This window comes from Hamadaea sp. NPDC051192 (assembly GCF_040682475.1).
Classification (GTDB): Bacteria; Actinomycetota; Actinomycetes; order Mycobacteriales; family Micromonosporaceae; genus Hamadaea; species Hamadaea flava.
This window is the reverse complement of sequence record NZ_JBFBAZ010000005.1, coordinates 1-56,320: the sequence shown is the minus strand read 5'-3', so window position 1 is coordinate 56,320 and position 56,320 is coordinate 1. Positions and strand designations below refer to the sequence as shown.

At 70.4% G+C, this 56,320-nt stretch carries 54 protein-coding genes and 1 pseudogene (1 of these 55 cut by a window edge); 26 read left to right on the top strand and 29 right to left on the bottom strand.

All coding sequences use genetic code 11. From position 1 onward, the window contains the following. Together AB0M47_RS03795 and AB0M47_RS03790 are read right to left on the bottom strand one after the other, a co-directional pair. Positions 1-425 carry the beginning of a protein kinase gene (locus tag AB0M47_RS03795; protein WP_363407861.1) on the bottom strand. It extends 919 nt beyond the left edge of the window, so the window shows 425 of its 1,344 coding nt (coding positions 1-425); it begins with the start codon at positions 423-425; its stop codon lies off the left edge, out of view. A gap of 100 nt (positions 426-525) precedes the next feature. Continuing rightward, positions 526-792: a hypothetical protein gene (locus AB0M47_RS03790; RefSeq protein WP_363407858.1), complete on the bottom strand. Its 267-nt coding sequence runs from the start codon at positions 790-792 to the stop codon at positions 526-528. Between the two features lie 101 nt (positions 793-893). Here AB0M47_RS03790 and AB0M47_RS03785 point away from each other — a divergent pair, with 101 nt between their 5' ends. Together AB0M47_RS03785 and AB0M47_RS03780 are read left to right on the top strand one after the other, a co-directional pair. Further along, entirely contained in the window at positions 894-2,711 is a 1,818-nt protein-coding gene (locus AB0M47_RS03785; RefSeq protein ID WP_363407855.1) for a glycoside hydrolase family 15 protein, read from the top strand. Then, the gene (locus AB0M47_RS03780; protein WP_363407852.1) at positions 2,708-3,190 is read left to right on the top strand and encodes a DUF6789 family protein; all 483 of its coding nucleotides are present in this window, start codon (positions 2,708-2,710) and stop codon (positions 3,188-3,190) included. The genes AB0M47_RS03785 and AB0M47_RS03780 overlap by 4 nt, the downstream gene beginning before the upstream one ends. Here the strand turns inward: AB0M47_RS03780 and AB0M47_RS03775 are convergent. From AB0M47_RS03775 to AB0M47_RS03765, 3 genes are all read right to left on the bottom strand, one after another. Next, positions 3,159-4,640, bottom strand: a complete 1,482-nt coding sequence (locus AB0M47_RS03775) for a glycosyltransferase family A protein (protein ID WP_363407849.1) — start codon at positions 4,638-4,640, stop codon at positions 3,159-3,161. The two genes, AB0M47_RS03780 and AB0M47_RS03775, sit on opposite strands and share 32 nt — an antisense overlap. Before the next feature lie 14 nt (positions 4,641-4,654). Continuing rightward, on the bottom strand, positions 4,655-6,157 hold the full coding sequence (locus AB0M47_RS03770) for a hypothetical protein (RefSeq protein ID WP_363407846.1): 1,503 nt from the start codon (positions 6,155-6,157) through the stop codon (positions 4,655-4,657). 89 nt (positions 6,158-6,246) lie between these two features. Further along, entirely contained in the window at positions 6,247-6,789 is a 543-nt protein-coding gene (locus AB0M47_RS03765) for a TetR/AcrR family transcriptional regulator (protein ID WP_363407843.1), read from the bottom strand. Between the two features lie 76 nt (positions 6,790-6,865). Here AB0M47_RS03765 and AB0M47_RS03760 point away from each other — a divergent pair, with 76 nt between their 5' ends. The 6 genes from AB0M47_RS03760 (at position 6,866) to AB0M47_RS03735 (ending at position 13,546) form a co-directional block, all read left to right on the top strand. Beyond that, positions 6,866-8,101: an FAD-dependent monooxygenase gene (locus AB0M47_RS03760; protein ID WP_363407840.1), complete on the top strand. Its 1,236-nt coding sequence runs from the start codon at positions 6,866-6,868 to the stop codon at positions 8,099-8,101. 125 nt (positions 8,102-8,226) lie between these two features. Next, the gene (locus AB0M47_RS03755) at positions 8,227-9,414 is read left to right on the top strand and encodes a serine hydrolase domain-containing protein (protein WP_363407837.1); all 1,188 of its coding nucleotides are present in this window, start codon (positions 8,227-8,229) and stop codon (positions 9,412-9,414) included. Positions 9,415-9,745: 331 nt separating this feature from the next. Beyond that, the gene (locus AB0M47_RS03750; RefSeq protein ID WP_363407834.1) at positions 9,746-11,098 is read left to right on the top strand and encodes a metallophosphoesterase; all 1,353 of its coding nucleotides are present in this window, start codon (positions 9,746-9,748) and stop codon (positions 11,096-11,098) included. Positions 11,099-11,215: 117 nt separating this feature from the next. Next, positions 11,216-12,445 (top strand): sulfite exporter TauE/SafE family protein, encoded by a 1,230-nt coding sequence (locus tag AB0M47_RS03745; RefSeq protein ID WP_363407831.1) that lies wholly within the window; start codon positions 11,216-11,218, stop codon positions 12,443-12,445. Between the two features lie 32 nt (positions 12,446-12,477). After that, entirely contained in the window at positions 12,478-13,041 is a 564-nt protein-coding gene (locus tag AB0M47_RS03740) for a hypothetical protein (RefSeq protein ID WP_363407828.1), read from the top strand. A 106-nt stretch (positions 13,042-13,147) separates the two neighbouring features. Continuing rightward, a complete protein-coding gene (locus tag AB0M47_RS03735) occupies positions 13,148-13,546 on the top strand; it encodes a hypothetical protein (RefSeq protein WP_363407826.1) in 399 nt (132 codons plus the stop codon). 87 nt (positions 13,547-13,633) lie between these two features. Here the strand turns inward: AB0M47_RS03735 and AB0M47_RS03730 are convergent, their stop codons facing one another. Together AB0M47_RS03730 and AB0M47_RS03725 are read right to left on the bottom strand one after the other, a co-directional pair. Further along, the gene (locus AB0M47_RS03730; RefSeq protein WP_363407824.1) at positions 13,634-14,482 is read right to left on the bottom strand and encodes a hypothetical protein; all 849 of its coding nucleotides are present in this window, start codon (positions 14,480-14,482) and stop codon (positions 13,634-13,636) included. A 154-nt stretch (positions 14,483-14,636) separates the two neighbouring features. Continuing rightward, positions 14,637-17,000, bottom strand: a complete 2,364-nt coding sequence (locus tag AB0M47_RS03725) for an SGNH/GDSL hydrolase family protein (protein WP_363407821.1) — start codon at positions 16,998-17,000, stop codon at positions 14,637-14,639. 320 nt (positions 17,001-17,320) lie between these two features. On the opposite strand from AB0M47_RS03725, the gene AB0M47_RS03720 reads away from it, so the two are divergent. The 4 genes from AB0M47_RS03720 to AB0M47_RS03705 all read left to right on the top strand — a co-directional run bounded on the left by AB0M47_RS03720 (position 17,321) and on the right by AB0M47_RS03705 (position 20,667). After that, positions 17,321-19,222, top strand: a complete 1,902-nt coding sequence (locus AB0M47_RS03720; protein ID WP_363407818.1) for a sialidase family protein — start codon at positions 17,321-17,323, stop codon at positions 19,220-19,222. A gap of 80 nt (positions 19,223-19,302) precedes the next feature. Further along, positions 19,303-19,689 (top strand): VOC family protein, encoded by a 387-nt coding sequence (locus tag AB0M47_RS03715; RefSeq protein WP_363407815.1) that lies wholly within the window; start codon positions 19,303-19,305, stop codon positions 19,687-19,689. A 129-nt stretch (positions 19,690-19,818) separates the two neighbouring features. Further along, positions 19,819-20,214: a hypothetical protein gene (locus tag AB0M47_RS03710; protein WP_363407812.1), complete on the top strand. Its 396-nt coding sequence runs from the start codon at positions 19,819-19,821 to the stop codon at positions 20,212-20,214. A 9-nt stretch (positions 20,215-20,223) separates the two neighbouring features. Next, positions 20,224-20,667: a hypothetical protein gene (locus AB0M47_RS03705; RefSeq protein WP_363407809.1), complete on the top strand. Its 444-nt coding sequence runs from the start codon at positions 20,224-20,226 to the stop codon at positions 20,665-20,667. Positions 20,668-20,827: 160 nt separating this feature from the next. On the opposite strand, the gene AB0M47_RS03700 is transcribed toward AB0M47_RS03705, so the two are convergent. The 3 genes from AB0M47_RS03700 to AB0M47_RS03690 form a co-directional block, all read right to left on the bottom strand. After that, a complete protein-coding gene (locus AB0M47_RS03700) occupies positions 20,828-21,232 on the bottom strand; it encodes a hypothetical protein (protein WP_363407806.1) in 405 nt (134 codons plus the stop codon). A gap of 107 nt (positions 21,233-21,339) precedes the next feature. Next, the gene (locus AB0M47_RS03695) at positions 21,340-21,750 is read right to left on the bottom strand and encodes a hypothetical protein (protein ID WP_363407803.1); all 411 of its coding nucleotides are present in this window, start codon (positions 21,748-21,750) and stop codon (positions 21,340-21,342) included. Positions 21,751-21,780: 30 nt separating this feature from the next. Further along, positions 21,781-22,542, bottom strand: a complete 762-nt coding sequence (locus AB0M47_RS03690; RefSeq protein WP_363407800.1) for an SDR family oxidoreductase — start codon at positions 22,540-22,542, stop codon at positions 21,781-21,783. Between the two features lie 106 nt (positions 22,543-22,648). Between AB0M47_RS03690 and AB0M47_RS03685 the strand changes: the two genes are divergently transcribed. Further along, positions 22,649-25,315 (top strand): AAA family ATPase, encoded by a 2,667-nt coding sequence (locus AB0M47_RS03685; RefSeq protein ID WP_363407797.1) that lies wholly within the window; start codon positions 22,649-22,651, stop codon positions 25,313-25,315. On the opposite strand, the gene AB0M47_RS03680 is transcribed toward AB0M47_RS03685, so the two are convergent. From AB0M47_RS03680 to AB0M47_RS03670, 3 genes are read right to left on the bottom strand one after another with little or no spacing between them, the layout of a single operon-like run. Next, complete coding sequence (locus tag AB0M47_RS03680; protein WP_363407794.1) at positions 25,312-26,052, bottom strand: phosphatase PAP2 family protein; 741 nt, start codon at positions 26,050-26,052, stop codon at positions 25,312-25,314. The two genes, AB0M47_RS03685 and AB0M47_RS03680, sit on opposite strands and share 4 nt — an antisense overlap. 5 nt (positions 26,053-26,057) lie before the next feature. Continuing rightward, the gene (locus tag AB0M47_RS03675) at positions 26,058-27,092 is read right to left on the bottom strand and encodes a hypothetical protein (protein ID WP_363407791.1); all 1,035 of its coding nucleotides are present in this window, start codon (positions 27,090-27,092) and stop codon (positions 26,058-26,060) included. After that, positions 27,085-27,615: a SigE family RNA polymerase sigma factor gene (locus AB0M47_RS03670; RefSeq protein ID WP_363407788.1), complete on the bottom strand. Its 531-nt coding sequence runs from the start codon at positions 27,613-27,615 to the stop codon at positions 27,085-27,087. Before AB0M47_RS03670 ends, AB0M47_RS03675 begins: the two co-directional genes overlap by 8 nt. A gap of 174 nt (positions 27,616-27,789) precedes the next feature. Here AB0M47_RS03670 and AB0M47_RS03665 point away from each other — a divergent pair, with 174 nt between their 5' ends. From AB0M47_RS03665 to AB0M47_RS03650, 4 genes are all read left to right on the top strand, one after another. Then, complete coding sequence (locus AB0M47_RS03665; protein WP_363407786.1) at positions 27,790-28,293, top strand: hypothetical protein; 504 nt, start codon at positions 27,790-27,792, stop codon at positions 28,291-28,293. Positions 28,294-28,369: 76 nt separating this feature from the next. Beyond that, on the top strand, positions 28,370-28,882 hold the full coding sequence (locus tag AB0M47_RS03660; RefSeq protein WP_363407783.1) for a SigE family RNA polymerase sigma factor: 513 nt from the start codon (positions 28,370-28,372) through the stop codon (positions 28,880-28,882). Next, the gene (locus AB0M47_RS03655) at positions 28,879-29,583 is read left to right on the top strand and encodes a hypothetical protein (RefSeq protein WP_363407780.1); all 705 of its coding nucleotides are present in this window, start codon (positions 28,879-28,881) and stop codon (positions 29,581-29,583) included. The genes AB0M47_RS03660 and AB0M47_RS03655 overlap by 4 nt, the downstream gene beginning before the upstream one ends. Positions 29,584-29,687: 104 nt before the next feature. Beyond that, a complete protein-coding gene (locus AB0M47_RS03650) occupies positions 29,688-30,374 on the top strand; it encodes a hypothetical protein (RefSeq protein WP_363407777.1) in 687 nt (228 codons plus the stop codon). Between the two features lie 91 nt (positions 30,375-30,465). Here the strand turns inward: AB0M47_RS03650 and AB0M47_RS03645 are convergent, their stop codons facing one another. Beyond that, positions 30,466-31,257: a hypothetical protein gene (locus AB0M47_RS03645; RefSeq protein ID WP_363407775.1), complete on the bottom strand. Its 792-nt coding sequence runs from the start codon at positions 31,255-31,257 to the stop codon at positions 30,466-30,468. A gap of 112 nt (positions 31,258-31,369) precedes the next feature. Here AB0M47_RS03645 and glsA point away from each other — a divergent pair, with 112 nt between their 5' ends. Both glsA and AB0M47_RS03635 read left to right on the top strand, forming a co-directional pair. Next, positions 31,370-32,668 carry a glutaminase A gene (glsA, locus tag AB0M47_RS03640; RefSeq protein ID WP_363407772.1) on the top strand — a complete coding sequence of 433 codons (1,299 nt, stop codon included), beginning with the start codon at positions 31,370-31,372 and terminating at the stop codon, positions 32,666-32,668. A gap of 26 nt (positions 32,669-32,694) precedes the next feature. After that, positions 32,695-33,555, top strand: a complete 861-nt coding sequence (locus tag AB0M47_RS03635) for a DUF4097 family beta strand repeat-containing protein (protein WP_363407769.1) — start codon at positions 32,695-32,697, stop codon at positions 33,553-33,555. Here the strand turns inward: AB0M47_RS03635 and AB0M47_RS03630 are convergent. The 5 genes from AB0M47_RS03630 to AB0M47_RS03610 all read right to left on the bottom strand — a co-directional run bounded on the left by AB0M47_RS03630 (position 33,539) and on the right by AB0M47_RS03610 (position 39,771). After that, positions 33,539-36,655 (bottom strand): BTAD domain-containing putative transcriptional regulator, encoded by a 3,117-nt coding sequence (locus AB0M47_RS03630; protein WP_363407766.1) that lies wholly within the window; start codon positions 36,653-36,655, stop codon positions 33,539-33,541. The genes AB0M47_RS03635 and AB0M47_RS03630 overlap by 17 nt on opposite strands. Positions 36,656-36,709: 54 nt before the next feature. After that, positions 36,710-37,147, bottom strand: a complete 438-nt coding sequence (gene lepB / locus AB0M47_RS03625; RefSeq protein ID WP_363407763.1) for a signal peptidase I — start codon at positions 37,145-37,147, stop codon at positions 36,710-36,712. After that, complete coding sequence (locus AB0M47_RS03620) at positions 37,144-38,961, bottom strand: ABC transporter ATP-binding protein (RefSeq protein ID WP_363407760.1); 1,818 nt, start codon at positions 38,959-38,961, stop codon at positions 37,144-37,146. Before AB0M47_RS03620 ends, lepB begins: the two co-directional genes overlap by 4 nt. After that, the gene (locus AB0M47_RS03615) at positions 38,958-39,476 is read right to left on the bottom strand and encodes a hypothetical protein (protein WP_363407757.1); all 519 of its coding nucleotides are present in this window, start codon (positions 39,474-39,476) and stop codon (positions 38,958-38,960) included. Before AB0M47_RS03615 ends, AB0M47_RS03620 begins: the two co-directional genes overlap by 4 nt. Positions 39,477-39,579: 103 nt before the next feature. Beyond that, positions 39,580-39,771 carry a hypothetical protein gene (locus AB0M47_RS03610; protein ID WP_363407754.1) on the bottom strand — a complete coding sequence of 64 codons (192 nt, stop codon included), beginning with the start codon at positions 39,769-39,771 and terminating at the stop codon, positions 39,580-39,582. A 117-nt stretch (positions 39,772-39,888) separates the two neighbouring features. On the opposite strand from AB0M47_RS03610, the gene AB0M47_RS03605 reads away from it, so the two are divergent. Continuing rightward, positions 39,889-42,210 carry a tetratricopeptide repeat protein gene (locus AB0M47_RS03605; protein ID WP_363407751.1) on the top strand — a complete coding sequence of 774 codons (2,322 nt, stop codon included), beginning with the start codon at positions 39,889-39,891 and terminating at the stop codon, positions 42,208-42,210. A 13-nt stretch (positions 42,211-42,223) separates the two neighbouring features. Here the strand turns inward: AB0M47_RS03605 and AB0M47_RS03600 are convergent, their stop codons facing one another. The 3 genes from AB0M47_RS03600 to AB0M47_RS03590 form a co-directional block, all read right to left on the bottom strand. Then, a complete protein-coding gene (locus AB0M47_RS03600) occupies positions 42,224-43,261 on the bottom strand; it encodes a hypothetical protein (RefSeq protein WP_363407748.1) in 1,038 nt (345 codons plus the stop codon). Positions 43,262-43,305: 44 nt separating this feature from the next. Next, positions 43,306-44,499, bottom strand: coding sequence for a sigma-70 family RNA polymerase sigma factor (locus tag AB0M47_RS03595; protein WP_363408049.1), 1,194 nt, complete (start codon positions 44,497-44,499; stop codon positions 43,306-43,308). A 105-nt stretch (positions 44,500-44,604) separates the two neighbouring features. Then, positions 44,605-44,952, bottom strand: a complete 348-nt coding sequence (locus tag AB0M47_RS03590) for a YciI family protein (protein WP_253755738.1) — start codon at positions 44,950-44,952, stop codon at positions 44,605-44,607. 234 nt (positions 44,953-45,186) lie between these two features. On the opposite strand from AB0M47_RS03590, the gene AB0M47_RS03585 reads away from it, so the two are divergent. Continuing rightward, positions 45,187-46,347: an endo-1,4-beta-xylanase gene (locus AB0M47_RS03585; protein ID WP_363407745.1), complete on the top strand. Its 1,161-nt coding sequence runs from the start codon at positions 45,187-45,189 to the stop codon at positions 46,345-46,347. A gap of 70 nt (positions 46,348-46,417) precedes the next feature. Beyond that, positions 46,418-46,978, top strand: coding sequence for an isoprenylcysteine carboxylmethyltransferase family protein (locus AB0M47_RS03580; protein ID WP_363407742.1), 561 nt, complete (start codon positions 46,418-46,420; stop codon positions 46,976-46,978). Between the two features lie 9 nt (positions 46,979-46,987). Here the strand turns inward: AB0M47_RS03580 and AB0M47_RS03575 are convergent, their stop codons facing one another. Together AB0M47_RS03575 and AB0M47_RS03570 are read right to left on the bottom strand one after the other, a co-directional pair. Further along, positions 46,988-48,448: an NADH-ubiquinone oxidoreductase-F iron-sulfur binding region domain-containing protein gene (locus tag AB0M47_RS03575; protein ID WP_363407740.1), complete on the bottom strand. Its 1,461-nt coding sequence runs from the start codon at positions 48,446-48,448 to the stop codon at positions 46,988-46,990. Further along, on the bottom strand, positions 48,445-49,419 hold the full coding sequence (locus AB0M47_RS03570; RefSeq protein WP_363407737.1) for a hypothetical protein: 975 nt from the start codon (positions 49,417-49,419) through the stop codon (positions 48,445-48,447). The genes AB0M47_RS03575 and AB0M47_RS03570 overlap by 4 nt, the downstream gene beginning before the upstream one ends. 286 nt (positions 49,420-49,705) lie before the next feature. Between AB0M47_RS03570 and AB0M47_RS03565 the strand changes: the two genes are divergently transcribed. Further along, positions 49,706-50,152 (top strand): hypothetical protein, encoded by a 447-nt coding sequence (locus tag AB0M47_RS03565; protein WP_363407734.1) that lies wholly within the window; start codon positions 49,706-49,708, stop codon positions 50,150-50,152. 51 nt (positions 50,153-50,203) lie between these two features. On the opposite strand, the gene AB0M47_RS03560 is transcribed toward AB0M47_RS03565, so the two are convergent. Then, positions 50,204-50,932 carry a dienelactone hydrolase family protein gene (locus AB0M47_RS03560; protein ID WP_363407731.1) on the bottom strand — a complete coding sequence of 243 codons (729 nt, stop codon included), beginning with the start codon at positions 50,930-50,932 and terminating at the stop codon, positions 50,204-50,206. A gap of 194 nt (positions 50,933-51,126) precedes the next feature. Here AB0M47_RS03560 and AB0M47_RS03555 point away from each other — a divergent pair, with 194 nt between their 5' ends. Further along, positions 51,127-52,002 (top strand): hypothetical protein, encoded by an 876-nt coding sequence (locus tag AB0M47_RS03555; protein ID WP_363407728.1) that lies wholly within the window; start codon positions 51,127-51,129, stop codon positions 52,000-52,002. Here the strand turns inward: AB0M47_RS03555 and AB0M47_RS03550 are convergent. From AB0M47_RS03550 to AB0M47_RS03535, 4 genes are read right to left on the bottom strand one after another with little or no spacing between them, the layout of a single operon-like run. Further along, positions 51,967-52,677, bottom strand: a complete 711-nt coding sequence (locus AB0M47_RS03550; RefSeq protein WP_363407725.1) for an AraC family transcriptional regulator — start codon at positions 52,675-52,677, stop codon at positions 51,967-51,969. The two genes, AB0M47_RS03555 and AB0M47_RS03550, sit on opposite strands and share 36 nt — an antisense overlap. Before the next feature lie 20 nt (positions 52,678-52,697). Beyond that, a complete protein-coding gene (locus tag AB0M47_RS03545; protein ID WP_363407722.1) occupies positions 52,698-53,537 on the bottom strand; it encodes an ABC transporter permease subunit in 840 nt (279 codons plus the stop codon). Next, positions 53,534-54,505: an ABC transporter ATP-binding protein gene (locus tag AB0M47_RS03540; RefSeq protein WP_363407719.1), complete on the bottom strand. Its 972-nt coding sequence runs from the start codon at positions 54,503-54,505 to the stop codon at positions 53,534-53,536. The genes AB0M47_RS03545 and AB0M47_RS03540 overlap by 4 nt, the downstream gene beginning before the upstream one ends. Before the next feature lie 5 nt (positions 54,506-54,510). Further along, positions 54,511-55,344 carry a hypothetical protein gene (locus tag AB0M47_RS03535; RefSeq protein WP_363407716.1) on the bottom strand — a complete coding sequence of 278 codons (834 nt, stop codon included), beginning with the start codon at positions 55,342-55,344 and terminating at the stop codon, positions 54,511-54,513. Between the two features lie 201 nt (positions 55,345-55,545). Here AB0M47_RS03535 and AB0M47_RS03530 point away from each other — a divergent pair, with 201 nt between their 5' ends. Both AB0M47_RS03530 and AB0M47_RS03525 read left to right on the top strand, forming a co-directional pair. After that, positions 55,546-56,007 carry a hypothetical protein gene (locus AB0M47_RS03530; protein ID WP_363407713.1) on the top strand — a complete coding sequence of 154 codons (462 nt, stop codon included), beginning with the start codon at positions 55,546-55,548 and terminating at the stop codon, positions 56,005-56,007. Beyond that, a pseudogene (locus AB0M47_RS03525) lies at positions 56,004-56,320 on the top strand (RNA polymerase subunit sigma-24); the annotation flags it as partial. The gene AB0M47_RS03530 and the pseudogene AB0M47_RS03525, both read left to right, overlap by 4 nt.

The following is a 56,320-nucleotide window of genomic DNA, read 5'->3' as shown; positions in this document are numbered from 1 at the left end:
TGGACGATCCCCGCTTGGTGGATCGCCGCGAGGGCGGTCGCCGTGCCGACAGCGAGCCGGTAGAGCGCGTTGCCGGTGACCGGGCCGTGGTCGCACACCTGGCGGTGCAACGTCGGGCCCGCGATGAACTCGCTGGCCACGTACGGCTGCTCGGCGTCCAGGTCGGCCAGCAGGACTTGGGCGGTGCAGAACGCGGCTACCCGGGTCGCGGCGGCGATCTCCTTGGCGAACCGGGCCTTGGCCCTCGGATCCTGCTCCAGGTCGATGCTGAGCATCTTGACCGCGACGTGCCGGTCTCCGCCGTCCAGGCCCAGGTAGACGATCCCTTGCCCACCCTGCCCCAGCCGGCCGAGCAACCGGTACGGTCCGGCCGACCGGGGATCGTGCGCGGCCAGCGGCGTCAGGTTCGGCAGCGGGACGGCCATCAACTCCCCTGAATCTCGATGATCAGCATGCGAGGCAAGGATAACGTCGCCTGTCCATCGTGACTGGACCTAGGCCGGGTGCGGCCCGGGCGGCTGCGCGTCAGCTCGGCGTCGACCGCCGGCGTTCGGCGTCGGCCAGGCCGGGGATGACGAAGTCGGGCACCGCGTCGCCGGCGGCGATGTGCGCTCGGACGTGCTCGATCATCCGGCCGGGCGTCGCCTCGACATGGCTGGGGTAGTCGCCGGCCTCGTCGGCCGGATACCGGACGCAGGAGAAGCACACGACGCCGTCGTCGGTGTCGTAGATGTAGACCGCCGAGTCGTAGTCATGGGGCCGCCCGGGACTGCTCCACCGCACGTAGCTCACCCCCGCAGAGTAGGCGGCTGCGACCAGCTGAGCGAGATGTCCGAATCTTCCGCCCCCGGTGGCCCCGACTGAAGGGCTCGCTACCTGGGTAGAGGCCGGTGATGGCGGCCGACTCCGGGCGCATCGACGGCTACGCGGCGCTGCGGGACTACGCCGTGGTGGGCGACGGGCGTACTGCCGCGCTGATCGCTCCGGACGGCGCGGTGGACTGGCTGAGCTGGCCCGACCTGGACTCGCCGAGCGTCTTCGGGGCGATCTTGGACGCCGAGCACGGCGGGAGTTTCCAGCTGCGGCCGGAAACGTCGTTCAGCGTCAGCCGGAACTATCGACCTGGCACCAACGTGCTGGATACCACCTTCACCACCGCGTCGGGCACCGTCGTCGTCACCGACGCGCTCACCCTGCAGGACGACCATCCGCTGGGGCCGGCCCGCGAGCTGATCCGGCAGATCACCTGCGTCGCGGGCACGGTGCCGATCGAGTGGACGGTCGAACCACGTTTCAGCTACGCGTCGGCTGCTCCACGCGTACACGCTCGGGCGAATGCCTTGATCGCGAGCCATCACGGGCAGGCACTCGCCGTCTCGGCCTGGGGCGCGGGAACGCCGCGCCACACGGACGGGACCATCCACGGCCGCGCGGAACTGACGCCAGGACCAGGCGCGATGATCGCACTGAGCTACGCGGACCTGGAGCCGCTCGTGCTGCCCACTCGCGGTGAATGCGAAGACCGGCTGGTACGCACGGAGCAGGTGTGGCGCGAGTGGGCCGGGCAGCGCCCCTACGACGGCCCGTGGCGCGACGCGGTCCTGCGCAGCGCGCTGGCGTTGAAGCTGCTCGTCTTCGCGCCCTCGGCCGCCGTCGCCGCAGCCGCCACCTGTTCGCTGCCCGAACTGATCGGCGGGGAACGCAACTGGGACTACCGCTTCTCCTGGATCCGCGACTCCGTGTTCACCCTGAACGCCTTCCTCCAGCTCGACTGCCCCGACGAGGCGATCGCCTACTTCTGGTGGCTCATGCACGCCTCGCAGCTGACTCATCCACGGCTGCGCGTGCTGTACCGGCTGGACGGCGGCCCGCACGCCGGCGAGCGGACGCTGCCGTTGGCCGGCTACCGCCGATCCCGCCCGGTACGCGTCGGCAACGCCGCCGCCGGGCAGCTGCAACTGGACACCTACGGGGAACTGCTGCAAACCGCGCGCCGGTACGCCACCCGCATCGGCCGGCTCGACGCGGACATCGGCCGGCGGCTGGCGCAGATCGCCGACCTGGTCTGCCAGGTCTGGCGGCAGCCCGACGCGGGCATCTGGGAGGTTCGCAGCGCACCGCAGCACTTCACGCAGTCCAAGATGATGTGCTGGGTCGCGCTGGACGCCGCCGTCGAACTCGCGCTGGCGGGCCTGATCCCGAACCGCCGCCTGGAAACCTGGCTGGCCGAACGGGCGGCGGTGGCGCAGTTCATCGACAGCGAGTGCTTCGACCCGCGCCGCGGCAGCTACGTCCGATCGGCGGGGAGCACCGACCTGGACGCCGGGGTGCTGCTCGGGCTGCTCAACGGATTCCGGCCCGCCGAACCGAGCCGCCTCACCAGCACCGTGCACGCCGTTCAGCGGGACCTACGGCACGGCCCCTACGTCTACCGATACCTGTCCGAGGACGGCGTACGCGGTGGCGAGGGCGCCTTCCTCGCCTGTTCGTTCTGGCTCGCCGAGGCGCTGGCCCGGTTCGGGCGGCCCGACGAGGCGGTGCCGCTGATGGACGAACTGGTCGGACTGGCCAACGACGTCGGCCTCTACAGCGAGGAGATCGATCCCGGCACGGGCGCGTTCCTCGGCAACCTGCCGCAAGGCCTGTCCCATCTGGCGCTGATCAGCGCGGCCGGCGCGATCACCGACGCGATGCACGGAGACGCGGGATGAACGTCTGGGCGGCGCTGGCCGGTGGGTTCGTCGGCACGGTGCTGCTGACGACCGCGATGCGGATGGCCAACGAACTCAAACTCACCCGGACCGACCTGCCGTTCCTCCTCGGCACGATCTTCACCGACGACCGATCGCTGGCGAAGGCGATCGGCTACCTGATCCACTTCGTCAACGGTCTGGTCTTCGCGCTCCTCTACGTCGCGGTGTTCGCCGCCATCGGGTACGCCAGCTGGTGGCTGGGCGCGCTCTTCGGTCTCCTGCACGGACTGTTCGCCGCGACCGCGATCGTGACCGTGCTGCTGCCGCTGGTCCACCCCCGCATGGGTACGCCGTACACCAGCGCGCCCAAGGCAGCGCAGTTGGAGACACCTGGATTCCTCATGCTCAACTACGGGCTGAGCACACCGGTCGTGATGCTGATCGCGCACGTCGCGTACGGGGCGATCATCGGAGTGTTCGTTCAGCTCGCGGAATGACGGTCGCCTCGACCTCGGCCAGCACGGCCTCGATCCGGGCCGCCGGCAGGTGGTCGGCGAAATGCGTCAGCACCGGCTCGACCTCGAGCCCGAGATCCACGTGGCCGAGAAGATAGTTACGCAGCTTGTCGTCGACCGTCAGCGGATACGGCACGCCCCGCGGGCGATTGAACCGGTGCATCCACCGCAGCCACGGCATACACAAGCAACGGCCGCCCCTGCGGCGTACCTTCTCGTGCAGGTAGCCCTCCTCGCCGCCGAACCCGCGAAACCCCGGATGAAACCCCGGCCAGGCCTCCGCGCGGCAGCTGAACGCGCCCAACCCCTGCATCGCGATCTCGAACGGCTCGCCGTCCGGCTCCCGGCCACGCGGGTCGGTCGCCCACACGCCCCACATCTGCTCACGCCACACCGGCTCGAAATGCGTCGACACCTGCGTGCCGTCGTCGTACACCAGCGGGCCCTGCAGCAGGTCACGGCAGTCCGGCCGGTCCCGGTAGAACCGCTTGAGCCGCGCGATCACGCCCGGCTCGAACAACACATGCGAATCACAACACAGGACCGCCGCGCCACTCGCTCTCTCGAAGACCAAATTCTTCGCGTACGCCGTCCCCGCGACCTGGTCAGCGAGAACATAAGTCCCACCGACCCAGTCGGCCACGAACTCCCGGGTGTGCGCACAGCCGAAGTTGTCGACGACGAGCAACTCGGCGTCGTCGAGGTCGTGATAGAGCCGCAGCGCCTGAAGCGTGAAGTAGACGCCGTCGAAGTCGTCGAACACCGCCATCCCGATGGTCAGCGCGGGCGTCTTCCGGATGAGCGCCGGGGCCTGCCGGATGGGTTGCTCCTCGACTTGTCGAGAGGCGTCTCGTTCGCCGTGCACGGCAGTTTCGCTGGGCGGCGCGGCTTCTCCGTCTGCGGTCGGCGCGATGCTGGGCCCGACTCTCGGCGCGATGCTGGGCTGGACTCTGGGCTCAGCTCTGGGCCACCATGCGATGCCGACCACGACCATGCCCGCCACGATGGCGAACTGCTGGGCCGGGGTGATCCCGGCCAGCCACGGAAGGATGCTCGGACCCGCGTTCGACCGCCCCTCCCAGAGCACGATCCCCGCCGGCACCGCCAGGGTGAGGCTCCGAGCCAGGAGCGAAACCGTTGCCGGAGAAGGCTTTCCGCTCACCATCCGAGCGACCGCCAGCCCGGCCAGGACGAGCAGCACACCGGCTGCGACCGCCGCCGAGGCCCAAGCCGACGCGGTGACGGTCAGACCGACGGCCGCCCCGATCGCGCCGAGCGTGGCGACCGCGATCGTCGCGTTCACCGCCCGACCCGGTACGCCCCAAGCGGAGGCCGCCCGCCGGGCGCTGATCGGGTCGGCTAGCGCCGCGAACCCGGCGACGGCGAACGGAATCGCCAGGATCAGCCGGGCGACCGACAAGACGGCATCCATCGAGCGACCCGCGATCAGTCTCGCCGGCCCAACCGGCGAATCATCCGGCGATGCTGCGCCTGCGTACGCAGTTCGGCGACCCGATTCGCCAGGTGGACGGCAGCGAGCAGGATGCCGAACAACCCGGCGAGGATCAGCGCCCCACCGGCGCAGTTGAAGTCACCGAACACCGCGAAGACCGCGGCGATCACTGGTGTGCCCGCAGCCAGCCGTGCGATCCAGTCGGCGAGCGTACGCACGACCGACCCGTCCCACCACAGGATCACCCACAGCGGCGTAACGGCGAGCGCGGCGACCGCGAGAGTCAGACCCGCGACGACCAGACCGACTCGGAAGTAGCCGCTGCACGCCCAGATGAACAGGTTGAGGGCGGCCGCAGCAGTCAGCACCAATGCCAGCAGCAGCGCGGTCACGCCGAGCAGGCCGAGATCCCGCCGAGGCGGCGGAGTCGTGGTCGTCGTCGTAGTCGGCATTGCCGTCGTAGTCGTCGTCGTTGTCGTCGTTGTCGTCGTTGTCGTCGGCGCCGGCGTTGTAGTCGTCGTCGTCGGGGCCGGCGTGGTGGTCGTGGTCGTTGTGGGCTTCGGTGTCGTCGTAGTCGTTGTCGTGGTGGTCGGCTTCGGCGTCGTAGTCGTCGTCGTGGTCGTGGTGGTCGGCGCAGGCGTGGTCGTGGTCGTCGTTGTCGGCGCAGGCGTCGTCGTCGTCGTGGTGGTCGGCGCAGGCGTCGTCGTGGTCGTCGTTGTCGTGGTGGTCGTCGGCACCGGAGTCGTCGTCGTAGTGGTCGTCGGCTTCGACGTGGTCGTAGTGGTGGTAGTCGTCGGCTTCGGCGTGGTCGTAGTGGTGGTAGTCGTCGGCTTCGGCGTGGTCGTAGTGGTGGTGGTCGTCGGCGCGGGCGTCGTGGTGGTCGTCGTAGTGCTCGGCGGCACCTCGTCGCCGACGAACTCCAGCGCGAGGAAGCCGCTCTCCGGCGTATCGCCGAGCCGCACGTTGCTGACCTCGTTGGCCCAATAGCCGTTGGCGGGAACCGCCTCGTGCCCCGATTTCGCGTAGACGAGGATCTGCCACACGCCCTTGGCGGGCTCGGCGTCCACACTCCACGAACCTTGCAGCCCGTCGAACGGCGCGTCCGGGTCGCCCCAGGCCGGCATGGGCTCCAGCGGCGTGAACTCCAATCCGGTCGGGGCCTGGAGACGCTCGCCCGACGGGGAGATCAGGAGGTAGTCGAAGTCCTCGCGCGTCGTCCCGACCAGCAGTACGCCGACCCGGCCCACCTGGAAGTCGATCGCCCCGGGGTCGTAGCCGATGTCCCAGCGCCACTCGTCGGGCGGGGCCGCGGCGTCCTCGCCGTAGCCGACGCCGGAGCCGTCCGGCACGTCGACCAGGTTCTGCTTCACCAGCTCGCACCAATATCGGGCGACCGGCGGCGGCAGGCCTTCGTCCGGCAAGTGCCCCGGCGTTGGGGAGACCAGGAACCCGGCGGGAACCGGGCCGTGATGAGCGTAGATCCTGACTGTCGTCATGCCCGGACCTCCGGAGCGTTCGAAACGTCAGGCGTCAATGTAATGCGCCCTCCGGCCGTCGGTCGAGATCGGACAGATGCCAACCTGCGCTACGGCTGTATGCCCAGCGCAGCGCAGGCGCCGGCGACGGCCGCCGCCCGGAGTTCGGCCTCGGGCACGTCCGGGAACTGGACCGTGCAGTCCTGGATCCCGCCGAAGGCGATCACCGCTCGGGCCGCCTGGTCCAGGGTCGGGTCGGGGCCGTGCAGCAGCTTTCCGAGGCGTTGCCGCCACTCCAGTACGCGGTCGATCAGGCCGAGGTGCGCGAACGTGGTCAGTTCGCTGAGCATGAGCATGAACTCGGCGCGATGCCGATAGTGGAAGTCGAAGTACGCCTCCAGCAGCGCCCGAGGGTCGACCTCGGCCAGCGCCTCCTGACTCGCGAGGAAGGCCTCCTCCTCGTCGAGGGTCGGCTGGACGATGCTGCGGACCAGTTCTTCCCGCGAGGCGTAGTGGTAGTACAGCGCCGGCTTGGTGATGCCCAACTGGTCGGCGATCTCCTGCATGCTGGTCCGCTGCACACCCCGCTGGGCGAACAGGTCGCGGGCCACGTCCTGGATCCGCTGCTTGGTGCTGGTGGTGGGCCGAGGCATGCGATCAGCTTAGCTGACTTACCAGTAGGTAAGTGATCGGGATACACTTACCTTCCGTTAAGTAAGGAGGCTTGCCATGCGGATTCTGATCTCCGGCGCGAGCGTCGCCGGTCCCGTACTGGCGTACTGGCTCACTCGGCACGGGTTCTCCGTCACTGTGGTCGAGCGCGCACCGGCCCTGCGTAAGACGGGCGGCCACGCGGTCGACCTGTTCCGGCCGGCGATGGACATCTCGGCGAAGATGGGCGTACTGCCCCGCATCACCGAGCGGGCGACCGGCACGAGCCGGATGACCCTGCACCCGCAAGGCGGACGGACGGTCACCGTCGACCTCGCGAAGATCTTCAGCGCCGCCTCGGACGGCCACGTCGAGATCATGCGGGACGACCTGAGCGAGATCTACTACGACGTCACGCGCGACGACGTGGAATACGTCTTCGGCGACTCGATCACCGCCGTCTCCCCCGACGGCGAGGTGTCCTTCGAACGGGCTCCGTCTCGCCGGTTCGACCTCGTCGTCGGCGCGGACGGGCTCCACTCCAACGTCCGCCGCCTGGTCTTCGGCGAGGAGTCGCGGTTCAGCGCCTTCGCCGGGGCGTACTTCGGCGTACTCAGTTTGCCCAACGTCGCCCACCTGGACGGCGAGCTGGTCATCCACGTCGGTGTCGGGCGTACCGCCGGCATGTACGGCGCCCGGCACCTCGGCGAGGCCCGAGCGTTGTTCCTGTTCCGCAGCGAGGCGGAACTCGCCGTCCACCATCATGACGTCGAGCGCCAGAAGAAGCTGGTACGCGACGCCTTCGCCGGCTTCCACGCCGACGTCGACGGCTGGCTCGGCGAGCTGGACGGCACCCCGGGGTTCTACTTCGACTCGATCAGCCAGCTGCGGATGGACACCTGGTCGCGGGGGCGGGTGACGCTCGTCGGCGACGCCGGCTACTGCCCCGGGCCCGCCGTCGGCGGCAGCACCAGCCTGGCCGTCGTCGGCGCGTACGTGCTCGCCGGGGAGTTGGCGCGGGCGGGCGGCGACCACGAGCTGGCCTTCCCCGCGTACGAGCGGGCGATGGCCGAGCCGGTGCGGGGCAGTCGGGCGGCGGCGCTGAGCGCGGCCAAGACGCTGATCCCGACCTCCCGTCTCGGCGTACGCGGGCTGGTCCAGGGTGCCCGGCTCGTGTCGGCGTTGCCCGCCGGACTCGGCCGTACCGTGCTGCGCCTGACGACCAAGAGCGCCCGCGTCCACAACTCGATGGTCATCGAGGACTACGCGGTGCCGGAGAGGGTTCAGTCGCCGACGAAGACCAGCAGCCGGTGATGCGGCCGACGACGTGACCAAGACCGGCGGCAACGCCAGGGAAACAGGCCGGCGTATGTGATCAACGCCGGCCGGGCGGACCGGATCCGGCGCATCACGGGGCCGATCTCGTTAGGAGCACTTCCTTGGCACGACACAACAGGCGCGCGTTCCTGCGGCGCGCTGGACTGGTCGCCGTACCGGCTGTCGTCGGCGGCGGCCTGACCATGCCCGGCGCGGCCAACGCCACCGCCGGCGCAGTCCCGGCGGCGTTGCGGCCGGGCGGGACGTTCGACCAGTACCTCAGCGGGCTCGCGGCGAACGATCAGTTCTCCGGCACCGTTCTGGTGGCCCACGACGGTCGTCCGGTGTTCTCGCGCTCGTTCGGGTACGCCGACAGGAGCAGAGGCGTCAGCAACCGTGCCGACACCGTCTTCTGCCTCGCGTCCGTGACGAAGCTGTTCACCGCGATCGCCGTCGCACAACTCGCGCAGCAGGGCTCGCTGACCCTGGTCGACCCGATCGGCAAGCACCTGACCGGGTTCGCCGCCGACGTCGCCGACACCGTCACCATTCATCACCTGCTCACCCACACCTCCGGCCTGGGCGACTTCACCCGGGACGCGGGCTACCTCGACGAGTCGGTCACCTGGACCACTCCGCAGCAGATGATGGACAACACCCTGCGCTACGTCCGCTCCGAGGCGCTCGCCTTCGCGCCCGGTGCGGGCAACCAGTACAGCAACTCGGGCTACCAGGTGCTCGGCAGCGTCATCCAGCAGGTCTCCGGCCAGTCCTACTACGACTACGTGCGTACGCACGTCTTCGAGCCTGCGGGCATGAAGGACTCGGGCTTCATCACCCTGCCGCAATGGCGCAGCGGAGCCCGGTACGCGCACCCGTATCCGGCCGATCCGTCCGGGCAGCACAACGACGCCCTCGCCGACGACGTGTTCGCCTACATCGGCAACCCGGCCGGCAACGCGCTCGCCAGTGCGCCGGACATGGTGCGCTTCGTCCGGGCGCTCACCGACGGCACCCTGCTCAACGCCGCGTACCGGGAGGTGTTCCTCACGCCCAAGCTGCCCCGGACGCCGCTCGCGGCCGAGCCGGAAGAGGGCAGGCCGGCGGTCACCCCGTTCGCCAGCTACGCGCCGGACAACTTCCTCATCAACGACCAGTGGGTCCTCGGGCACCTCGGCGGGGCTCCGGGAGTGAGCACCGGCGTCAGCTGGACCCCGACGACCGGCTGGACGGCGGTCGCGCTCAGCAACTACGACCCGTCGCCGGACGCCAACGTGAGCCAGGAGCTGCGCCGGATCCTGGCGGGCTGAGCGCCCGGGAAGAGCAGTGGCCGCCGTCGCGGATCCAGATTGGATAATCGGCCGCGCGGCGGCCACCAGGGCCGTGAACGGGCCGTGAACGTGTAACGATCACACTATAACAAATGTAAATCAATAACTTTTTCACTGTTGCGGTACTGGCCACGCCGCCTTGAAACTTCCTCCAAACGGTCTAGTAGGGGGCTCGGAGCCCCTCTCGCCGAGGCCAGCGAGGCGACTTCCATGCCAAGTGCCGCAACGGTTCAGACCACCTGCACCACCCGGGTCCGCCCGCCTCGCCGCGCCACGGTTCAGCTTCACCGACCGAGGAAGGAAGGTAGGAATGAGGATCACCAAGGTCACCCGTGCCTTGGGTGCCACGTCCGCCCTGTTGCTGGCGGCGGCCTTGTACGGACAAGGGGCACCCGCGCAGGCCGAGCAACTGGCCGCCGCCGAGAACTTCACCATCGTGATGCTGCCCGACACCCAGTTCGCCTCCGAGTACTGGCCGGAGGTGTACCGGGCGCAGATGCAGTGGGTGGACGATCACCAGGTTGCCAACAACATCAAGTACGTCCTGCACGTCGGCGACGTCGTGGACAACCACGACCAGCCGACCCAGTGGGCCAACAGCAAGAGCGCGATGGGTCTGCCCACCGACGACGTCCCCTACATCATCGGTCCGGGCAACCACGACCTGGACTCGACTACCACGCGGGCGGCGACGATCTACAACAGCCACTATCCCCGCTCGAAGTTCACCAGCCTGCCGTCGTTCGGCGGAACCTATCCCGCCGCGCAGAACGACAACGCCTACCACACGTTCACCGCCGGTGGCGTGGACTGGCTCGTGCTGGCGATGAAGTACGCGCCCAGCGACGCCGAGATCACCTGGGCGAACTCCGTCGTCGCGGCGTACCCGAACCACAACGCGATCCTGGTCACCCACGCCTACCAGAACGGGACGACCAAGGACAGCAACGGCACCAAGCTCTGGACCAACCTGGTCAGCAAGCACAAGAACTTCCGGTTCACCTTCTCCGGCCACTACGTCAACGCCGGAGTGATCCCCCAAGCCGGGGTGAACGGGAACACCGTGTACCAGATCCAGGCGGACTACCAGGACCCGTCCACCCGTGACCCCAACAGCTTCATGCGGGTCATGACGTTCAACCCGACCGCCAACACGCTGGACGTCAAGACGTACTCGCCGTATCTGAACACCTACAAGACCGATGCGGCCAACCAGTTCGTCCTCAGCAACATCAACCCCGTTCCGCAGGCGTGGAGCACCATCGTCGACAACACGACGGCGGACCGGTTCACGGCGAGCACGAACTGGGGCACGTCCACCTACTCGGCTCAGCGGTACGGCACCGACTACCGCTTCGCCGACCCCGTCTCGGCCAGCGACCCGGCCTGGTACAAGGTGAACATCCCAGCGACGGGCACCTATCAGGTGGCGGTCTGGTACTCGGCCAACGCCGGCTACAACAACTCGACCCCCTACATCGTCGTGACGCCGAGCGGGAACCAAGTCGTCAACGTCAACCAACAGGCCAACGGCGGCAAATGGGTGTCACTCGGCAACTTCACGCTGTCGGCCGGTGACGAGAACAAGGTGGGTGTCAGCCGCTGGACGGCCGGCACCGGATACATCATCGCCGACGCCGTGAAGGTCACCCGCATCAGCTGAACCACCGCACAGTTCCTGGTCTGAACCCCCTGGAGAACCTCGAAGGTGCGGTGCTCCGCCGCACCTTCACCAACCCCGTTCATCGCGCGCGCCGACAACCGCCACGGAGGGTGTCCCGTGATCCCGACGATTCTGCTCAGCGCAGCCCTCGCCGCCCACCCGCTGACCCCGTTCTCGATCGACCACCTCGTGAAGGTGACGATCCATCCCGATCGCGTCGACGTCGTCGCCGCCCTGGACATCGGCGAGGTGGCGGCGAAGCAGATCACCCCCGACTGCACCGCCTTCGCCGCCAAGTTCGACACCCGCGTCGACGGCGTACCCGTGAAGTGGACCGTGCAGTCGCAGGAGCTGAAACGGATCGGCGCGTCCGGCATCCCGAGCAGCCTGCTCACCTGCAGGCTGTCGGCACCGGCCACGGTCGGCGCGGCGACGGACGTCGCCGTGGTGAACGGCTATCTGGCCGACCGCACCGGCGCCAGCCAGATCCTGCTGGCCGGCGAAGGTGTTGCGCTGCCCGCGCAGCTGCCGCCCTACGAGCGCTCGGCGCAGGTGAAAACCTTGGCCGTAGCCGCAACGGCCACCTCAGACGCCTCGACGCAAGCCGAGGCTCCTCCGGCTGCCCCGAAGGACAAGAGCTGGCTGCAACGCGGTGAGGCATGGCTGGAAGGCGTCCTCGGCGACCCCGCGCCGCACGTTCTGCTGCTCGCCGTGCTCATGGCTGCCCTGCTGGGCGCCGCGCACGCGGCCCTGCCCGGCCATGGCAAGACCGTGATGGCTCTCTATCTGGCGGGACGCCAGGGACGCCGCCGCGACGCGCTCGTCGTCGGCGGCATCGTCACCCTCACCCACACCGCGGGAGTGCTGATCCTCGGCGTGGCCACCACGACCTTCGCCGGACTTGCCGCGGAATCGGTCCTCCAATGGCTCGGCGTGGGCAGCGGCGTGCTGATCACCGTCGTCGGGCTGGGCATCCTGATCAACGCCCTGCGCCACCGGCGCGACCATCATCACCGCCGGGCGCACCACCACCATCACCACGATCACCCGGGCAGCCGCCGCAATCTCACGGTCCTCGGCGTCGCCGGCGGGCTCGTCCCGAGCCCCACCGCCCTCGTGGTCCTGCTCGGCGCGGCGGCGCTCGGCCGCCTCTGGTTCGGCATCGTCCTCATCATCGTGTACGGCCTGGGCATGGCGGGCACGCTGACCGCCGCCGGCCTGCTCCTCTTGCGGGTACGCGACCGGTGGGCGTGGCTCGGCCGGTTGACCGTCCCGGCGGAGGCGACCGGCTCGGTGATCATCGTGCTGGGCTTCGGCCTGGCCGCCCGAGCCATGCTCGCACTGTGATCCGGCCCGTTCTGATCTGGACAGGAGTTCCCATGTCACGCACGATCGGACGCCTGCTCGGCGTCGCCCTCGCCGGTGTCACCCTGGCCGGAGCGGTGGCGTGCACCCACGACAGACCTTCCGCCGCTGTCCCCCTGGGCACCTCGGTCACCCCGGCGACCTCCGTCGAACCCTCCGCCGTCGCGAGCCCGGTCGCGTCCGCGACGTCCACTGTGATCGTGTCAGCGACCAATTCGGCTGGGCGGACGCTCGTACCGGCCTGCGCGGCCGCATTGACGGCTCGCCAGAACGCCGCCGACGCGCTGTCGCCGGTGTCGGCCGTGCTGGTGCAGAGCGGCCTTTTCCACGAGGATCTCGCCAAGGCCACCCGGGACCTGATGGCGGCGATCACCACCCTGCACGCCGCGCTCGGGGCCGCCGCCGAACTCGCCGCCGACCCGAAGCTCAAGGCGAAGATCACCGCGTACCAGCTGTCGGTGGAGCAGGCGATCGTCGCCGGCGAAAGCTCCGACAGCGAGCAGGCGAAGCTCAAAGCGGTGATCGCGTCACCGGCGATGCGCGACGCCGGCAACGCAGTCGTCGCCGCCTGCGCCTAGCCGTGCGGTCCTACCTGACCTGTGGATTCAATTCGGGCTCATGTTTCCTGCAAGCCGACGCCGATACCTTTCGAGCCGCAGCAACCGACCTCGAAAGGACAGATCAGTGAGGAAACGATCAGCGGCGCTGGCCACGATCGCCTGCGCGCTCACCGCAGCGGTCACGTTCGGAGCCGGCAGTCCGGCGTACGCGTCGATCGACGCCACCGTCGTCGTGCAGCGCGTCGGCAGCACCGGCAACGCCGGGTCGATGACCCACGAGGACGTCGGCGACATCTTCGCCGTCTGGGATCGCGTCGCGGACGGTCACGGCGTACGCGGCTCGCTCATCGACGGCAGTGGCACGACGCTGAAGTCGATCTACAACGGCAACGGAAACGGCACCAACGTCAAGTTCGCCTACGACATCAAGCCGGGCAACACGTACTACATGAAGGTCTGCCTGGTCGACGGCGCGTCCGACACGACGCCCATCAAGTGCGCCATGGGCTACGTGTACGAGTAATCACCTCGCCTGGCCTGGACCCGAGCGATCCCGGCCAGGCTTCGGTCAGTGGCAGGACACCTCCGGTCAGTGACAGGACACCTGCGGTCAGTGGCAGGACACGGAGAACTGGGCGACCGCGATGTGCAGCAGGTACGGCGGCGTCTTCCAGTCGACGCCCCGGTTGAGCGATCGGATCACGACCCGGCCGCCACTGACCGGGACCGTGCCGACCGCCACCCATCGGCCGCGGTTGGCCCACTGCTGGATGGTGAACGTCGACTTCACCGCGCCGCCCTCGGAATCGCGTACCTCGTAGAACGCGGGACTGCCCGCGATCCCGGCGCGGCCGGCATCCGTGTCGTCCGCAGTCGGCACGTACGCCGACAGGTCGCACGTCTTGGTCGCCGACCCGACGACGAAGTACCACTCGGCGTAGAAGGACGGGTCGTCCTTCGCCGCGTCACCCGACATCGGCATGGCGTCGTAGCCACCGCCGCACTTGCTCAGGCCACCAGTGCCGACGGAGTACCAGCCCGTGTACTTGTCGTCATGGGTGAACCGGCCGACCTGCCGGAATCCGGCGGTCGCCGACGACGGGCAGGTGTATCCGGCGTATCCCGTGAAGGTGACCGGTCGCGCCGCCGACGATGCGTTGGGCGTACGGCTCACGCCAGCGGTCGGCGTCGCGGACGCGGTCCGGCTCGGCGACCGCGAGACGCCGGGCGTCGGCACCGGACTCGGCGAATTCTCCAGCGTCGCCAGTGCGGATGCGGATGCCACCGGAGACACTGCGGGCTGCGCGTCGGCAGAGGTGTCGTCGTGGGAGAGACCGAACACCACGCCGAGCGTCATGGCGAGCATCCCCAGCACCGCGACCACGAACCAGCCCGTCGGTCCACGGAGCCCGCCGAGCAGCCGCCGGAGGCGGATCGGTTCCTCGTCGTCCACGCTCATCGCCGAGCGCCCCCTCGTCCTCCACGCCGAAGCAACAGCGCGATCATCGTCGAGGTTCGAGGCGCACGCGATGGGCTGAATGTAGGATGTGGACAGTGGCTGCGCGCCGGACCGGATGGCCCGGCACGCAGCCGATGTGCTCAGCCGAACGGCCCTACCGCAGGGTGCGGAGATCGATGGCCTCGGCCATGACCCGGTATCCGGCGTCCGACGGGTGCAGATGGTCGCCGGAGTCGTAGGCCGGGTTGATCTGCTGCGGGTCGGCCGGATCGCGGACCACCGCGTCGAAGTCGACCACGGCGTCGAAGTCGGTGCTCGTGCGGATGAACGCGTTCACCTCTTGCCGTACGCCGTCCCGCGCCTCGGTGTAGGAACGCCATCCCTTGATCGGCGTGATGGTTCCGACGACGACCTTCAGCCCTTGGGCGTGTGCCTGGGCGGCGAACTGCTTCAGGGCGAGCTTCAAGGTCTCCGGGTTCGGGTTGGCCAGGTTGAGGATGTCGTTGACGCCTTCGAGCACGATGACCGTCCGCGCCCCGGTCGTGGTCAGCATGTCCCGCGACAGCCGGGCGTACGCGTTCGGCCCGCCGATCCCGGTTCCGGTGCTGCTGTCGAGGATCCGGTTGCCGCTGAGGCCGCTGTTGACCACGCCGAGCTTGGTCGGCCCCGGCTCAGCGGCCAGCCGGTCCGCCAGGATGTCGGGCCAGCGCTGGTTCAGGCTGACAGTAGACCGGTCGCCGTCGGTGATCGAGTCGCCGAAGGTCACCACGGTGCCGTGCAGGAGGTTGGACTGGACGTCCACGCCCGTCACGTAGTACCAGGCGGTGGTCGGCTTGCTGAACGCCGCGCCCTGCTCGTCCGCCGCGTGGTCGCCGTCGGTCGCGATGAACGACGTCTGGTACGCCCGCGGATGCTCGGTGACCGCGCCGGACTCCACCGGCGTGTACACGGTCACCAGCAGATCCCCGTCCGCCGGAACGCTCAGGGAGATCGGGTCGCTGAGGACTTCGCCACCGATCGGGATCGTCACCGACGGCGAGCCGCCGAAGGTAACCTCCCGCATCGTGCCCGCGACCGCGTCCGGCCCGTCCGACCGGGACGCCACCGCCACCGTGACCCGGCCCATCAGGACCGGCGCCGTGCCGAGCGCGTTGGACAGGCGTACGCGAGCCGCGTCGCCGCCGACGCTGGTGTGCACCACGTTGCGGATCGACTGGTTCGGCAGGCCCAGGTCGGCGCCCGGCGTCGTCCGCGCCATGGCGGTCTGCCAGGTGCTCGCCCAGCGACCGGCCGGGTGTCCGGTGAGCTTGCCGAGGTCGACGACCGCGGCCATCGCCTGGTAACCGGCGTCCTTGGGGTGCAGGTGGTCGCCGGAGTCGAAGTCCGCCCGCAACTGGGTGGGCACCGCCGGGTCACGCAGCGCCGCGTCGAAGTCGGCCACCGCGTCGAAGGCACCGCTGGTCCGGATGAAGTCGTTGACCGCCTGGCGTACCCCTTCAAGCTCCTCGGTGTAGTTGCTCGACCCGCCGAAAGGCGTGAGGGTGCCCCCGGTGATCCGCAGCCCCTTGGCCTTGGACTGGGCCGCGATCTGGCGCAGGGCCGCGATGATCTCGGACGGCTCGTGATGCTGGGGCTGGCCGCCGATGTCGTTGATGCCGAGCATGACGATGACCGAGCGCACGCCGGGCGCGGTTAGGACGTCCCGGTCGAGCCGGGAGATCGCGTTGGGGTTCCAGGTGTTGGACACCAACCGGTTCGAGCTGATGCCGGCGTTGAGCACGCCGAGCCTGGTCGCGCCGGGCTCGGCGATCAGCCGGTCGGCCAGGTAGTCCGGCCAGCGGTGGTTCGCGTTCCGGGTGGAGGCGTTGCCGTCGGTGATCGAGTCGCCGAACGCGACCACGGCGCCCTCGGCCTGGCCGAGGACGTCCACCCCGCTGACATAGGGCCAGAAGGTGATCGCACTCGTGAACGCCGCACCGGCCTCCTCGGCGGCGTGGTTGCCGGCCACCGACAGGTACGAGGTCTGATTGGCCACCTGGTGATAGGTGACCGGCCCGGACGGCGCGGCCGTGTACACGCTGACCAGGAGGTTTCCATCTTCCGGCACAGCGAACGGGAGCGGGTCGCTGAGCACCTCGCCGCCGGCGGGGATGCTCACCGCGGACGCGCCGCCGAAGGTGAGCGATCGCATCGTGCCCGCGACCGCGCCGGGTGTGGTGGGCGCTTCGGCGACGGCCACCGTCACGGCGTCCATGCGTACCGCCACGCTGCTCAGGACGTTGGTCAGCGAGACGCGTACGCCGGAACCCCCGACGCTGGTGTGCACCACGTTGCGGATGGTCCGGTCGGCGTACCCGGTGGGCAGATTGGGCACGGTGCCCGTCGCCGCCGCCGACCAGGTCCCGACCCAGTCGTCGGGCGGTGGCGCCGATTCGGCCGCGGTGACGGGACTCGTCGGGCTGAGAACCAGGGCCAGCACGGTACTGGCGGTTAACAGCATCTTCTGGACATAGGACATAGTATCTCCTCCCCAGGTTGGGGACGAGTGTGCCTCTCGATGTCAGCGACGTCAACAGGTGCTCACAATCCTGTCCACATGAGACTTTCCGTGCCGTTCGGTCCCCCGAATGGGGCTTGACCAGACACAACACGGCATCGGCACGGATCGGCTATCGACAACAGCCGAGAGGCAGAGATCAGCGTCATCGATGCCCTGAGCAGGGTCTTGTGGTACTTCGGACATGGGACGTAGGATGTCCGAACATTTCGTCCATGTTTCCTGAGCCCGCGCTCGACCCGCTCCGCGTTCAGCGCCGGCAAGTGGAGGTATCGCGCTTCATGACGAGACAACACCACCGACTACATCGCAAACTGCTCTCCGTCGCCGTGGTCGCCACGATGGCGGCGGCCACCTTGCTCACCGGCGGGACGGCGTACGCCGCCGAGCCGTATCACGAGGAAGGGGCGGTCTACACAGCGAAGGCGGACGGCTACTTCTGTTACCGCATCCCCGCGATCGTCAAGGCCGCCAACGGTGACCTGCTCGCCTTCGCCGAAGGCCGGGTCAACAACTGCGACGACCGCGGCAACATCGACCTGGTACTCAAGCGCTCCCACGACGGCGGCAAGACCTGGGGCCCGCTCCAGGTCGTGTCCAAGGGCAACGGCGACACGCACGGCAACCCGATGCCGATCGTCGACGAGCGCACCGGCCGGGTCGTGCTGTTCACCACGCACAACCCCGGCACCGGCAGCGGCGGCCGGGTTCCGTTCCTCCAGATCAGCGACGACAGCGGAGCGACCTGGAGCGCGCCGCGGCAGATGTCCGAGCTGTTGCAGGCGGACTGGACCGCCTGGTACGCCACCGGCCCGGTGCACGCCATCCAGCTCAAGCGCGGCCCGCACGCCGGACGCCTCGTGATGAGCGCCAACCACGAGTCGGTCGGACCCGACGGGCGCAGCGTCGCCGGAATCCACCTCGGCTACAGCGACGACGGCGGCGACACCTGGCACCTCGGCGCCAGCGCCGGCGGCGTGTCCGACGACATCTTCGTCAACGAGTCCACCCTGGTGGAGCTGACCGACGGGCGGATCTACGTCAACGTGCGCGAGTCCGGCACGTCGGAGGGCACCCGGGCGTACGCCATCTCCAGCGACGGCGGCGCCAGCTATGACGCTCCGTTCCAGATGGTTCCCGCGTTGACGATGCCGGTCGTGCAGGGCTCGCTGCTGCGCCTGACCGCCACCGACGAAGGCGACGCGCAGAACCGCATCCTGTTCTCCGGCCCGGCCAACCCCGGCAAGCGGGAGGCGCTGACCATCCGCTCCTCGTTCGACGAGGCGAAGACCTGGGAGACCTGGCAGGAGGGCAAGGTCATCAGCTGGGGTCCCGGTGGTTACTCCGACCTGGTCAAGATCTCCGACGATCCGGCTCTGGGACCGGTGGCCGGCGTGCTCTACGAAAGCGGCGTGGCCGCACTCTACGAGGTCATCCAGTTCGTCCGGTTCAACGAGGCGTACCTGGACACCCCGAACGGCACCCCGCCGAGCCTGCCGCCAGCACCGGCGCCCGGCCCGACGACGCCGGACGCGTCGCCCCGCTACGACAACACCGCGTACGTCCGCGGCAACCCCACCCTCGGCGAAGGCCGGTACGGCACCGGCCTCGCGGCCGACGGCGTCGACGACTACGTGGAGATGCCGTTCAACCAGACCCTCGACCTCGACGACGACCAGTTCACGATCATGACGTGGTTCCGCTACACCGAGACCTCCGGCAGCATCGTGATCTGGTGGTGCTACCAGGTCGGTACGGGAGCCGCCCAGATCTGGCTGCGCGCCGAACCGGCGAGCAACCGCATCCGGGGCGTCGTGGGCACCGGCCAGGGCGACGCGAACATCACCATCCCCGGCGCGTACAACGACGGGAAATGGCACCACGTCGCCATGCAGCGCACGGCGACCCGCGTCACCGTGAACATCGACGGCGCGACCGTCGTCGACCTCGCCGCGCCCCGCGGCTCGGTGACCACCGGCAAGGAGTTCGGCATCAACAGCGTGTTCCTGGGTCGCCGCGTCGACGGCCTGAACAACACGTTCAAGGGTGACCTGGACGAGTTCCGGATCTACGGCCGTGCGCTGACCGCCGAGGAGCTGACCGAGATCCGTACGCACAACGTGCCGATCGCCGGGCAGCTCAAGCTGCGCCTTCCGTTCGACACCATCAACCCGCAGAGCTAGCAAACCGAGCTAGCTGAACCTGGGTGCCCCGCCGATCGCCGGCGGGGCGCCCGACCCCATCGCGAACTAGGGTGAATACCATGTTCGAGACAGGATTGGTCAATCTCTATACCCGCGACATCGAGGCAGGTATTCGCTTCTACCGCGATCTGCTCGGCCTGACGGAGACGTTCCGTACGCCCGTCGAGGGCGTTCCCGAGCACGTCGAACTGCGTGCCGGCGGATTCACCATCGGCCTCGGCACGGTGGCGGCGGCCAAGCGGGTCCATGGGATGGATGCCGAACCCGGCCGCCCCGCGATGGTTCTGGTGCTCTGGGCCGACGACGTCGACAAGGAATTCGAGCGGCTCGCCGCCGCCGGCGTTCCCGTTGTGCAGCCGCCGCACGACACCGGCAACGACAACCGGAACGCCCTGATCCAGGACCCTGACGGCAACCTTGTCGAGATCGTCTCCAAGGTCGGGTGAGCGTCCTACATTCGGCCCAGCCGGGTCGACGAAACGGTTAACGGACGATGTCCTCCGGGTTGACGATCGATGATCTTGCGGGCAGGATGCCACACAAGATCGATCGAACGTCCAGATTGGAGCGACGCGTTGCAGCGATTCCTCAGGGGCGGCATCCTCGCCGCGGCCACCGCGCTCGCGACGGCGGTGTTGATGCCCGGCACCGCTCAAGCCGCGGGGACCCCGGACACCACCATCTACATCACGAACAGCTTCACCAACGTCGCGTCGATGAGCTTCCACGACGACGGTGACAAGTTCACGGTGTGCGACCTGTACGCCGACGGCCACGGCGTACGCGGCTCCCTCTACTACGCCGGCGACCGGGTGGCGACGCTCTACAACGGCTCGGGTACGGGCGCCTGCAAGAGCTTCACCTATGACGTCAAGGCAGCCGCCGGCGGCTACGACATGTGGGTGTGCCTTGTGGACGGTTCCGGTGACACGACCGGAAGCGGCTGTGAGTACAAGCAGATCTCGGAATAAGGGGAAGCCATGCGACGAATCGCTTATGCCGCAGTGACGTTGTTCGTGGCCGTGGTGGCCACCCTGGTCACGCCGACCGCCGCGAGCGCGGCGCCGACGCCGGAGAACGACCACGCGGTCGCCGCCACCGTCGACACCGTCCTGAGCTGCTACGCCATCGACGGCGCCAAGGTCTGCTACGAGAAGAGCGGCGACAAGTGGTGGGTGCAGGACACCGCCAAGGACGGGATGTCGGCCGTCGCCGACTGGCGTAACTACCTGACCGCCAACGGCGACCTGTACCGGCAGGGCAAGTGCATCAACTCCCTGGGCTACGGCAACTGGGGCGTCTGCAACAAGAACTACTACGAGACCAGCAAGCTGATCATGCGCATCTGCGTCATCGACTACTCGGGCGGTGGCTCGGTCTGCTCCAACTGGGTGACCGTCCAGGCCGGCATCATCGAGGCGTAAGGCCTCAGGCAGGCGAGAGGCCCGCTGGAGATCTTCTCCAGTGGGCCTCTTTCGACCATCCCGCCGTCAGCTGGCCTCCTCGGCCGCAGAGCGGCGGCTCAGCACCGCCCGAAAAGGAAGCGCCCGCACTGAAGAGTGCGGGCGAATGTATGGGCGCTTGTCAGGCGGCGTCGAGGGCCGCGGTGATCTTGCGGGTCATGTCCGCCAGGACCGGGGTGGGCTTGCTGTCGCCGAGCGCCGATTCGACGGCGACCAGGACGATGCCGCGGTAGTTGTCGGCCTCGGCCGGGGCCTGCGCCTTGAGCAGGCTCATCGCCTCGGTCAGCGCGGGCAGCACCTTGTCGGCCAGCTCGGCGACGGACTTGCCGCTCAGGTCCATGCCGCCCTTCTTCTCGGCGAGCACGTGCCCGACCGGGCCGGTGGCCGAGGCCAGCGCGATCGAGCCGCTGGTGGCGATCTTGTGCGGCGAGCCGCCGACGGCGCCGGCCGCGGCGAGCAGGGACACCGCGCCGTACGCGCCGGTCCGCAGGGTCTGCTTGGCGTCGGCGGTGAAGGTGATGGACATTTCGTACTCCTTTGTCGGGGTGCTTGCTTCGTTTGCGATGTGACTACGATCGGCCGCCGTTCTGTCATGGGACCGTCGTCGTGCTGTCACGGGCGGCCCGCGCGCTGTCATGAGCGATCCAGCGCACCGGTGATCTCCCGAGTCACCTGCGCCATCGCCGGTCCGGGCTCGCGCCATTGGGTGCGGATCGCCGCCTCGATGGCGACCAGAACGGTGCTGCGGAAGTTGTCGGACTCCGCCGGAGCCTGTTGCCGGAGCAGGCTCATCGCCGCCGATAGCGCCGGCAGGACCTGCGCGGCGAGGTCGGCCACCGAGGTGCCGCTCAGATACACCCCGGCCTTCTTGTCAGCGAGCACCCCGCCGACCGGGCCGGTCGCCGAGGCGAGCGAGATCAAGCCCTCGGCTGCGATCCGGTGCGGCGTGCCACCCGCGCCCCCGGCCGCCGCCAGCAGCGACACCGCGCCGTACGCAGCCGTCCGGATGGTGAGTTTGTCCTGCTCGGAGAAGGTGATGGACATGGTCGTGACTCCCTTGGAGAAGAGAAGAGGTCAGTTGCGGGGGCCGAGGAAGTAGCCACCGGTCGCGTCGAGTACGCCGCCGGTGATCCAGCGGGCGTCGTCGGAGGCCAGGAAGGCGACCGCCGCCGCGATGTCGGCCGGCTGCCCGACCCGGTTGAGCGCATTGGCGGCGGCGAGGCGGTCCTCGGCTGCCGCCGTGGCGAGCATCCAGCCGGAGGTCTCGGTGACGGTCGGCCCCGGAGCCACCGCGTTGACGGTGATGCCGCGTACGCCGACCTCCTGGGCCAGGCTCCGCACGAGCACGTCGATCGCGCCCTTGGTCATCGCGTACGCCACCTCCGGCGACACCACCCGGGTAGCCGCCGAGGAGACGCAGACGACCCGGCCGCCGTCGGACATCATCGGCAGCGCTCGCTGGACGAGGAAGAAGGGCGCCTTGACGTTGACCGCGAACAGCCGGTCGAACGACGCCTCGGTGGTGTGGGCGAACGAACCGGCCGTGGCCAGGGCGGCATTGCTGACCAGGACGTCCAGCGGCCGCCCCGAAAGACCCGAGGCCAACCCGGCGAACAGCGCGTCCAGATCACCGGGTACGCCCAGCTCCGCCCGGACCGCGTACGCCCGCCCGCCGGCCTGCTCGATCTCGGCCACCGTCCGCCCGGCCGCCTCGTCGTCGTGGCCGTAGTGCACCGCGACCAGTGCGCCGTCGACCGCCAGGCGCAGCGCGACCGCCCGGCCGATGCCCCGAGAGGCCCCGGTCACCAGGGCGGTCTTGCCGTTCAGCGCAGTCATCTCGCACTCCTTGATCAGATCGACTGCGCAGAACGCTAAGTTCGGCCACCACAGAAGGAATGAGTAAGGTGACTCATGATCCGCAAATAGGTACGAGGGATACGTGATGCTGCAAGGACGGGCGGAAGAGATCCGAGCCGTCGACGCGCTGTTGGCCGACGCCAGAACCGGCACCAGCGGCGTCCTCGTGCTCCGAGGCGAACCCGGATTGGGCAAGTCCGCACTGCTCGAGTACGCCGCCCAGGCCGCCGACGGGGTCACCGTGCTGCGCGGCGCAGGCGTGGAGACCGAGGTGGAACTACCCTTCGCCGCCCTGCATCTGCTGCTGCGACCGGCCCTCGACCGGCTCGACACGTTGCCCGAACCGCAGTCCGTCGCCCTGCGGGGCGCGTTCGGCCTGGCCCCGATGGGTCAGACCGACAAGTTCCTGGTCGGGCTGGCCACCCTCAGCCTTCTGGCGGAGCTGGCCGAGAACCGCCCGCTGCTGGCCGTCGTCGACGACGCCCAATGGTTCGACCAGGCCTCGGCCGCGGCCCTGCTCTTCGCGGCCCGCCGGCTGCATTCCGAAGGCGTCGCCCTGCTGATCGCCGCGCGCGACGACCAAGCCGCCTTCCCCACCTCCGGTCTGCCGGAGCTGCGCCTCGGCGGACTGGTACGCGACGACGCCGAACGCCTGCTCAGCGGCGGACTCCCCACCCACCTGCGGGAGCAGGTGCTGGCCGAGGCCGGCGGGAACCCGCTGGCCCTCATCGAACTGTCGAAAGCGGCCGGCGCGGGCGAACTGGAAATCGCCGGGCCGCTCCCGCTCACCGATCGGCTCCTCGACGCCTTCGCCGGGCAGATCCATCGCATGCCCGAACCCACCCGGAAGATGCTCGCCGTGGCGGCCGCCGAGGACACCGGCGCGCTCGGCGTCGTCCTCGCCGCGTCGGGCGCGTTGACCATTCCGGCCGACGCACTGGAGCCCGCGGAGCTGGCCGGGCTCGCCAAGGTCACCGGTGGCGTCCTGCGATTCCGCCATCCGCTGCTGCGCTCAGCGGCGTACCACAGCATCTCCTCGGCCCAGCGCCGCGCGATCCATCAGGCGCTGGCCGGAGCGGTGAGCGACGACCGGCGGGCGTGGCACCTGGCCCTGGCCGCGACCGGACCGGACGAGGAGATCGCCGGCGCCCTCGAACAGTCGGCCGAGCAGGCCGGCGCCCGCCTCGGCTACGCGGCGATGGCGACCGCCTACGAACGTTCCGCGCAGCTCAGCGCCGACCCGGGACAGCTGGCCCGCCGGCTGGCGGCGGCCGCGCTGGCGGCCAAGGAAGCGGGGCAAGGCCGCCGGGCGGCGGACTTGAGTGAACGCGCCGCGCACCAGACCACCGATCCGGTGACCTTGGCGCGGCTCTCCGACGTCCGAGCAGCGGTGGCCTACGACGAGGGCTCGCCACGCGGAGCGGCTCGTTTCCTGGTCGACGGCGCGACCCACGTCGCCGAAGCCGATCCGCGGACCGCCGCCCGCATGCTCATGGCCGCAGCACACAACATCTGGGCCGCGGGCGATCCGGCGCTCGCCGCCGAGGCGTCCCACCTGCTCGACCGGCTGGAGCTGCCGGCCGACGACAGTCTCGTCAGCCTCACCCGCGGCGTCGCGCTCGTCTACGGCGGCGACCTCGAATCCGGCTACCCGATGGTGGACGGCTTCCTCCGGCAGGCTTCGACGTCCGGCGTCCCCGCCCAGATGATGGCCGCCAACCTCACCTTCATCTGCGGCCGCCTCGATCAAGCCGTCGAACTCACCACCGCGATCGCCGCCGGCTGCCGGGCCGAAGGCCGGATTCGGCTGCTTCCCTTCGCGCTCAACCATCTCGCGTACACGCAGGTCGTGATTGGACACCACCGGGACGCGCGCGACAACGGCGAGGAAGGGCTCCAGCTCGCGCTCGACACCGGCCAGCCGCACGCCGCCACCGGCCTGCGCGGCCAGCTCGCCTGGCTGGCCGCGGTCGAGGGCGACGAGGAACGCTGCCGCCCACTGGCCGAAGCCGCCTTGGCCTTCGCGGTCAGCCACAACGCCCCGGCCGTCGCCCTGCTGCCGATCTGGGCGCTGGCCATGCTCGACCTGACCCAGGGCCGCGACCAGGCGGCCCTCGACCGCCTCCAGGCCCGTCCCGCCGGCTCGTCGCACTTCGGCACCAGATTCGTCGTCGACGAGGTCGAAGCGGCGGTACGCCTCGGCACACCCGATCGCGTCCGCGAATCGATGGAGCTGGCCGAGCGCTGGACCGACTTGTCCGGCGAGGCCTGGGCGAACGCTCTGATGGCCCGCTGCCATGGATTGCTCCGCGACTCGGAGGAAGACTTCGCCCGGGCGTTGGACCTGCACAAACTCGCACCCCAGCCGTACGAGCAGGCCCGAACCCGGCTGGCTTACGGCGAGTGGCTGCGCCGCCGGCGTCGCAAGGCCGAAGCCCGCCCGCACCTGCGCGAGGCCCATGAAGCCTTCGAACGCCTCAACGCGCGACCGTGGGCCGACCGCGCCGCCGCCGAACTGCGGGCCGCCGGGGAAGTCACGCCCACCCGGCGTCGCGTCGATCCCGGCGCCGCGCTGACCGCCCAGGAACTCCAAGTCGTACGCCTGGCCGCGACGGGCGCCACCAACCGTGACATCGCGGCGCACCTGCTGCTCAGCCCGCGCACCATCGGCCAGCATCTGTACAAGGCGTTCCCGAAGCTGGGCATCTCCTCCCGGACCGAGTTGGCCCGGCTGGACCTCGACCGGCTCTAGGCCTGCTTCGTGGTCTGACGCCGGTCAGCGACCCGCCCGGCGACCCAGGCCACGCCGACCGAGCACGCCACCAGCACCACGCTGCCGACGACGTCGAGCAGGTAATGGTTCCCCGTGGTCAGCACGACGACGATCATCAGCAGCGGGAAGACCCACGCCAGCCACGCCCACCGGGGATGGCGTACGCGCACGGCCGCCCACACCGCGTACGCGCACCACAGCGACCAGGCCACGTGCATGCTGGGCATGGCCGAGAAATGATTCTGGCCGCTGCCGGGGTCCCGAGTCTCCGCTCCCCAGAACGGATCGTGCTCGGCGACGACGTCGACGACGCCCGGCAACGCCAGCCGGGGCGGTGCCATGGGCAGCAACCAGAACACGGGCAGCACCAGGACCGTCATCGCCACCACCGTCCGGCGGACGTGCCGATAGACCTCGGAACGCCGCAGGTACGCCCACACCAGTACGCCGAGCACCACCAGGTAGTACGAGCGATAGAAGACCACCGCCGGTGCGGCGAAACCCGGATACTCGACGAGCCACCGATTCGCCCACAGTTCGACGTCCAGCCCGAGGCTCCGTTCGAGACTCTGTAACGAACTCGCGTGGGCCGTGGCCGCCACCGCGTCCTTGCCGGCAGCCGTGTGCAGCAACGAGAACAACCACAGCCACAGCGCCAGCCCGCCGAACTCCACCACCGCAGCCGACGCCTTGAGCAGCCGAGCTCGAAGCGTCATCGGCCTCACCCGACCACGTCGACGGTCGCTGTCGCACCCGGCCCGCTCTTGTCGGCGAACAGGGACAGTTCCCAGCTCAGGTCGACCCGGCTGCCCGGCTTCACGGAGATCTTGCCCCGCATCTCGAACCACACGCCGGTGAGCGCGGGGATCTTCGAGACGCCGCAGCTGAGGCCGCCGAGTTGCAGCGGATACGGTCCGGCGCCGGTGACCCGGACCGCGTACGCCGGACAGGGCGACAGATCGACGTCCTTGCCACCGGGGTTGTGCAGGACGACGTAGTAGGTGAACTCCTCACCGCTGCGCACTTGCGACGGGGCCCGGACGGCGACGCCCAGGGTCTCACGCGGGCTGGGCAAGGGGCCGCCTGATCCGCCGTAGACGATCCAGTTCGCTTTCGGTTTGCGGCAGACGCCGCGCAATCGATCGGCGAGCCGAATGCGCGTCGGGTCATCGGCAGAGAAGGAGAAGTCCGGATCCCTGTACTCGTTCACGCAGGCATCCGAGTCGGCGACGGCCACCCCGACGGAGTCACCTGGGTACACCGTCACAGAGTTCGCATCGGACGACGCGGGCACCACCGTTGTCCTCCGCCCCCCGTCGGGAGCGGTGGCCTCCAGTTTCGGCGTACCGGTGATGCCGCAGATCGCGTCGCCTCGATATTCCAGTGTGTAGATCAACTCGTCCGGACGACCGCCGAACCCGGACGGGAATCCCTTGACGGCGAAATCTCGTGCCCGGCATTCGGCCGCCTGTTTCTCTGCGGATGCCGGCGGCTCGGTGTAGGGCACGGCTTGCCAGGGGACGACGATCGCGTTCGATGGTAGATCGATCCCCGGGCCGGTCGGCGACATCACCGGGCCGCCGATCGCCAGGACCGCCGCGAACGCGGTCAGCGACCCGAACGCCCGGGCGACCCAGCGACGGCCACGGCGTACGCGCATGCCGGCGTGCACCCGGGCGACCGCGTCGGGCCAGGACGGCAGCGCGTACTTCGGATCGTGCAGCAACCGCCGCAGCTCGTCTTCGAGGTCAGACATGGTCCTCGCCTCCTTCCAAGGCAGGCCGGTCGGGCATCGCCGCACGCAGCCGTGCCAGCGCTCGCGAGCTGTTGCTCTTGACCGTCCCGACGGCGCAGCCGAGCACCTGCGCGACCTCGACCTCGGTCAGGTCCTCGTAGAACCGCAGCACCAGCACCGCCCGCTGCTGACGGGGCAACGTGGCCAAGAGCCGCCACATCGTGTCGTCCGCCGGTTCCGGGTCCAGCCCGGCCCGATCCGGCACCACGTCGGTGAGGACCTCACGCCGTCTACGCCGGATGCCGCTGACGAAGCCGTTGACGATCGCCCGCCGCACGTACGCCTCCGGCATGTCCTGGCGTTTCACCCGGCGCCACGCCAGCCCGGTACGCTCCAGCGCGTCCTGGACGAGATCGGCGGCCAGGTGCGGATCGCCGGTGAGTACATGCGCGAAGCGCAGCAGCGCGGTGTGCCGCGCCCGGATGAAGTCGTCGAACTCCTCCGTGGCCGGCCACGCCGCGGCAGTAGGCGTCTCCCCGTTCACACGTCCTAGACGGTCGACCGCCACAGAGGGTTGCATGCGGCGTCCGGCGGAACGAGCCGGTACGGACACCGGTACTGAGCCGCGACGCGCACCGGATTTCCGTACGTGTCCCGATGCCTTGCGATCGCGCACTTCCTAGATTTCGAGCCAGTCTTCTCATCTCTAGGAGTTCTGATGTCGATGCGTTGGGTGGCGGCGGCGGCGATTGCGATCGCACTGGCGGCAGGCGCGAGCGGGTGCGGCGATTCGTCGGATACGGCCGGCACTGGAAGCGGCGCTGGGGCGTCCACGGCGGGCAAGGATTCCAAGGCGAAGGGAGCCAAGGCGTGCGACCTGCTGAAGCCGGCCGACGTCGCCGGGCTGCTCGGCGTCGACTCGCCCAAGCCGTCCAAGCAATCGAACAAGGAGTGCGTGTACACCAGCGGCACCAAGTTGGTGCAGATCGCCGTCGAGCCGGGCACCTTCGATCCGTCGATCTTGGAGACGGCGTTGCGCGGCCGGGCGGTGAAGGTCGAAGGGCTCGGCGACGTCGCGTACACGTTCCAGAACCAGGCGATCGGCCAGACCCACGTCTGGGCCAAGGGTCAGTACCTGACCCTGTCGGTCGGGGCGACCACCGCCGACGACACCGTGGCGGCGTCGAAGCAGCTCGCCGAGGCGGCGGTCGGCCGGCTCTGAACGGCTTCTGAGCAAGCGCGGCGGGGGAGGGCCACTCCCCCGCCGCGATGATCATCGCATGTAGACTCCTGCGTTCGTGGCGAGCAGTCGGACGGGTGTGGACGAACGCCCGACCGTCGCCACCGTCTTCGCCGCCCATCGCCTCGCGCTCGTGCGCCTGGCGATTCTGCTCGTCGACGACCTGCCGACCGCCGAAGACGTCGTCCAGGACGCCTTCGCCGGGCTCGTCCGCAGCCACGGCGACGGCGCCGATATCAACGACCAGCTCGCGTACCTGCGCCGAGCCGTGGTGAACAACGCCGGTTCCGTGCTGCGCCGCCGCCGGACCGCGCGCGGCTACGTGCCGCCGCACGAGCCCGGGCCGGCCGGTCCCGAAAGCGAGGCGCTGCTCGCGGACGAGCATCGCGAGGTCCTCACCGCGCTGCGCCGCCTCGGCCAGCGGCAACGCGAAGTACTCGTCCTGCGGTACTGGTCGGATCTGTCCGAGGCCGAGATCGCCGCTACCCTGGACATCTCCAAAGGCGCGGTGAAGTCGCTGGCCAGCCGGGGCGTGGCAGCGTTGCGAGAGCATCTGGGGTTGGCGGAATGAGCGAGGACGTCGAGCGCCGGCTCCGCGCCGCCCTCTCCGCGCGGGCCGATCTGGTCACGGCGGACTCGCTCCGCGCGGTCGATCCAGTGGTACGCACAGCGCCCGAGCGGCGCCGTCGGTTCTGGCCGGTGTTCCTGCGGCCGGTACCGCTGGGCGCGTTCGCCGCCGTCGTGGTGTGCACTGTCCTCCTAGGACTGATGCTGCGCCCGGTACGGGACGGCGAATCCGTTGACGTCGCCACCCTGGAGGGGATCAGCTTCACGGTGCCCGACGGCTGGCAGTTCCGTCCCCTGGTCGAAGGCATCGGCTGCGTACAGCCCGCCGACGCCGCCCCCTCCGGCGACACCTGTACGCCCACCGGAGTCGAAGTCCGCGTCGGCGAGTTCGTCGGATGGCCGCAGAACTCGCTCGACCGCGACGACGGCTGGGGCGTGGACGCCGAGGACTGCTCCGCCGCCGGCGTACCCGATCCGCTCGCGACCGTCACCGCGAACCGGCTGACCGCTCGCCAGAACCAGACCGTCGACGGGCATCCGGCGGCGTACCGGGCGTGGGCCGTCAGCTGCGGCTCGTCCACTGTCACCGTTCGGTTGTGGTGGGTGCCGGACGCCGCGGTGACCGTCTACTCGCGAGGGTTGGCCGACCGTTACGACGCCACCGTCGATCAGCTCGTCGGCAGCCTCCGCCTCCCCCGCCGGTAGCCGTCGCGAATTTCTTCGCATCGTCAGGCAACCCCGCCCTGAGTCGCGCATCTGAAGAAGCGGGCGCAGATCGCGCCCGATGCACGACCACAGATAGGAGTGCCATGCGGGGCAACATCGTCCGGCAGGCCGCCACGCTGGCGGCGCTGGGTCTGGTCCTCGGCCTCACCGCGTGTGCCGCGAAAGCGGAGCAGCCCGACGCGGCGGCGACCACACCAGCCGGATCCACCACGGCGACCGGCGTACCGGCCGCCACCTCAGCCGCCGCCCCGGCCGCGGGCAGCGTCGGCTGGCGCGGGGCACTGCTGAAACTCCAGCCCGGCTGGGCCAAGGCCGCCGGCGACGACGAGACGTTGTGCCTACTGCCGTCTGGTGGCCCGGCCGCGGTCTGCAAAGCGCTGGGCCACACCGACACGGTCAAGGACTGGCTCTTCCTGTACGCCTCCGAGCGCCGTGCCGGCGCAGCCGCACCCGCCGACCCGAAGACGCTCGACGGGTCCGACATGGGTTTCTGGCTCTACAACGGCGGCGAGCCGCCCTGCGACCAGTGGAGCCGCAACGAGCGAGTCGACAACGCGAGCAAGACCGTCGGCGGGCTGGTGGCGTACTACGGCAAGTGGCAAGTCACCTGCGCGGACGGCGGAGCGAGCTTCATCGCGCAGCGGTGGCTGCTGCCCAAGAGCCGGCTCGGCATCGTCTCCTACGCACTGACCGAGGCATCCGCGACCGCCATCGCCGAAATGGTCAGCACGATGGACATGGTGGGCTACGAGGTCACCGAGACCAAGTGACGCACGAGGTGTGGCCGGGTCCCCGGTCACACCTCCCACTAGTCCTGACGCCTACCAGGTAGTGAACACGAAGGCATGTGCTCATCCGCGGTCAGTAGACGATGTTGTCGCGGCCGTTGGAGGTCGCCAGCCAGATCTCGACGGTCGAGGCCGACCCGGTCGTGCGCAGCTCGACGCAGGTGTCGTACGGGTTGAGCCAGCCGACCGGCCGGCACTCGAACTGCGGCGGCGCGAAGTCGAACCAGGTGGCCCGCCAGCCTTTGGTCTGTTCGAGGTGGAGGCCGAGGCGGTGGGCCAGCTCGGAAGGCGTACCGGTGCCTTGCACGGTTATGCGGCGCGTGCAGGCGTTGGTGCACCCGGTCTCCTCGTGCACCACCGTCATGCCTGCCGGCAGGGGCAGCACCGCATCGCTCGGCGGCACCGTCTCGACCCCGACGACCGGGACCGCGAGCGTCACGGTCACGCCGAGCAGCCACACCAGCGCGCCGGGCAGGAGCCGCGCGCCCAGGTGCGCGAGCCGCCTCGCCTCGTACGCGACCGCGCCCGCCACGAGCAGCCCAGCCCCGACGAGGTGCCACCGAAGTCCGTCATCGATCGTGGGCGGGCTCGCGTAGCTGCCGGCGAAGACGGTCCAGACCGACCAGGCCAGCACCCAGACGGCCAGCGCCAGGCCCACACGCCAGGCGTACGCACGGCGCCGGGCCAGCAACGCCCACGCGACCGGGAAGATCAGCACCATCGGGACGAGCACGGCGACCTCGACCGGCTCGAGCAGTTCGTCGGCGATCGGGTCGCCGGGCTGGAGAACGGGCCAGACCGGAGCGGTGGCGGCGACCGCGGCCGCCACCGTGAGCAGCCGGTACACCAAGTCACGCGGGTTCACGGGGCGTTCGACGCGTACGCCCGGGGATCGGTTGCGTGATCGTGTATAACTGTCCACAGTCTGCTCACACCCCTGCGGCGGCCGGGGCTACTTCGACGAATTGGACGTTGTGGTGGCTCTCAATCCGATCCCGGATCTGCTCGACGCGCTGCGGGAAAGCCTCGTCGGCGTCACCGACGGCCAGGTGGCCCAGTACATCCCGGAACTCGCGCACGCGGAGCCGGGCTGGTTCGGACTCGCCCTGGCCACGCTCGACGGCCACGTGTACGCCAGCGGCGACGCCGACCAGCCGTTCACCCTCCAGTCCGTCTCGAAACCCTTCGTGTACGCGCTGGCGCTGACCGATCGCGGGCTGGACGAGGTGGTCGACCGCGTCGGGTTGGAGCCCAGTGGCGAGGCGTTCAACGCCACCCGGCTGGAGCCCGGGACGGGCCGCCCGCCGAACCCGATGGTCAACGCCGGGGCGATCCTGACCACGTCGCTGGTGGACGAGGGGTTCCCCCGCATCCTGGCCGGGCTTGAGGCGTTCGCCGGGCGCGTACTCGGAGTGGACGAGCGGGCGTACGAGTCGGAGGTCGAGACCGGCGACCGGAACCGCGCGATCGCCTACTTGATGCGTACCGCTGGATCCTTGCGGGCCGACGCCGAGCAGAGCGTGCGGCGGTACTTCCGGCAGTGCGCGATCCAGGTGACCGCCCGCGACCTGGCGGTGATGTCCGCGACCCTGGCCAACGGGGGTGTCAACCCGGTGACCGGCGTGCAGGTGGTCACCCGCGACACCGCGTCGCACGTGCTGACCGTCATGGCGACCTGCGGGATGTACGACTTCGCTGGGGAATGGCTGCTTCGGGTGGGGCTGCCCGCGAAGAGCGGGGTGAGCGGCGGGATCACCGCGGCGCTGCCCGCACAACTCGGCATCGGGCTGTTCAGCCCGCCGCTGGACGAGCGGGGCACGAGCGTCCGCGGCATCGCGGCGTGCGAGGAACTGTCGGCCCGGTTCGGCCTGCACCTCATGCGACCGCCGGCCCGCACCGCGTCAGCCGTCTACCGCACCGAGAACGGCGACCGCCTCCTCGTCCGCGGCCTGCAGGGCGACTTCGGGTTCGCCGCGGCGGAGGCGCTGACCCGCGACGTCGCCGGTCAGGCCGCCGAAGGCCGGCTGTTGGTGCTCGACCTCGACCGGGTCGGCCAGCTGCACCCCGTCGCCGTCCACCTCCTCGGCACGCTGATCGAGCGGCTGGCCGCGTACGGGATGACGACGGTGGTGGCCGACGTCAACCGGCGCGGTCTGCTGCCGCAGGCGCATCGCGAGTTCCCCGGACTGGACCTGGCCCTGCGATGGTCGGAAGCGATCCCGATCAGCGCCCAGCTGCGTGTCAGCGCTCACGACAGGCTGGGAACAGTCCGGTGACAGGACGGCCGCCGATCGTAGTCGCCATGCCAACCTTTGAGACTCCCGCGCCGATCTCCGCTTCCGTCGACATCGTGCTCGGCGACATCACCTTCGCTGCCGGCGAGCGTGCCGACACCGTGGTCGAGGTCCAGCCCATCGATCCCACCCGGCCGCTCGACATCCAGGCCGCTGACCAGGTCATCATCGAGTACGCCCAAGGCAGGCTGCAGGTCAGGCACCCGAAGCTGCGCACGGCGTTCGCGAGCCGTTACGGCTCGGTACGCGTACTGGTGTGGTTGCCGGCCGGTTCGCATGTCCAGGGGAACACCGCCGAGGGCGAATACGTCGTCCAGGGTGCGGTCGGCTCGTGCCGGCTGAAGAACGCCATCGGCGACATCCGTGTCGACCAGGCTTCCGAGGTACGCCTGAAGACGTCCGGCGGCCGGGTGACCGTCGATCACGTGAGCGGTTCCGCCGACGTCTCCGCCAACGGGTCGGTCCGCGTACGCCGCATCGACGGCGACGCGGAGGTCACCACCATCGGCGGCGAGATCTGGATCGGCGAGGTCGGCGGTGAGCTGCGGGCGGATTCGTCCGTCGGCGGCATCACCGTCGACGTGGCGCACGCGGCCGTCAAGGCGAAGACCGCCACCGGGCACATCCGCGTCGGCCGGCTCGGCAACGGCCCGGTCGACCTGTCCGCCGCCATCGGCAGGCTGGAGGTCGGCGTACCGGCGGGGATCGCCGTCCGGTTGGACGCGCACACCCCGACCGGCCGGGTTCGCAACCTGCTGGACGCCGCCGACGACCAGTCCGGCCGGACGGTCAAGGTACGTGCGCGCTGCAACGGCGGAGGCGACATCGTCGTCCACCGCGCCGAGGCGTCGCTCAGCCCGCGAGGGTGATCTCGGCCAGCTCCTGCCAGTCCCGGTCCCGCCCGTCCTGCAGTGCCTCGGCGAACACGGCTTCGCCGAGGCGCTGCCGCACTTCTTCACCGATCCGGGCGGCGTCGGGCTGCGTACGATCAGGCATTCCGCGCACGTTCTCACTGGCCGCGAGCAGTCGCGCGGCCTGTTCGTCCTGTCCTTGCCGGGCGGCCTGATCCGCGACTCCGACCAGCACCTGCGCGATCATCGGCCGATAGCTGAGCTGGACCGCCGCCCGCAACGCCCCGGCCCGGTACGCGCGGGCCTCGCCGAGGTCCTCGGCGAGGTAGCCGCGCACGTCCTGGAGCAGGACGTACAGGCCGCTCGTGTCGTCGCCGGGCCGCATGCGGATGGTCGCCAGATGCTCCCGCGCCTGGTCCGCCTCGCCGCGGAACCGCGCCAGTTGCGCCTGTGCCAGCGCCACTTCGCCCAGGGTGTCCGGCCAGGTGATGCCGTCGGCCGCCCGCACCGCCTCTGCGAGGGTGATCAGGCTGGCCCGCTCGTCGCCCAGCAGCCAGTACAGCTGGGCCTGCCGGGTCCGGATGCTGACCACCTCTTCGGTCGCGCCCACTTCGGCGAGCACCACGGCCGCTTCCTCGTAGTACGCGCATGCCGCCACGAACTCGCCGCGCGGGCCGAGCCGATCCGCCAGGAAGGTCAGCGCCGCCGAGATCCCCCACCGTTCGCCGAGCGTCCGCGACTCGGCGAGGGCGGCTTCGATGTCGTCGTCCACCTGATCCACCTCGCGGCCGAGGGCGAGCCGCAGCCGACTGCGCGTGAGCCGGGCCTGCGCCCGCACCCACGGATCGGCGTCGTGGATCAGCGGCTCGTACGCCGGCAGGAAGTCGGCCGGTTCCCGCAGCATCCGTTCCAGCGGCCGGGCGAACGCGAGCAGCGGATGCTGGGACCCGCTGCTCTCGGCGTACCGGTAGGCGTCCTCGATCCACCGCTGCGCCTGGTACTGGTCGCCGGCCGCGCCGGAACTGACGAAGAGCGTGACGATGGTGCAAGCCAGCGCGCGTACCTCGTCGGGCACGTCACCGGGCACGGAGGCCCCGGCGATGCTCAGCTCGGTGCCCTCGGCCCGATGCCCGCTGAGGAACCAGTACCACCCCGCCGCGCCGACCAGCCGCATGGCCTCCTCGGCCCAGCCCTCGGCGATCGCCAGACGCAGGGCCGCGCTGATGTTGTCGTGCTCGGATTCTACTTTGGACATCCAGGCGAGCTGCTCGGCCCGGCGCAGATGCGGATCAGCCGTCTCGGTCAACTCGACCACATATCCGACGTACGCCCGCCGTGCGGACTCGGCGTCGCCGGATTCGGTCAGACGCTGGTCGGCGTACTCGCGGATGGTGTTGAGCATCCGATAGCGCGGCTCGTCCTCGCCGTACGCGAGCAGCAGCGACTTCTCCGTCAACGCGGTCAGCAGGTCGAGGGCGTCGTCGCCGCACACCCGTTCGGCCGCTTCGAGGCTGACCCCGCCGGCGAACACCGACAGCCTGCGCAGCAGGTCCCGCTCGGCTTCGCTGAGCAGGTCCCAACTCCAGTCCACCACCGCGCGCAACGTTCGGTGCCGGGCCAGCGCCGTCCGGCTGCCACCGGTGAGCAGCTGGAATCGGTCGTCCAGCCGATCCGCCAACTGCTCCACCGACATCGTCCGCAGCCGCGCCGCCGCCAACTCGATCGCCAGCGGCATCCCGTCGAGCGCCCGGCAGACACGTGCCATCGTGGCCAGCGTCCGTTCGTCGGAACCGACGTTCCGGCGTACCGCCTCGGCCCGATCCCGGAGCAACCGAACCGCGGGCGACGCGCCGACCTCGGCGGCCGGCGCACCCTGCGCGGGCAGAGCGAGCGGCTCGACCTGCCACAGCGCCTCGCCGGTGATGCCGAGCGGCTCGCGGCTCGTGGCGATGATCCGCAGCCGCCGGCACTCGCCGAGCAGCCGGTCCGCGAACTCCGATACCGCCTCGATCATGTGCTCGCAGTTGTCCAGGACCAGCAACATCACGCGATCCCGGACCGCGGCGACCAGCCGGTCCACCGCGTCACCGCCCGCGGCCCCGCCGCCCGCCGACTGGTCCCGCAGGCCGATCGCGGTCAGCGTGGCCTGCGCCAGCTCACCGCCCGCCTGGAGCGGGGCCAGCTCCACCAGCCACGCGCCGTCCGGCAGGTCACTGAGCATCGTCCGCGCGGTCTCGGTGGCCAGCCGCGTCTTGCCGGAACCACCCGCGCCCGTCAGCGTGACCAACCGGTGCCGGGTCGCCAGCTCGGCGATCGCCGCTACGTCCTCTTCCTTGCCCACGAACGTGGTCAGCTCGGCCCGCAGGTTCGTGCGCCGGTTCTCCGCCCGCCCGCCGATCTCACCGCGCAAGACCGCCGTGTTCACCGCCGACAACTCGGCCGACGGGTCCACTCCCAGTTCGTCGGCCAGCCGTTCCGACAATTGCTGGTACGCCGTCAGCGCCTCAGCCCCACGACCCGCCTCGGCCAGAGCGCGCATCAACGCCGCGACGAAGCCCTCCCGCAGCGGATGGCTCGCCACCAACTCCGTCAGCTCGGAGACCAGGTCCGCGCCGCGACCGAGGCGTACCTCGGCGTCCACTCGATCGCCGAGCACGGCCACGTGCAGTTCGGTCAGCCCGGTGACCGCAGAGTCGAACGCCTTGCTGCCCGACAGGGCGATGCCTTCCATCGCCGTCCCGCGCCACAACCCCAACGCCGTACGCAGCAGGCTGACGCGTACCGGATCGTCGGCCTCCCGTGCCTCGGCGACCAGGCGCTCGAACCGGCTCACGTCGACGGACTCGGGATCGACGGCCAGCCGGTAGCCGCCCGCCTTCGCCTCGACCAGCCCGTCCGGCAGCAGCCTTCGCAGCCGGGACACCAGGACCTGCAGCGCGTTCACCGCGTCGGCAGGCGGCTCCTCGCCCCAGATCCAGTCGACCAGCCGCGTACGCGGAACGATCCGGCCGGGCTCCAGTGCGAGCGCGGCGAGCAACGCGCGCAGCCGGGCGCCCGGCACCTCCACCATGCCGCCGTCGACCTGGACTTCGAACGGACCGAGCAACCCAATACGCACGTGGCCATCTTGCCGCATCGACAGGCCGGTCCGCATATGCCGCAATTCACACGTTCACGGGGTACTCCCGGCGGAACTTGCAGCAAGGCGTCGCTGAACGACGCCCACCACGCTGTCCAGCGCGATGTAGCCGAGCTCTCGTGAATCGAGGCTGCGCTGGTTGTCCCCCAGCACCACGAGCTGACCTGGTGGCACCACGGCGTCGCCGATGCGGGTTCGGGCTGCCTCCGGGACCGGATCACCCGGCACCGCCGCCACCCGCTTGACCAGCAACGCCGGCCCCATCGGGATCTCGATCGGCGAGGTGAACACCACGACGTCGTCCCGGCGGCACACCCGCGTACGCCGCATGAGCAGCCGATCGCCGTGCTGATAGCTGGGCGCCATGCTCTGGCCCTTGACCGTGATGACCTTTACGCGCAGCCGGGCCAGGATCAGCACCACGCCGAAAGCCGACAGGACCGCCGCGCTGATCACTTCGGCCCCCGTCATCCCGCCACCGCCTCGGCCGCCTGGTAATTCGCCGCCTGCAGGCGGAACAGCTCGGCGTACTCGCCGTCCAGCGCCATCAGCGCGTCGTGGGTCCCATGCTCGACGACGACCCCGTCGGCCAGCACCACGATGTCGTCGGCCTGCCGCATGGTGCCGAGGCGGTGCGAGATGTGCAAACCGGTACGCCCCTCGCGCGTACGGCGGATGACCTCGGCGAGATCGTGTTCGGCGACCGGATCCAGCCCGGAGCTCGGTTCGTCGAGGATCAGCAGGTCCGCATCGGTACGCAGCAACGACCGGGCCAGCGCCAGTCGCTGATTCTGGCCGCCGGACAGCTGAACGCCGGGATCGTCGGACCCGTCGAAGACGAAGATCCGGCTCAGCATCGTGTCGTACGCGGCAGGTAGCGCCTCGATGGTGTCGTGCAGACCGACCGCGCGTGCGGCCGCGACGACGCGTCCCTTGTCCTGCATGGCTTCCACGTCGCCGAGGGCGATGTTCTCCCCGACCGGCAGCTCATAGGTCTGGAAGTCCTGGAAGGTGGCGCTGATCCGGCGGCGCAGCCAGCTGAGCGGAAGATCGCGCAGGTCGACGCCGTCCCAGGTGATCCGGCCGCGATCGGGGTCGTAGAACCGGCACAGCAGCTTCACGAGAGTGCTCTTGCCGGCGCCGTTGCGCCCGACCAGACCCGTCGACGATCCGGCCGGGATGACCAGGTCGACTCCCCGCAGCACCCAGGGGCCGCTCTCGTCGTACCGGAACCACACGTCCTCGAAGACGATGCCGGTGCGGAGCGGACCAGGCCGCGCAGTTCCCTCGACCAGGTCGTCCGGCGCCTGCGCGACGTTGAGGTAGTGCCCGAACAACCGCGTGCAGCGTACGGCGTCCTGCAGGCTGTTGACCATGCCGAGCAGCGCGCCCTGCACGGCCGTGGCGGCCGCCAGAAACAGCGCGAAGTCGCCGGGAGTCAGCTCGCCACCGGCGATCCGGTACGCCACCAGCGCGGCGCCGACGGCCAGCGCCACCGATCCCAGTCCGCTCAGTGAGCCCTGCACGACCGCGGATCTGCCCTGAATCCGCAGCTCGGCCGAGACCGCCGTACGCATCGCGCCCAGCATCCGATCCCGGAACAGCCCGGCCAGCCCGTAGAGGCGTACCTCCTTCGCCGAGCGCAGATCGGTCAGCAGTTCCTGGTACGCGATCCGCCGCCGATGCGTCGCCATCACCGCCCGGGCGACGTCGGCCTGCCGCCGGGCCACCGTCAGCTGGGCCACGACCGCGAATACCGTGACGACCAGCAGCAGGACGGCCATCGGCGGCCAGACGGCGACGACCACCCCGACCAGGCTGCCGATCGTCACCACCGAGCGGACCAGGCCGAAGAGGAAGTTGGTCAGCACCGACGGAGCCTCGGCGGCGGCGTCGGTGGCCAGCCGCAGTTCGTCGGCGAACGCCGGATCCTCGAAGCGCCGTAGCCCGCCGAAGCCGCTGACCCGCTGGTAGATCTCGGCCTGGGCCCGGTGCGCGATCGCCGCCTCGGCTCGCCGGTGCAGGAACCCGGCCGCGTAGCCCAGCGCGAGAGCTGCTCCGGTCGCCGCGGCCGCTGCGGCGGCGAGCCCGGCCAGCCGGGCCGGGCTGGCCGGCGTCGCACCGGCGAGCCCGTCGATGAGGAGCTTGCTCAGCCACGCCGCGACGGCCGGTCCCATCCCGGCCAGCGCCGTCACCAGGGCCGCGGCGATCAGTGGCCCAGCCGCCGCCCGCCCGGCCAGCGCCAGGGCAGCCGCGGCGGCCCGCCGAGGCGACCGACCGGTCACGCCGCGTCCACGAGGTGCGCGGCAGGCAGGAGCGACGCGCCCACCCGCACGATCGTTCCGTCGGCGACCTCCAGCACGGTCGGGTAGGTCGACACCTGGAAGCCTTCCGACGCCGCGTCGCCCAGCGGCGAGAGCACGACTCGCGTCGTCTCGGGCAGCTCGGCGAGGATCTCTTGCACGGCCGGATCGCCGCCTGCGCCGGAGATGACGACCACCAGCCCCGGAACGACCGCTGAGCGGATCTCCTCGACGAGGCTCGTGCACCCGCCACAGTTCGGCAACAGGAAAACCAAGGTATGCCGTCCGTGGCGCAGATCGGCTTCCGAGAACGGTGCGCCGTCGAGCATGGTGGCCCGGAACGGCCGGACCAGGGCGCCTGCCGACGGCCGGTACGCGGCCGGGTCAGCCGGGCCGCTCGTCGTCCGCCACCGCCGGATCAGGGAGAAGGTCAGCAGCAGGTTCAGCGTCACCACCACGGCGAGGATCGCCACGGCGGCCGATAGGACCGTGATCATCGTGAGTCTCCGGTTCGCGTCAGGGAACAGGGCTGCGGGGCACAGGGCTGCGAGGCACAAGGCGGGTGGACGGCGCCGCAGTCGCCTGCGGCGCCGGTGTGGATCAGCAGCGCGAGCTGGAGACGTAGCAGTACTCGGTGTAGCAGCTCCAGACGTTCTTGTAGCAGATGTACGCGCCGCTGGCCTGACGCAGACACGTACAGGTGCCGCAGGACGCACCCGCTCCCGGGTCGCACGCGCCGGCCTCCGCCTTCGGCAGGAACAGCCCGAGCACGGCATCGCCGGCCCGTCGCATCACCTCGACCATGTAAGCCCTCCGATCAGGAACTGATGATTGGGAATATTGAAGATCGATGGCAGAATGTGCGGCAACAGATTGCACGACATTGCACAGCTCGGGGGGCTGTCCGTTATGGATTCTGTCGATCCGCCGGATCCCACTTCGGCGACGACCGCCGACGGTTTCGTCACCGCCCTCGCCCGCTTCCGGGTCTGGTCGGGCAACCCGTCCCTCCGAAAACTCCAGCAGCACGCCGAGCGACCCGAGGCGCTGCCGCCGACGACCGTCTCCTGGATCCTGAGCGGCAAAGGCCTGCCCAGGCTCCCGCGCTGGGAGTTCGTCGCCGCCTTCGTCACCGCCTGCCTGCGCTACAGCGGTACGCCGCAGACGCCGTGGGGCGAGGTCGAACGCTGGCGGCAGGCCTGGCGGACACTGGCGCGCGGACAGGCCGCCACCGTCGCCCCTACCGTGCCCGCACAGCTACCGGCGCCGTATCGCCACTTCACCGGCCGGGAGACGGAGCTGAACCTGCTCGACACGGCGTACCGGACGGCCGGGGGCATCGTGGCGATCGTCGGGCCGGGCGGCGTCGGCAAGACGGCCCTCGCCGCGAGCTGGGCACACCAGCACAAGGATCAGTTCCCCGACGGGCAGTTGTACGCCGACCTCCGCGGCTTCCACCCCGACCGGCCGATCTCAGCCGACGTCGCGCTCACCGGCATGCTCACCGCACTCGGCGTACGCCCTTCAGCGATGCCGGACGACCTGCCCGCACGCTCGGCCTTCCTGCGTACGCTGTGCGCCGATCGCCGGCTGCTCATCATCCTCGACAACGCCCGAGACGGCGAACACGTCCGGCCGCTGCTGCCCGGCAGCGCCTCCTGCCTGGTGCTGGTCACCAGCCGGGACACGCTGGCCGGGCTGGTCGGACGCGACGGCGCCACCCGGATCCGGCTGGGCCGGCTCGCGGACGAGGCCGCCCTGCGCCTGGTGAACAACGTCATCCGGGCCGCGCACGCCGCCGGACCGGCGGTCGAAGCGCTGCGCCCCGGACCCGACAGCACCGAACTGGTCGACCTGTGCGGCGGGCTGCCCTTGGCCCTCTGCATCGCCGGCGAGCGTGCCGCCAACGGCCACGACCCGATCGCCGACGTCATCGCCGGCCTGCGCGACGAGACCCGGCGACTGGACCTCTTGTCGCCCGAGGGAGACCCGCAGTTCGCCATCCGCACGGTGATCGAATGGTCGTACCGGGACCTCGACCCCGGCGCCCGGGAACTGTTCCAGGTGCTGTCGCTGCATCCGGGCGAGAGCTGGCCGGTCGAGGCGGCCGCCGCCCTGGCGGGGGTACCGGTCGGCGAGGCGGCGTCCCGGCTGGACCTACTCGCCCGGCGGCACCTCGTCGAACACACCGGACCGCAACGCTATCGGCTGCACGATCTCGTGCACGCCTTCGCCGCGGAACGGCTGCGCTCGGCCGACGATGACGGCCTCTCACCGGCCGCCGCCCAGCGACTGTCCACGTGGTACCGGCACATGATCACGGGCATGACGGCTGCTCTCGACCCGGCCGGCTACCGGGAGCCGAGCTGGCCCGGCGACGTCTTCTCGTCCGCCAGACAGGCGCTCGCGTGGGGCCAGCAGGAGCGAGCCACCCTGCGCCGGCTCACGACCGGTGGCACCGACCCGGAACTGGTCTGCGAGCTGGCCGTGGCGCTCGGATCCTTCTACCGGGCGGCCAAGTACACCCACGACTGGATCGCGGTCAACCGGGCCGGGCTGGTCGCCGCCCGCCGATGCGGCGATCAGGCGGCGCAGGCTCGGCTGCTCACCGCGCTCGGCCACGCGCACCTGGACTTGGGCCAGCCGGCCAACGCCGCACCGTTCCTGGCGGCGGCGTTGCCGTTGCGGGCCGGGACGCAGGATCAGCGTGGGCTGGCCGTGACGCTCAACAGCCTCGCCATCGCCCATCGGCGTACCGGCCGGCTGGGTCCCGCCGCCCGCCGGCTTCGCGAGGCACTGACCATCCAGCGTGCCATCGGCGACCGCGGCGGCCAGGCCCTGACCCTGAACAACCTCGGCAACGTCGCCCGCGACCAGGGCCGATTCGTCGCCGCACTACGGCACCTCACCGAGTCGTTGACCATTGAGGACGGTCTGGCGCCCCGAGGTTCGCGGTGCATCGTGCTGTGCAGTCTCGGCGAGACCTACCACGCGATGGCGGCGTACGACCGTGCCGCCGCCCACTTCAGCCGCGGCTTGCGGCTGGCCGAAGACCTCGGTGACGAGTGGCAGCAGGCGACCCTGCTGGCCGAACTCGGCCACACCTGGTCCGCATCCGGCGAACCAGAGGCGGCCCGCGACTGCTGGCAGCGCGCCGAGCGCATCTTCGCCGCCCGCGACGATCCCCGCGCAGCCGAACTTCGAGCGCACCTCACGGGACGGAGCGTCTAGGTCGCGTACGCCGCTACTGCATGTCCAGCAGGAACGGCACACCCGGGCACGTCGGGCAGACGAAGACGCGCAGGGAGCCGTAGCGCCCCACGATCACGCCGGTCGGCTCCTGAATGGTCAGCCGATCCGGATGCTCCCAGGTGATGTGCTGCTCCTCGACCGGCCGCCAGCGGTCGTACGTGCCGCCGTCGAACTCGCTCGAGTCGATCACCAGCAGCAGGTTCGTCGGGCCTTGGCATTCGGGGCAGGGCGTCGGCAGCAGGTCGGTCAGGTTCCACTTGGCGTACCCGCCGACCTTCCAGCCGGGAGCCATCACGAGGCCCACGTAGTCGTGTTCCCAGTCGTCGAGCCGGCTCTCGATGTCGGCGGGCAGTTCCTGCGAGAACGGGTACTCGACGATCTGCTCGGGGTGCAGCCGGCACGGTTCCGGGACGTAGTCCTCGTTGTCCTCGTCCACGTCGCCGATCGGCGGCTCGGCCAGGACGTCGGTGATGTCGGCCTGCTGCCGCCAGTAGAGCCGCACGGCCGGGCCGGTCAGCCGATCCTGCGCGTGCTCGAACGGGCACCACAGCACTTGCAACAGGTCCGCGCCGCCCGGGCGGGGCAGGTCGGGGACGTCGTCAGCCCGCAGCTGCGCCACGGCGACCAACGGCGTCGCCTCCTGCTCCGTACGCGGTCCCCATCGATGGCCGACCACCGGTCCGCCGCCGCTGCTGCCGAATCCCATGAAGCCGGGGCCGACGACGCGCTCGATCTCCTTGTGCAGCTGCATTTCGCCGGGGGCCATCACGTGGGCCTGCACACGCTGTTTCTCCAGCGCACGCAACCGGTCGATCAGGTCCGATGGGATCGGCACGTCTGTCATCCCCATGTGCGGGTCGTCGCACACCGGCCAAGGTTCATCAGCAGGCCACAACAGCGGGCCGCCGATGTGGCTGTCGGCCACCCCCACCTCGCCCGGGCGAGGATGCAGCCGGGTCGCCGTCCGGCCGAGGGCACGCAGTTCGGGAAAGGCCGCCACGACGTCGACCACAGCATTGGGCGTACGCACGCTGGAAGCGTAGAACGACCGGATCGATTCCGGGTGGCCGCCCACTACTCGCCGAGGTTGGCCCGGACCTCGGCGAGCCGACCGGTCAGGAAGTCGCGCTCGACCTCGTTGTCGGTCAGGGCCAGCGCCTCGGCGTAGGCCGACATCGCTTCCGGCCAGCGTTCGAGGCGACGCAGGAAGTCCGCCCGAGCCGCACTGAGGTACGCGTACGTGGCCAGCGCCGGTTCGGCGAGCAAGGGGTCGAGCGCGGCGAGCCCAGCCGCCGGCCCGTCGCGCATCCCGATCGCGACCGCACGGTTCACCGCCACGACCGGGGCCGGCCACAGTCTCCCGAGCACGTCGTAGAGCCCGGCGATCTCGGTCCAGTCGGTCGCTCCCCAGGTCGCCGCCTCGGCGTGGACCGCCGCGATCGCCGCTTCGACGGCGTACCGGGTCGGGCGGCGGCGTAACGAGGTGGCGAGCAGGTCCGTCGCCGCCGCGATCTTCGCTTGATCCCAGCGGGAGCGATCCTGGTCCGGCAGTGCCACGAACCGGCCCTCGCTGTCGAAGCGTGTCTCCCGGCGGGCGTCGTTGAGCAGCATCAACGCCAGCAGCCCGGCGACCTCGTCGCGGTCGGGCAGCAGGTGGCTGACGAGCCGGGTCAAGCCGATGGCACGGTCGACGAGATCCTGGCGGACCAGCTGAGCGCCAATCGGCGTGGTGTGGCCGGTGGTGAACAGCAGATGCAGCACTTCGAGGACCGCGCCGAGCCGGGCCGGAAGTTCCTCCCGACCCGGTACGCGATAAGGAATGCGCGCGGTGGCGATCTTCTTCTTCGCCCGGGACACCCGGGTGGCCATCGTCGGTTCGGACACGAGGAACGCCCGGGCGACCTCGGCGGTCGACAGCCCGCAGAGCAGCCGCAGCGTCAGCGCGACCTGGGCCTCCCGCGCCAACGCCGGATGGCAGCAGGTGAAGATGAGCCGGAGCCGGTCGTCGTCGATCGCCGGGCGCTCGGGCGCGTCCTCCGGGCCGGGCACACTGTCCGGCACCACCAGCGACGGCAGTACGCGTCGCAGCGTGGTCTCGCGCCGCAGCAGATCCAGCGCCCGATTGCGGGCGACCGTGGTCAGCCAGGCGCCGGGCCGAGCCGGAATCCCGTCCTGCGCCCAGGTCCGCAACGCCTTCGCGAACGCGTCCTGCGCGCACTCCTCGGCCAGGTCCAGGTCCCGCGTCAGCCGCACCGTAGCGGCGAGCACGGCGGCCCACTCGCTACGGTGCGCCTCAGCCACGGCCTCGGCCACGGCGACCTCGACGGTCACCGGGACTCCCCAGTCGAGGCGGTCACCAGTGCCTCCAAGGCCTCAGACGACCGGACGGATCTCGACGCCGCTGTGCGAGGCGTACACCTCGGGCAGCAGCGCGGCCAGCGCGGTCGCCTCGTCGAGGTCGGCCGCCTCGATCAGGTAGTACCCGCCGAGGACCTCCTTGGTCTCCAGGAACGGGCCGTCGGTCGACGTCATGGCGCCGCTGTCGTCGGACCGCAGCGTGGTCGCGGTGGCAGAGTCGGCCAACTGCTTGCCGCCCAGCGACCGTACGCCCGCCGCCGCCTGGAACTCCTGGTGCTTCTGGTGATGCGCGGCCCACTCGTCCTGATTCATGCTGGCCCACTTCTGCTCGTCGCCGTAGATGAGCAGCAGATAGTTCGCCATGGTGTCATCCTGCCTTTCCAGCCCCGGTCGGGCCTCTCATCATGACGACGAACGGCCCTCGCCGGATTTACCGGCCCCGCCGAATTTTCTCCCGGAGCCCCGGTGCATCGACGGCTGTTGACGCAGTCGACCGACCGCCGTTATATTCGCCGAAACTTTCCGGAAGCAGTCTGAAACATCATCGTCACCTTTCCGGAACCCTCATCGGCATCGTTCGGCCTGGGAGGTCGAAGCATGAGAATGCGCAACCTGCTGCTCGCGGGGGCCGCGGTCATGGTCACCGTGCTGACCGCCGGCACCGCCACCGCGTCCGGCACCTCGTTGGACCGCACCAAACCGCCCGCGGATTCGCTGCGCGCGCTCGCCGCCGGGATCAACCTGCGGATCGGCACCGCGGTAACCCCGTTCGAGCTGGACAACCCGGCGTACGCGCAGATCACGGGCGACCAGTTCGACTCGGTGACGCCGGGCAACGAGATGAAGTGGGAGACCGTCGAGCGCGTCCAGGGTGTCTACGACTGGTCGGCCGCCGATCGGCTGGTCACCTTCGCCCAGCAGCACGGGCAGCTCGTCCGCGGCCACACCCTGGTCTGGCACAACCAGTTGCCGGGCTGGCTCACCAGCGGCGTCGCCGATGGCAGCATCGACAACGACGAGCTGCGGGCGTTGCTGCGCAAGCACGTCATCGACGAGGTGACGCACTTCAAGGGCAAGATCTGGCAGTGGGACGTGGCCAACGAGTTCTTCGCGAACTCCTGGGACGCGCACCCGCTGCCCAGCGGCATCAACGGCGACAACTTCTGGGTGTCCCACCTCGGCGAGGGCATCCTGGCCGACGTGTTCCGCTGGGCGCGCGAAGCCGACCCGAAGGCGCTGCTGGTCTACAACGACTACAACATCGGCGGCGAGGACGGCACGAACGCCAAGGCCGACGCCGTGTACGCCTGGGCCAAGAACCTGCTCGCGCAGGGCGTGCCGATCGACGTCATCGGCAACCAGGGTCACCTCGACACCCAGTACGGCTTCTCCGGTCCCCGGCTGACCGCCGCCCTGTCCCGGTACGCCAGCCTCGGCGTCAAGGTCGCGATCACCGAGGCGGACGTGCGTACCTTCGTCGACAACGCCACCGAGCAGGTGCCGACGTCGAACCTGGCCCTGTTCGCCCAGCCCTATGAGTACGTCCAGATGCTGCGGTCCTGCCTCGAGGTCAAGGAGTGCATCTCGTTCACCGTGTGGGGCTTCGGCGACGCCAACTCATGGGTGCCCGGCTGGTTCACCGGCGAGGGCTACGCCTGCATCTACGACGTCAACCTGAACCCGAAGCCGGCCTTCACCGACCTGCAGCACGAGCTGATGCTCGCGGGCAAGGGCGCGCCCCAGCGGCACGGGCGCTAAGCGTGCGGCGTCCGGCCGACCGGGTGGGCGGGCTGGCCGGACGCCGCCGATTCAGCACTACTGTGTGGGCGTGACGCGCTTGCTGATGGTCGCCTCCGGGCTGCTGTGGTACTCCTTCGAGGTCCGGCAGAGCTTCCGGAGCCGCAGCGAGGCCACCGCCGACGACCGGGGCAGCCGCCTGCTCGTCCAAGTCGCCGCCGTCGCGGGAGCGCTCGCGGGCGCCGTCGTGACGAGGTTTACGCCGGGCCAGGTGCTCGCGAACGTCCATCCCGTGGTGGCCTGGCTCGGCCTGGTCGTGCTCTGGTGCGGCGCCGGCCTGCGCATCTGGTGTTTCCGCACCCTCGGCCGCTATTTCACCTTCACGGTGCTGACGACCGACACCCAGCCGATCATCGACGTCGGCCCCTATCGGCTGCTGCGCCATCCGAGTTACACGGCCACTCTGCTGGTGCTGCTCGGCCTGGGCACGGCCTTCGCCAAAGGGTGGGGACTGCTGACCCTCGCCGCCGTCGCGATGTGCGGGCTCGCGTACCGGATCCGGGTCGAGGAACGGGCACTGGTCGCCGCGTTGGGCGACCGCTATCTGGCGTTCGCCGCACCCCGGAAGCGGATGATCCCGTTCGTCTGGTGAGGCCGACCGTCAGTTCTTGCTGATGCGCAGGGCGAGCGCCGGGCACATCGCGACCGCCTTGCGCGCCCCCGGCCGTAGCCACGCCGGCACCGCCGTGTCGGGGAACGCCGGGAAACCGTTGGCGTCCAAGCGAATCAGCTCGGGCACCACATGCGCGCACAGCCCGTGGCCGTCGCATCGGGTCCAGTCGACCGTCAACCGGCCGCCGGTAGCGTCGTCGCCGGGAATCGGCAGGATGCCCTTGACCGGCTTACCGCAGCCGTCGCCGTCGAGATGGGCGGCCAGATCCTCGGCGAAGGTCTCCAATGCGGACACCGCGAACCGGGAGGTCCCGTCGGGGTGGCTGCACGCGCCGCGACCACGAACCGCCCCGGCCGCGAGGCGTACGGTGTCGCGGGCAGCCGCTCCCCCGCCGACGGTCAGCGACGTCAGCGCGCGGGCGACGTCGGGCAGCCCCATCCGGCACGGTCCACACTGGCCGGCCGACTCGCCGGCCAGATACTGCACCACCCGGGCCGCTTCGCCGAGCGCGCAGGTGTCCGCGCTCAACGGCAGGATGATCCCCGCGCCCAGCACCCCGCCGACCGCCGCCAGGCCCTCGCGGGAGATCTGCGCCGATCGCGCCGCCCGCGCGGTGATCCACTTTCCGTGGAATCCACCGACGAGTACGCCGGGACCGGCGCGTACGCCGCACAGGTCGAGGACGTCCGCGAGCGGTGTTCCGAGCGGGACCTCGACGACGTGCGGAGTGGCCACCGCACCGCCGACGGTAAGCAGCACCGTTCCAGGTTCGGTGGCAGTGCCGAGGCGGCTGTAACCGTCCGGACCCAGGCGCGCCGCCATGGCCAGCTGCGCATAGGTCTCCGCATTCGACAACAGAGTCGGCAGCCCGCGTACGCCGGCGTCGCTGGCGCGGCTCTTGCGGCCGGGCGGGATCGGCACCTCGCCGTTGATCCCCCGGACCAGTGCGCCGCCCTCGCCGGAGATGAATCGGTGCGGGACGGTGACGACCTGGGTCGTGGTCGGCATGCTGCGTTCGGCGAGCGCGGTCAGCACCGAGCGGCTGCTGACCCCGTCGTCGGCGACGCCGATCACGATCTCGGTCGCGCGCAGGGCGTACGCCGCCAGGGCCGCACCGTCGAGGATCAGATGCGGCGCCCGGGTGAGCAGCATCTTGTCCTTCCAGCTGGCCGGCTCCCCCTCGGTGGCGTTGACCACGACGACCGTGCCCGCCCCGGTACGCCGAGCCGACGCCACCACCGCCCGCAGCTTGCGCGCGAACGGGAACGCCGCCCCGCCCCGGCCCCGCAGCTCGATCAGTTCCGCCAGGTCGGTCAGGCTGTCGAGGTGCAACGGCTGGAGGCCGCCGTGCACTTCGTTGTGCGTACGCATGTCGACGCGCTGAAGCCGGTCGAGTCCGGCGGTCAGCCGCCGAGGTCCGATGACCGCGACCTCGGGCAGTCTTCTCACGAGAGATCCTCTCCGCGCAGCACGGCCCAGTACTCGTCGTCGGAGACGGTCTCGAACGCCTTGCGGGGCCGGGCCGGAATGACGGGCGCGGCGGGCGGGCTGACCGGCGCGGCGCTGGCAGGCGGCCTCGCGGGCGGCGGGCTTTTGGGCGGCGGGCTTTTGGGGGGAGGGCTCGCGGGCGGTGAACTCGCTGGCCGCCGGACAGTCGTGAGTGGAGCGAGCCGGACGGGCTCGCGCACGGTGCGGCGCTGCACGGGCGGCGGCAGCGGGACCTCGACCGGAATGCGCGGCAGCGAACCGGTGGTCTGCGCCTTGGGCGTGGTACGCAGCCGGCGGCCCCAGCGGACGCTGAGCCGGACCGCCAGCCCGGCCCCGACGAGCAGTACGCAGACCACGTAGCTCACGGTGACCCAGGTGGCCGGCGAGCGACCGGAGGTGAGCCCGTGCACGATGGCCATCGGCCAGGCCGCGTACGCGCAACTGTGCACCGCCCGCCACACCCACGGGTGCGCGAAGTCGGCGAAGCGGCCGCGGACGGCGCCCGTCCACGCAGCGATCGCCAGCCCGTATCCGGCCAGGGTGCCGAGCCCGATCACGGCGGTGTGCCGCGACGCCAGGAACGGCAGCACGACGTCGAGGATGCCGACGTGCGCCTCCATCACCTTCACGACGACGTGGCAGAACAGGAAGGCGACGGCGGCCGTCGCGGTCGACCGGTGCGCAGCCTGCAGCAGTACGCGATGCCGCACGAGCAGCACCAGCCGATCGGTCGCGGCGAGCCCGGCCATCACCGTGATCGACAGCGCGACCAGGCAGAAGACCCCGGCGTAGAAGTCGAGGAACCGGTGGCACATGCCGAGCACGTGCTCGCCCGGCGGCGTGAAAGCGGCGGCCAGCAGCAGAACGACAGCGGCCGCCAGCGCCTTGCGGCCCGACGGCCGGCTGGGCCGGCTTCGAAGTGCGTTCGCCATTGCACCAGTCCCGTGGTGTGTGACGTGCGACCCCTCGGTCATTTGTCTTCGGCGGCACCGTCGTTGGGTCCGCCGGATCCCCAAGTGGACTATCCGGATAGGTCGTCCGGATGACTTTCTATCCCCGTTGGGAGGAGAACTCAAGAGCCTCCGCGTCGCGGCTCCGTCACACAGAGTCCGCGTTGGAGCCCCGGGCCAGCAGAATCACGCTCGCCGGGGTAAATTGTCGACCCCCAGCACCTCGATCATCTGACCTTTTGGCACCCCGAAAAGGAGCGCAATCACCGTGCATGCCACCCTTTCCGACGTCTTGCTCGCCGACGGTGCGCGCGAGCGCGTCACCGCCGACTGCCAAGCCCTGGTAGAGCAGGAACTTGCCGCCAAGTCGGGGGTCTCCGCCGGCGCGCTCAAGGTCGCCTACAAGGTCGTGACGGCGTTCGCGCCCGGCTACTACCGATCCACCGTCGACAAGCTGGTGCCCAAGATGCTGGAGCAGCTCCAGCCGTTCTGGACCGACTTCCACACGGCCGGCGGCGGCTCGTTCGGCGACTACCTGGCCAAGCGGGGCGACGAGGTGTCCGAGGCGCTGCTCGCCGTGACCGACGACCTCGCTCAGGGCTCGCCGCGGGGCGCGGTCGTCAAGGCGTACCAGGCGGTGCGGTCCGGTGCGGGCAAGCACATCGAGGCGGCGCTGCCCGCGGTCGGCGTTCTCGTCGAGAAGTACGCGGCCTGACATACGCGTGCGGGCGGCACCGGATCTCGGCACCGCCCGCACGTCTTCAGGTCAGGCTGTCCGTGCCAGGAACGCCCGCACTCGCTCGAACGCGTCCGCCGCGGCCTCCTCGTGCCCGGCCTCGCCGAAGTGGTCCTTCTCGAAGAAACCGTGCGGCTGCCCCGGATAGACCACGATCTCGTGCTCTTTGCCCGCGTCCGCGAGCGCCTTCTCGAACGCGGCCGCCACCGCCGGCGGCACCGGCTTGTCCTCCGCCCCGAACAGGCCCAGGACCGGGCAGCGTACGTCGGCGACGAAGTCGTCCGGCAACGCCGGGTCGTGCCCGATCGCCCCGTGCCACGGGCAGAACGCGATCACCCCGGCCAGCCCGAGATCCTCGGTCGCGGCGTGCAGCGCGGCGGCGCCACCCAAGCAGAACCCCAACGTGTACGCCGGACCGCTCTCGCCGAGGTGGGCCAGCGCCGCGCGTACGTCGTCGATCACATTGGACCGGCGCAGCTCGTCGACGTGCGGATCGTTGTCGAAGTCGTCGGGTCGCGCCCCCGTCCCGGCGGTACGCCCGAAGTAGTCGATGGCGATGACGGTCGCACCGGTCTCGGCGAACCGGCGGGCCAGATCGCCGACGGCCGGCCGTAGACCGCCGACGTCGGGCAGCAGGACGATCCGGGCGCCGGTCGGGTTGGCCGGCTTCGCCGTGTACGCCCCGAAAGTGCTGCCGTCGGCGCTGGTCAAGACGATCTCGTCGAGCGGCGGGACGGCTGGAGTTTCTTCATAACACACGCGCCATGTCTAGCGCGGTGCCGCTTGTGCCGCCAAAGCCGTTATCAATAGTTGATCTAGGCGGGAAATGGTCGCCCTGACCGCCACTTCTCGCCTAGATCCACTGGTGCCGCCGACGGGACCCGCCACAAGACGCACGGCCGGATGGCCGTTTCCTTCAAGACGGGCCGAGCCGGTCTGCTTACGGTGGGCGCATGAGCACTTCGCAGGTACGCCGAGCAGCCGACTTCATCTGGCTGACCGGCCGCGTACTGGATCAGCGACGGCTGGAGCACTTCCTGAGCGGAAGCGAAGGAGTCGAAGCAGCCCTGGCCGCCTACGAAACCGCTGACGGCGCGTACGCGTACGGCCTGGAACCGGACATCAAGGGCCCGCAGCCGCAGCCGCTCACGGTCATGACCGCCTTGCGGCTGCTGGACGAGATCGACGCGCTGGACCAAAAGCGGGCCGAGCCGATGATCCGCTGGCTGGGCGGGCACGTCACGGCGGACGGCGGCCTCCCGGCCCTGCTGCCCACGATGCGGGACTTTCCGCATCCGCCGTGGATCGAGCCGCCGACCGAGCCGCAGGGCGGGCTGCTGCCGACCGCCCGCATCGCCGGGCTGCTGTTCAAGCACGGTGTGACGGTGCCCTGGCTCGCCGCCGCGACGGAGTTCTGCTGGGCCGGGCTCGACGCGATGACCACCACCCATCCCTACGAGGTTCATTGTTGCGTGGTCTTCCTCGACCACGTGCCCGACCGCGTACGCGCGACGAAGGCGGCCGACCGGCTCGGCGAACTGGTCCGCGAGCAGGAGTTGTTCCAGGGGCAGCGGGTCGTCCCCGGCTATGCCGAGACCGAGTTCCATTACGCGTACGACTTCGCGCCGACGCCCGAAAGTATGGCCGCGCGCTGGTTCACCGACGCTGAGATGTCGTCCAGTCTGGACAGACTGGTTGCGGATCAACAGCCGGACGGCGGCTGGCAGATCAGCTGGCGGCGCTGGGCGCCCACCACCGAGAGCGAGGCCCGGCCCGGCGTCACGATCGAGCGGCTACACACCTTGCGGGCGTGGAACCGGCTGCCCTGACCAGCGGCGTACCTCTCGGCTCAGATGCGCCTGGTCGGCGTATCCGGCGTCGTGCGCCACGCGGGCGAGCTCGACGCCATCGGCCGCCGCCCGGCTCGCCCGCCCGAACCGCAGCACCTGCTCCAGCGTCTTGGGCCCGTAGCCGACCGCCGCGACGACCTTGCGGCGCAGGTTGCGCTCGGACACCCCCAGGTCCGCGGCCAGGCTCGGCACGGGCGGCGGCTCGGCCTGATCGAGCGCCCGCGCCGCGGCCATCACCAGCGGCTCGGGCGCGTGCCGCGCCACGCGTCCGGCCAACGTCCCCTCCAGCACGCGGGCGGCTTCCGGCGCGCGTTCCATCAGCTCCATCAGCTTGTACGCCGTACCGCCCCACAGGTCGGTCAAATCCACCTGCTCGTCCGTCAGCGCCGAGACCGGCGTACTGCCGGTGAGCAGGCGAGCCGCCCCGGGCCGGAGCCGGATGCCGGCGATCGATGTGCCAGGGGTCAGCGGCACGTCCCGGGGACGTGTGTCCGGGCCGACGACCTGCAGCCGCCCGTCCATCCAGATCAGATCGACGCAGCCGTCCGGCACGACGAGCGCGGAGACCTCGGCCGCCGCCGGTACGCGACGCACCCAGGTGCACGCGACCCATGGAGTGAGGACTCCGAGGCGGGCCGGGGTCTCGGCGTACATGCCTCGACCGTAACGCTTCGTCAGAGGTCCCGCCGCTGGAAGGCCAGCCCGGCGAGGCCGAGGATCAGCGCCACCCACACCGCCGCCCAGCCCAGGTACGCCCCGGTCAGCGGCGCCTGGCTGACCAGCGGACTGCCGAGCATCTGCGGCCCGAGCAGGGCGGGGTCCTGGAAGGCGTACATGGCGCCGTGCCACAGACCGTCGGTCGGCAGGATCATCTGCGACACCGAGCCCACCCGCGCGACGCTGTCGTTGTTCAGCGCCTGCCCGATTCCGCCGACCACGCCGGCGACCCAGGCCGAGCCGAACAGCCCGACCGCGACGATCCCCGACGCCATCGGGGAGACGGCGGTCGACAGCAGCAGCCCCAGCGTCAGCAGCGCCGTCGTCTGCGCGGCGAGCAGCAGCAGTCCGACGACCGGCTGCGGCGGCCAGTAGCCCACGGTGAACCGGACGATGAGCAGCTGGGCGAGGCCCGCCGTGATCACGAACCCGCAGCCGAACACGACCAGGCCCAGCCATTTGCCGAGCAGGACCGCGAAGCGGCGGACCGGGCGGGCGAGGACGGCCAGCGCGATGCCCGACTCGACCTCCCCGGACAGGGTCGGCCCGGCGAGGAACGCCGTGCCGAGCGCGGCGATCAGGCTCAGGCCGAACATGACCAGGTTGAGCACCACGCCGCTGGCGATCCGGGCCTCACCGCTGGTGAGCCCGCCGAATTCGGCGTCGATCCGGGAGAAGCCCCAGCCGCTCAGCGTCAACAGGATGACGGTGAGCACCGCCAGCGCCCGCAGCACCTTGCGGCGGGCCACCTCCCGCAGGGTCAGGGCGGCGACAGTCAGGACAGTGTGGACGGTCATCGCGGCTCCTCGCCGTTCCCGGTACGCAGAATGTCCAGCAGCCGCTGTTCGAGACTGATCCGGCCGAGGTCGACCGCGTGGACGCGTACGCCGAGTCCGACGAGCGCGGTCACCAGGTCCGGCACGGCCGCCGTGACGTCGGTGTCGCCCGGCAGCTCCACGGCGTAGTCGTCGGCGGTCCGCACGACACGGCCGGTCGCCGAGAGCCGCGCGTACGCCGCCTCGCTCACCTCGGTGAGCCGAAGTCGCAGTTCCCGCTGACCGAGCAGGTCGGCGAGCGTACCGGCGGCGGCGACCTTGCCGTGATCGAGGATGACCACGCGATCGCAGACCCGTTCGACCTCGCCGATGAGGTGCGAGTTGAGCAGGACGGCGACCTGCCGGGCCTTCAGCTCCAGCACGATGTCCCGGACGTCGGCACGGCCGAGGGGGTCCAGGGCGCTGGTCGGCTCGTCGAGCACCACCAGCTCAGGACGGGCCACGAGGGCCAGGGCGAGCCCGAGCCGCTGCTGCATGCCCTTGGAGAAGCCGCCGACCCGATCCTGCCGCCGATCGCCGAGGCCGACCGTGGCCAGGCAGGCGTCCTGCTCCGCCACCGGTACGCCGATCCCGGCGAGCCGGACGTGCAGCGCGACCACCTCGGCCGCGGTGAGCCAGGGTTGGTAGCGGAAGAGTTCGGGCAGGTAGCCGACGCGGGCGCGGGCCGGCGGCTCGGTCGCCGGTCGGCCCAGCAGCAGGATCTCCCCCGCGTCCGGTCGGACGAGCCCCAGCAGCGACTTGATGACCGTGGTCTTGCCCGCGCCGTTCGGTCCCAGGAGGCCGACGACCTCGCCCCGGCCGACGCTGAACGAGACACCGTCCACCGCGAGCCGACGGCGATAGCGTTTGCGCAGGCCGGAGCACCAGACGGCGGTGCCGTCGGGCGACTGGCCGACCGAGGTGGACTCGGCGGCGGACACGGTCGTCACTGCGGTCACCGCAGTCCCCGGGCCACGGCGAGCACCTCGTCGACGCTCAGCGACCCCGCCACCGCGGTGACGACGCCGTGATCGGTCCACACGACCGCCGACAGGACCCCGTCGCGTGCGGTGACGACGGTGGCCGCTATGCCCCCGACGTCCGCCGAGGAGCTGGTCATCGAGTCCGCCGAGATCGGCAGCGGCAGGGTCGTGCCGTCGCCGGCGAAGGTACGCAGCTGCGCCGCGACCTCCGGGGGCAGCAGCGACAGGGACAGCAGATAGTCCCGGGCGGTGACGAACGGGATCCCCGACGCGTACGCCGTCGGCGCGACCATCCGCGCCACGATCAGCGACGGCATCGTGCCGGACGTCGACCAGGTCGCGGCGAGCCCGGGCCCGGCGACCAGCCGGAACCGGCTGCCGTCCAGCCCGGCCGGGGCCGGTGGCGCCGACTTGCCCGCCGCTGCCAGGGTCTGCGCCGTCTTCGCGGCGGAGAAGGTGAACTCCGCGCTCGCCCGGCCGCCCGCCCGATACACCGGTACGCCGTGCACCCCCTTGGGCAGCGCGCTCACCTGCGGGATGGTCAGCCCGGTGGCCGTCTGCGCCGCAGTGGCACCGGCGACTTCGCGTACGGCGGGCTTCTCCGTCACGGTCAGCTCGCCGAACCCGGTCAGGTCCGGTAGCCGGACGAGTTCCGCCGTGGACACGCTGACCGGCGCGATCCGCTCGGTCTGGAAGACCGGCAGCCAGTCGGTCGCGCCCGCGACACCGGCTCCGGCCAGTACCGCGACGACGCCGGCGACGGCGATCACCGGGCTGCGCAGTAGGCCTTTCCTCAGATGGCGCATGACGGTTCGGCTCCTTTCGCAAAGCGGCTTCGGCCAGTGGCCGAAGCACTACCCCTAGAAGTAGCATGCATGACAGTACGATGCATAGTAGTTCTAGGTATAGTCTCACACACGGCGTGCGCTGCGTCACACGCGGAACCTTCGGCGTACAAGTCGTCTCTGGATCGGTGACATCGCAGAACCGTGAGGGGAGAGACGGCCGTGACCGAGACGTTGCCGACCGATTGGACGCGCTGGGCCAGGCGGCTTGCCGCCGGCGTGCTGGGCGTGGACGCCGCACTGCATGTCTACTGGCTGACCGGGGCGACCTGGCCCGCAGTCGACGAACGAGCGTTGTCGCTGGCGGTCCTGGGGTTTCCGGCGCCCTTCACCGCGCGGATCCTGATTCCGCTGGCGCTCGCGCTGACCGTGGCGGCCGTGGCGCTGTGGCGCGGCACCGGACGGCTGGCCCGGCTGATCGCGATGGCGGTCGCCGTGGGCACCGCCGTGCAGGTGCCACCCCGGCTCGCCTGGGCGGTCGGCCTCGGCAGTCCCACGGACGGAGCCGTCTTCCGCTGGCTCAACGTGCTGCTCTACCTGCCGCTGTGCGCACTGCTGGCGATCGTGGCGTTCCGGGTCGCCCGCGGCGGCACGCCGATGCGGATGAGAGCCTTCCGCTTGTGACCGATTCGTCGGAGCCGGCGCTGGTCCGGCGGGCCCAGGCCGGGGACACCCTGGCCATGATGGGCCTGCTGGACCAGCTCACGCCGTACGTCGGCCGGATCTGCGGGGCCATCGCGCTCGGCGGCGGGCCGGACGCCGCCCAGGAGACACTCATCGCGGTCTTCCGGGGACTGCGGGGTCTCACGCACCCGGAGGCACTGCGGGGCTGGGTCCGGGCGATCGCCGTCCGCGAAGCGGTCCGGATCGCCCGGCGCGACGGCGGCGTGCCGGCCGACCTGACCTCGGTTCCGGCCCGGGGCGATCCGCAGCTGGC

Bases quoted from the DNA above. Each gene is read 5' to 3' on its own strand.
- AB0M47_RS03555 (WP_363407728.1), top strand. From the start codon at position 51,127: ATGAGCACTTCGCAGGTACGCCGAGCAGCCGACTTCATCTGGCTGACC.
- AB0M47_RS03760 (WP_363407840.1), top strand. From the start codon at position 6,866: ATGCGGATTCTGATCTCCGGCGCGAGCGTCGCCGGTCCCGTACTGGCG.
- AB0M47_RS03610 (WP_363407754.1), bottom strand. From the start codon at position 39,771: ATGCGACGGGCCGGCGATGCCGTGCTCGGGCTGTTCCTGCCGAAGGCG.
- AB0M47_RS03605 (WP_363407751.1), top strand. From the start codon at position 39,889: ATGGATTCTGTCGATCCGCCGGATCCCACTTCGGCGACGACCGCCGAC.
- AB0M47_RS03585 (WP_363407745.1), top strand. From the start codon at position 45,187: ATGAGAATGCGCAACCTGCTGCTCGCGGGGGCCGCGGTCATGGTCACC.
- AB0M47_RS03550 (WP_363407725.1), bottom strand. From the start codon at position 52,677: ATGTACGCCGAGACCCCGGCCCGCCTCGGAGTCCTCACTCCATGGGTC.
- AB0M47_RS03705 (WP_363407809.1), top strand. From the start codon at position 20,224: ATGCGACGAATCGCTTATGCCGCAGTGACGTTGTTCGTGGCCGTGGTG.
- AB0M47_RS03770 (WP_363407846.1), bottom strand. From the start codon at position 6,157: ATGACGACAGTCAGGATCTACGCTCATCACGGCCCGGTTCCCGCCGGG.
- AB0M47_RS03635 (WP_363407769.1), top strand. From the start codon at position 32,695: ATGCCAACCTTTGAGACTCCCGCGCCGATCTCCGCTTCCGTCGACATC.
- AB0M47_RS03725 (WP_363407821.1), bottom strand. From the start codon at position 17,000: ATGTCCTATGTCCAGAAGATGCTGTTAACCGCCAGTACCGTGCTGGCC.
- AB0M47_RS03700 (WP_363407806.1), bottom strand. From the start codon at position 21,232: ATGTCCATCACCTTCACCGCCGACGCCAAGCAGACCCTGCGGACCGGC.
- AB0M47_RS03785 (WP_363407855.1), top strand. From the start codon at position 894: ATGGCGGCCGACTCCGGGCGCATCGACGGCTACGCGGCGCTGCGGGAC.
- AB0M47_RS03650 (WP_363407777.1), top strand. From the start codon at position 29,688: ATGCGGGGCAACATCGTCCGGCAGGCCGCCACGCTGGCGGCGCTGGGT.
- AB0M47_RS03655 (WP_363407780.1), top strand. From the start codon at position 28,879: ATGAGCGAGGACGTCGAGCGCCGGCTCCGCGCCGCCCTCTCCGCGCGG.
- AB0M47_RS03680 (WP_363407794.1), bottom strand. From the start codon at position 26,052: ATGACGCTTCGAGCTCGGCTGCTCAAGGCGTCGGCTGCGGTGGTGGAG.
- AB0M47_RS03685 (WP_363407797.1), top strand. From the start codon at position 22,649: ATGCTGCAAGGACGGGCGGAAGAGATCCGAGCCGTCGACGCGCTGTTG.
- AB0M47_RS03675 (WP_363407791.1), bottom strand. From the start codon at position 27,092: ATGTCTGACCTCGAAGACGAGCTGCGGCGGTTGCTGCACGATCCGAAG.
- AB0M47_RS03690 (WP_363407800.1), bottom strand. From the start codon at position 22,542: ATGACTGCGCTGAACGGCAAGACCGCCCTGGTGACCGGGGCCTCTCGG.
- AB0M47_RS03570 (WP_363407737.1), bottom strand. From the start codon at position 49,419: ATGGCGAACGCACTTCGAAGCCGGCCCAGCCGGCCGTCGGGCCGCAAG.
- AB0M47_RS03715 (WP_363407815.1), top strand. From the start codon at position 19,303: ATGTTCGAGACAGGATTGGTCAATCTCTATACCCGCGACATCGAGGCA.
- AB0M47_RS03775 (WP_363407849.1), bottom strand. From the start codon at position 4,640: ATGGATGCCGTCTTGTCGGTCGCCCGGCTGATCCTGGCGATTCCGTTC.
- AB0M47_RS03750 (WP_363407834.1), top strand. From the start codon at position 9,746: ATGAGGATCACCAAGGTCACCCGTGCCTTGGGTGCCACGTCCGCCCTG.
- AB0M47_RS03720 (WP_363407818.1), top strand. From the start codon at position 17,321: ATGACGAGACAACACCACCGACTACATCGCAAACTGCTCTCCGTCGCC.
- AB0M47_RS03615 (WP_363407757.1), bottom strand. From the start codon at position 39,476: ATGATCACGGTCCTATCGGCCGCCGTGGCGATCCTCGCCGTGGTGGTG.
- AB0M47_RS03730 (WP_363407824.1), bottom strand. From the start codon at position 14,482: ATGAGCGTGGACGACGAGGAACCGATCCGCCTCCGGCGGCTGCTCGGC.
- AB0M47_RS03740 (WP_363407828.1), top strand. From the start codon at position 12,478: ATGTCACGCACGATCGGACGCCTGCTCGGCGTCGCCCTCGCCGGTGTC.
- AB0M47_RS03590 (WP_253755738.1), bottom strand. From the start codon at position 44,952: ATGGCGAACTATCTGCTGCTCATCTACGGCGACGAGCAGAAGTGGGCC.
- AB0M47_RS03765 (WP_363407843.1), bottom strand. From the start codon at position 6,789: ATGCCTCGGCCCACCACCAGCACCAAGCAGCGGATCCAGGACGTGGCC.
- AB0M47_RS03545 (WP_363407722.1), bottom strand. From the start codon at position 53,537: ATGACCGTCCACACTGTCCTGACTGTCGCCGCCCTGACCCTGCGGGAG.
- AB0M47_RS03695 (WP_363407803.1), bottom strand. From the start codon at position 21,750: ATGTCCATCACCTTCTCCGAGCAGGACAAACTCACCATCCGGACGGCT.
- AB0M47_RS03665 (WP_363407786.1), top strand. From the start codon at position 27,790: ATGTCGATGCGTTGGGTGGCGGCGGCGGCGATTGCGATCGCACTGGCG.
- AB0M47_RS03780 (WP_363407852.1), top strand. From the start codon at position 2,708: ATGAACGTCTGGGCGGCGCTGGCCGGTGGGTTCGTCGGCACGGTGCTG.
- AB0M47_RS03535 (WP_363407716.1), bottom strand. From the start codon at position 55,344: ATGCGCCATCTGAGGAAAGGCCTACTGCGCAGCCCGGTGATCGCCGTC.
- lepB (WP_363407763.1), bottom strand. From the start codon at position 37,147: ATGACGGGGGCCGAAGTGATCAGCGCGGCGGTCCTGTCGGCTTTCGGC.